A 57,671-nucleotide genomic window follows, 5' to 3' on the forward strand; every position below is an offset into this window, starting at 1 on the left:
GTTCCGCGTGTTGGCCGTGATCGCGTCGGCGTGCCTCGCGGTGCTGACGGTGCTGGTGTTCTACGCGGTCGTGATGCGCTACGTGTTCGAGAACGCGCCGGATTTCGTCGAGCCGATCGCGCTGCTGCTCGTGATCGTGATCGCGATGTTCGGTGCGGCGATGAAGGTGCGCGACGGTGGCCATATCGGCCTCGATTCGCTCGTGCGCCGGCTGCCGCCGAAATCGCGCACGGTGGTGATCGCGATCCAGCACCTGAGCCTGATCGCGTTCGCGATCATGATCATGGTCGGCTGCGGCAGCATGGCCGCCGAAACGATGGGCGACCGCATTCCGATCATCGGGCTGCCCGAAGGCGTGCGCTACCTGATCGCGATGCCGGCGGCGATCGCGATCATCCTCTTCTCGCTCGAGCACCTGCTCGCGCTTCGTCGTTCTTCGCCGGGACAATAACGCCATGGAACTCGCGATCCTGTCCGTCAGTTTTCTGATTTTCCTTGTGCTCGGCGTGCCCGTGTCGTTCGCGCTCGGGATAGCCTGCGTGCTGACCTATATGGTCGAAGGCTTGCCGATCGCGACCGCGATGCAGGCCATGATTTCGGGGATGAATGCGTTCTCGTTCCTCGCGGTGCCGTTCTTCATCTTCTCCGGCGAACTGATGCTGCACGGCGGCATCGCGGACCGGATCCTGCGCTTCGCGCAGGCGACCGTCGGCCACTTCCGCGGCGGCCTCGGGATGGCGAACGTCGTCGCCTGTACGTTGTTCGGCGGCGTGTCGGGCTCGCCGACCGCCGATACGTCGGCGATGGGCGGCGTGGTGATTCCGCTGATGAAGCGCGAAGGCTACAGCGCCGCGTATGCAGTGAACGTGACGACGCATGCGTCGCTCGCCGGCGCGCTGATGCCGACGTCGACCAACATGATCATCTATGCGTTCGCCGCGCAGGGCATCACCGGCATGCTGCACGGCCAGCCGGTGAGCGGCGTGTCGATCGGCGACCTGCTGTTCTCGGGGCTGCTGCCGGTGTTGTGGGTGATGGGCTTCGTGCTCGCCGCCGCGTACTGGCAGGCCGTGCGTCACGGCTATCCGCGCCGGGAAGACGGATCGTCGGCGCTGCCCGCGTTTCCCGGCTGGTATGCGGTGCTGCGCAGCTTCGTCGGTGCGGTGCCCGGGCTGATGGTGATCGCGATCATCCTCGTGTGCGTCGCGAAGGGGATTGCGACCGCGACCGAAGCCGCCGCGATCGCCGTCGTGTACTCGCTCGTGCTGACCGCGGTGGTCTACCGCACGCTGACGGCCGAGAAGCTGCGCCGCGCGCTGTCGCATGCGGCGCGCACGACGGGCGTCGTGCTGCTGCTGATCGCGGTGTCCAACATGCTGCGCTTCCAGATGTCGTACCTGGAGATTCCGGATGCGATCGAAGGGCTGCTGAAGCAGTCGACCGCCGCGCCGTGGCTGATGCTGCTGTACATCAACATCATCCAGGTATTCCTCGGCACGTTCGTCGACATGGCCGCGCACATCCTGATCACGACGCCGCTGTTCCTGCCGATCGCGATGGCGTGCGGCGTCGGGCCGGTGCAGTTCGGGATCATGCTGCTGCTGAACTGCTCGCTCGGCCTCGTGCACCCGCCGATCGGCTCGGTGCAGTTCGTCGGTTGCGCGATCGGCAACGTGTCGATCGGCGAGACCACGAAGATGGCGTGGCCGTACTATCTCGCGATCTTCAGTGCGATCAACATCGTCACGTACCTGCCGTTCTTCTCGACCTGGCTGCCGAGCCTGATCAGCGGGCACGCGGTGTTCTGATTCTCCGATCGCGTGTTTCGCCCGTCGCGGCGCCGGACGACCGAGGTGGTCCGGCGCCGCGGTCGTTTCCGCGTTGCCCTTTACCTCGTACCGACGCTCGACCGTGTTGCACGACGCGTACTGACGAGCAGCCGCACGTCGCGCTACGCGCGTTCGCCGAGTGCGGCGAGCTTGCGATCGCGGCCGCGTGCGTCGCCCGATTCCCCGCGGATCAGGCTCAGCGCCTCCGCGCGGCTGGCCACGCACGGCGCGGAGCCGGGCAGCGGCTGGCGTGCCGTCTCGCGCAGCGCGAGCACCGACACGATGCCGATGAACGATGCGCCCATCAGGTAGTACGCGGGCATCATCAGGTCGCCGGTGCGGTCGACCAGCCACGCGGTGACGAGCGGCGTCGTGCCACCGAACAGCGACACCGATACGTTGAAGCCGATCGCAAGCGCGCCGTAGCGGATCCGCGTGGGGAACAGCGCGGGCAGTGCCGACGGCATCACGCCGGTGAACGTCGACAGCAGTACGCCGTAGATCAGCATTCCGCCGAACACGGGCAGCATGCCGCCGGTGCGGATCAGCATCAGCGCCGGCACCGCCAGCACGAGCAGGCCCACGCAGCCGGCCATCATGACCGGCTTGCGGCCGACCTTGTCCGACAGGTGGCCGGTATAGAGCGTCATCGGCATCATCAACACCATCACGAGCAGCACCATGAACAGGCCGTGCGACTCGCGGAAATGCAGCGTCGCCGACAGGTAGCTCGGCAGGTATGACAGTGCCATGTAGTCGGTCACGTTGAAGATCAGCACGAGGCCGACGCATTGCAGCAGCGGCTTCCATTGCTCGACGAGCAGCGTCGCGAAGCGTTGCTTCGGCCGCGCGCGTTCGTCCGCTTCGCGTGCTTCGGCTTCCTTCTTGAAGGCCGGCGTTTCCTCGAGTTTCAGCCGGATATAGAGGCCCACCAGGCCGAGCGGGCCGGCGATGAAGAACGGCACGCGCCAGCCCCACGACAGCAGCGCTTCCTGCGACAGCGTCGCCGTGAGCAGGGCGACGGTGGCCGCGCCGAGCGTATAGCCGATCAGCGTGCCGAATTCGAGAAAGCTGCCCATGAAACCGCGGCGCTTGTCGGTCGAGAATTCGGCGATGAAGGTGGCCGCGCCGCCGTATTCGCCGCCGGTCGAGAAGCCCTGCACGAGGCGGGCGACGAGCAGCAGCACGGGCGCCATGATGCCGATCGACGCGTAGCTGGGAATCAGGCCGATCGCAAAGGTGCCGACGGCCATCATGATCATCGTGGCGGCGAGCACGCGCTGGCGGCCGATGCGGTCGCCGAGCGGGCCGAACACCATGCCGCCGAGCGGGCGCACGAGGAATGCGGCCGCGAACGTGCCGAAGGTCGCGAGCAGCTGCGCGGACGGGCTGCTGGACGGGAAGAACACCTTGCCGAGCGTGACGGCGATGTAGCTGTAGACGCCGAAGTCGAACCATTCCATCGCGTTGCCGAACGCCATCGCGCCGACCGCGCGCTTGAGGACGGCAGGGTCGACGATCGTGATGTCATCCAGCTTGACGGACTTGCGCGAAGACCGGGCTCTCGCGGGGTGCGCTTGCGACGGGCTCAATGAACTCTCCTGGAATTGCCTTGGCAGCCGGCCGGGCTGGTGTGCAGTGGAGTCGTGCGGGCCGATGGACAGCGAAGGCGGATGTCTCGGGGCGCCTCGATGTCGGTGAAGTGACGCGCGCTGCGGGCGACACCGGGCAGGTTTGTTGTGGGAACCAGTTTAGAGAAACGGGCGCGCCCGACTATCGGTCATGCGCCCGGAACCGGGTTGTAAACGACACGGGTTCGAGTGGGGCAGGTGGTGTTGAAGCGGGGCGGCGCATGGGGCGCGCAACGTCGTGTCGCGACGGATTCTGCTTGCGCGCGTCAGGCATGGCGGGGCGCGGGGCGCTTGCGGATGCCGCGAAGCAACGGTCCGTGGCCCGCTTTCATTGCGGCTTGCTGCGCTCCTGCTGATCCTGTTCCTGCGATTCGAACAGCGCCTTGAAATTGCCTTCGCCGAACCCGTCCTCGCCGCGCCGCTCGATGATCTCGAAGAACACGGGGCCGATCTGGCGCCGCGTGAAGCGCTGGAGCAGGATGTGCCCCGGTCCTTTCCCGTCGACGAGAATGCCGCGCGTGGCCAGCCGTTCCACGTCGAGACCGTGTCCGGGCAGCCGCGCATCGATGCCGGCGTAGTAGTGCGGCGAAGGCGCGGCCATGAACGCGATACCGGCCGCGGCGAGACTGTCGAGCGTCGCGTCGATATCGGCGCTCAGCAGCGCGATATGCTGGATGCCTTCTCCGCCGTAGTCGCGAATGAACTCGTCGTTCTGGTTCAGCACGCCGGGCTGGTCGTGCGCGGCGGCCGCGACCGGAATCGACACGCGTCCGCACGGGCTGACCATCGAGCGCGCACGCATGCCGGTCGCTCGACCCTTCACTTCCAGGTATTGCCGTTCGTCGAAACCGAAGGTGTCGCGGTAAAAATCCGCCCAGCGGTCGAGGTTCTCCGGTTGAACGATGTTCGACGTGTGATCGATGGCGACGATGCGCGCGTCGCCTGCCGGTGCGCGATGCGGATCGACCGGCAGGCTGAACACGTCGCGGATATCGGTGTCGACGAAATACACGAGGCTGTCGCCGATACCCAGAATGGTCGGCGTATCGACGACGAATGCCCCTTCGGACTCAGGCCGCGCGACGCGGGCGCCGCCTGCCAGCGCTTGCTCCTGTGCGCGGCGCGCGTCGTCGACGCGAATCGCGATCGCCCGCACGGACGCGCCATGTCGATCCCGGAACGCATTCGGGTTGCCGTTCACGACGAACGCGGCAGCGCCTTGCGTCATCAGGACCATGTCGTGTCGCGATCGTCCGGAGACACGAAAGCCGAAGCGTTCGAGCAGGTCGACCAGTTCGGTGGGCGCGGATGAAACGAACTCGACGAACGCGAATCCGTCAGTCTTGACCGGGTGATTCATATCGAACTCCTGATTGTCATGCACGCGCAAGGGGCGTCACGCGTTGCGGGTCGCTGCGACGATCTTGATCTCGACAATGAATTCAGGTCGTGCCAGCGCAGCGACGCCGAGGATCGTCCAGGCGGGGAAGTCGGCGCGCATGTATTGCGCCTTCACCGTGCGAAAGTCGGCAAGGTGCATGCCGATATCGACGTGATAGGACACCAGTTCGACGACATCCGAGAAATCCAGGCCGAGATGCGCGAGGATCGCTTCGACGCGCCGGAACGCCGCGTCGATCTGCTCGACGGGCGACGCCGGGATCGAACCGTCGGCGCACAGGCCGACCTGCCCGGCGATGAACACGAGGCCGTTGGCGGTGACTGCCGGCGAATACTGAAACAGGTCGAAGATGCGATTGCCGCCGAACGTCGGATCGTCTTCCGGGAGGCGCAGCCGTTCGATACCGTTCATGATTTCTCCTTCACGAGGTGGGGCGTCCTCCAGCGGACAGCCGATGCGCGGACTTTACCGGCGCCCCGAAGGGAAGTCTGTATAGGCGTTTACAAATTAGCCGAGCAGCCGGGACGCATCCGTCACCCAGATGCGCCGCTGCCGGATCTCGATCGCGCCGAGGTCGACGAGCCGTTTCAGCGCGCGTGTGACGGTCACGCGCGTGGCGCCCGTCATCGCGGCGATCTGCTCGTGCGTGAGCGGGATCGTGATCAGCGTGCGGCCGTCGTGCGGTTCGCCATAGAGATCCGACAGCCTGCCGAGCAGTTCGCCGATGCGCATGTCCGGTTTGGGGAGGGCCAGGTACTGGATGCGCGAGGCCAGGACGCGCTGCTTGAGCGCGATCACGCGCAGCAGCGCCATCGCGAGCTCGGGCGACGACGGTATCGCGTCCTCGATCGCGCGGATGTCGAATTCGAGCAGCTCGGCATCCTCGACCGTGATCGCCGTGGCGATCCGGGGATGGCCGTCGACCGCCGGGCTTTCGCCGAACATCGACCAGCGCCCCATGACTTCGAGAATGAATTCGGCACCGTCGCGCTGGAAGATCGAAACCTGTACGCGGCCCGACAGCAGGAAGTAGAACGTGGTGCCCGGCTCGCCCTGTCGGTAGATCGTGGCGCCCTTGTCATACTTTTTGCGGCGACCGAGGTGGGCCGCGCCGATCCAGGTGGCGGCCGTGGCGTCGTCCATGCGCCATGTTTCGGTCGTGAGCGGGTGATGTGATTTCATGCAGGTGTCCGGGTGGCGCAGGCGGTGGCGCCTGCGCCGCTCATCGTACGCCGGGGCGCGTTTCCGGAGAAGCAGGCACGGTGCGAATCGCGGCTCGACCTTTGCAAGTCCGGCGCCGTTGCCCGACGCGACGCGGCGCACCGCAGTGTCCGATGGCCGAAACCCCGTTTGCCGCGACAAGGCAACGTCATCGGTCGGCAGGGCGCTTCGACTGCCCGGGCATCGCTTCGCCCAGTTTCTCCAGAAGGAAATCGGCAAACACCGTGACAGCGGGCGGCAACGGCGGGCGGCTCGTATAGACGAGTTGCAGCCCGAGGTCGCTGCTCGAACGTCGATAGGCAGGCAGCACGCGCACGAGCTTGCCCTGCTCGATGGCAGGTTCGGCGAGCAACTGCGGCAGCAGCGCGACCCCGAGACCGGCGATGCAGGCCTGTACCACCACGCGCATGTCATTGACCGAGAAGCGGCTGTCGATCGAGATTTCCTGGGTGCCGCGCGGCCCCTGCAGGCGCCACATGCTGCGGCCCTGGCGGCCGGACACCGTCAGGCAGTCGTGGTCGGCCAGTTCGCGCGGCGTGCGCGGCGCAGCGCGCCGTTCGAGGTACGCGGGGCTGGCGGCGAGGATCATCGTGCCCGGTGCAATCCGTCGCACGCGGAAGCTGCCGCCGGTCTCGATCCCCATGCGCAAGGCCAGGTCGATGCGCTCGCCGATCAGGTCGGACGGCGTGTCGTCGAGCAGGAAGTCGATGCTGATCTGCGGGTAGCGCACATAGAACTCGGCCAGCCATTCCAGCCGGAAAATTTCGAACAGGCCGGCCATCGCCGTCACGCGCACGGTGCCGGACGGTTCCTGCCCGTCCGCATGCAGCCGCTCGATCTCGAAGATCCGGTCGAGCGCCGGCGCATAGCGCTCGAACAGCGCTTGCCCTTCGGTGCTCGGCGCGAGCTTGCGGGTCGAGCGATGCAGCAGGCGCGTGCCGAGCTGCCCTTCGAGCTGGTCGATGCGCCGGCTCAGCGTATTGGCCGGCATGCGCAGGCGGCGCGCGGCCTCCGAGAAACTGCCGGCGCGCACGACCTGGACGAACAGCGCGAGATCATTCAGATCGAGCATCGGATTCCTCCAAAAATGGATTAATCAAATCCTATTTATCCGTCTAGTGTAAAGCAGCGTCCATCTCCATACTGCTCTCACGCTACAGACGACGATTCATGTTCCAAGGAGAAAACGTTGACGAAGCATCTGATGATCGCTGCGGGCGCGCTGGCAGCGTTGCTGTCGTACTCGGCCTTTGCCGAAAGCGTGACGTACCAGTTCGACCCGAGCCACACGTACCCGAGCTTCGAGGCCGACCACATGGGCGGCCTGTCGGTCTGGCGCGGCAAGTTCGACAAGTCGAGCGGCACCGTGACGCTCGACCGCGCGGCGAAGACCGGCACGGTCGACGTGACGACCGACATCGCGTCGATCCACACCGGCAGCGCGAAGCTCGACGAGCATCTGCAGACGGCCGAGTTCTTCGACGTTGCCAGGTTCCCGCAGGCGAACTACAAGGGCACGATCAAATTCGACGGCGACAAGCCGGTGTCGGTGGTCGGCAACCTGACGCTGCATGGCGTCACGAAGCCGGTGACGCTGAAGATCGATTCGTTCAAGTGCATGCCGCACCCGATGCTCAAGCGTGAAGTGTGCGGCGTCGACGCCGTCGGCGAATTCAGCCGCGACGATTTCGGCCTCGACTATGGCAAGCAGTACGGCTTCAGGATGAAGACGAAGCTGCTGATCACGGCCGAAGCGCTCAAACAGTAATCCCGTTCGGAGAACACACGCATGAAACTGCTCCATATCGATTCCAGCATCCTCGGCCAAGGCTCCGTCAGCCGTGAACTGTCGGCCGAGGCCGTCGCGACCTTCCGCGCCCGCGATCCGGGCCTCACGGTGACGCGTCTCGATCTCGCCGCCACGCCGATCGGTCATCTGACGGCGGAACACCTGGCCGCCGCGCAAGGCGCTCCGATCGGCGACGCGTTGAAGGCGGACGTCGAGATCGGCCAGCGCGCGCTCGACGAATTTCTCGCCGCGGACATCGTGGTGATCGGCGCGCCGATGTACAACTTCGGCATCGCGTCGCAACTGAAGGCGTGGATCGACCGCATCTCGGTTGCCGGCACGACGTTTCGTTACGGCGAAAACGGGCCGGTCGGGTTGTGCGGCGGCAAGAAGCTGGTCGTCGCGTCGTCGCGCGGCGGCGTGTACAGCGAAGGGTCGCCTGCCGCGGCGTTCGATCATCAGGAAACCTATCTGAAAGCGGCGTTCGGTTTCCTGGGCATCACGGACATCACGTTCATCCGTGCGGAAGGCGTCGCGATGGGGCAGGACACGCGCAGCGGCGCGATTGCATCGGCGAAGGAAGCGGCGGCTGCACTCGCGGCCTGACGCCACGCAACCGAGCCGACCACCGGAGAACCACCATGTCACACGCCACGCAGTCAGCCGATGTCGCCGTCGCCGGCCGTCACGTCATCTTCCGCACGCGCGGCCGCGCGCACGGGCCCATCGTGCGGATGGTGAGCCCGTCCGATGTCGGCGAGATGATCAAGCCGTTCGTTTTTCTCGATCTGGTCGATACGCAAGCGTCGCTCGGGTCGGGCTTCGGCTGGCATCCGCACTCGGGAATCGCCACGCTCACGCTCGTGATCGACGGCCAGGGCACCTTTGCCGAATCCACCGGCCACGAAGGCGCGATCGTGGCCGGCGACATCGAATGGATGAGCGCCGGGCGCGGGGTCTGGCATACCGGCACGGTCGTGCCGCCGGTCAAGGTGTTCCAGCTGTGGGTCGCGTTGCCGCCGGAGCGCGAACTGGCGCCGGCTTTCAGCCAGCATCTGTCGATCGCCGACATTCCGTCGGACGGCCCGGCGCGCGTGCTGCTCGGCCGCAGCGGCGACGCGGTCAGCCCGATCGATGCGCCGCCGGGCATCCACTACGTCGTCGTGGAGCTCCAGGCCGGCGAGCGCTGGACCTGCCGGCCGCAGCCGGGCTGCAGCGTCGGCTGGACCGCCGTGATGGACGGCAGCCTGCGCGTACCGGATCCGGTTGCCCAGGGCGAGCTGGTGGTGTTCGACTCGTCCGACGCCGCAATCGAATTCGAGGCGGTGACCGATGTGCGCTTCGTGGTCGGCACGGCCGTCCCGCATCCGCACGATCTGCATCTCGGCAATTATTCGGTGCACACGAGTGCCGCCGCGCTGGTGGAGGGCGAGCGTGAGATCGTGCGGATCGGCCGCGAACTGCGCGCGAAGGGCGCGTTGCGTTGATTCGTCGGGTCGGCATCCGATCGATATCGAACGGATCGACCGACGGTGTCAGGCCGGCCCGGCGGCGTCCCTCTCGGCGTCGAACGACGTATCGGCGATGCGCGCGCGTTGCAGCGAGCCGGCCCGTTTCCCGATCGCGGTCAGATCCAGTGTATCGAGGCGCTCGCGCACGTCCTGCACGAAGGCTGCGTAGTCCGGTTCGTCCGCATACTGGCTGAGCCAATCCTCGATATCGGTGAGCTGCCCGTTGTCGGCCAGCCGGATCAGTTCGGCGAGCGCGTCGTCGGGCGGGCCCTGCATCGCGGGCGCGGCACGGTCCGGCTCGGCATCGCGGTCCGGATGAAACCGCCGGACGAGCTCCGACGCCGGTACGAGCGCGTGCCCGACAACCGGCGCGACGATCGCGAACGAGAACGCCGTGCCGGCGCCCGGCTGGCTGGCGACGGCCAGCTCGCCACCCATCGCACCGACGATGCGCTGCGCGATGAACAGGCCGAGCCCGGTGCCGCCGTTCACGGCCTGCACCTGCTGGTACGCGCGGAAGATGTCGCGGGTCCCGCTGATGTCGATCCCGATACCCGTATCGGCAACGTCGAACAACAGGCGCCATGCGTCGCCTTCGCGAGACGCATGAATCGACAGCGTGACCGTGCCGTCGCGCGTGAATTTCGACGCATTCGACAACAGATTGAGCAGCACCTGCTGCAGCCGCATGCCGTCGATCGACACCGTGCGCGGCAGCGGCGTGGCGGGCCGGTAGACGAACCGGTTGTCCTGCTGCGTGCACAGCGCGAGCGCATAGTGCCCGATGTCGTCGAGCAGGCCGGGCAGGTCGGTCGCGTCCGGCGACACGCCGAGCGGCTGCAGCTCGGCCTTCGTGAACGCGAGCAGTTCGTCGATCAGCGCGAGCTGGTAGCGGATGCTGCGATCGATCGACCGGATCAGCTGCGCCTGGCGGCGCGTCGCACCTTGGAGCAGCAGCTTCGCGTAGCCGTTGATCGTGGACAGTGGCGCGCGCAGGTCGTGGCTGACGTAACCGAGCGTCTCGATCTTCTGCTGCATGTGGGTCGTCACCTGTTGCAGCGCGTCGTTGAGCGCGACCGTGCGTCGTGCGACTTCGTCGCGCAGGCGATCCTGTTCGGTGATCTGCAAGTGCTCGAGCCGCGTCCTCGCTTCGGTGCGCTGGCGGCCCACGTGATGGATCCACGCGGCCAGCACCAGCAGGTGCGTGGCGAGACCGATGACCGCGATGACGGGGTTCGGGTAGATGTCGGATTTCAGCCAGGCGAGCGCCGGCGGCAGCGTGTTCATGCCGTCGAGCACGCGGATCAGCATGTTGAAGGTGGCGAATCCGATGGCGATCAGCATCACGCGGCCGGTCGGCGTCCGGCGGATCGCGAGCATCAGCGCGAGGCTGATGTTGACGATCCCGAGCACCGCGTTCAGCCGCAGGCAGAACCACGTGAACGTCAGCAGGTCGCCGCTGGCGGCGCCGGCCATGCCGATACATTCGAGCGCGAGGAAGGCCATGTAGATCGCGCGCATCGGCAGCCTTGCCTGCTCGCGCCGGGCGACCATCAGGATGAAGACGATGAAGCAGGTGACCGCCAGGTACGCGGAGATCACTTCGCCACGCGCTGACCATTCATGCAACGCAGGCGGCAACGCCATCGCCGGATAGCCCCGGTAAGCCGCTTCGAACAGCGTCGTGGCCAGCGCTATCGCAGCCAGCACATGGAACACGCCGCTGCGCGAAAAGAACCCGATCAGCAACGCGCACCACACGAGCGCGAGCAGCCCGCCGAAGAAGCCGAAGTCCCACATCGTCGCGCGACGTTCGAGCGCATCCCACGCCGCATGCGTGAACGCGGCCGGCGCGAGCCGCATTTCCTTGCGCGACGTGACGCGGATCAGCACCGGGATGCTTTCGCCCGCGCGCAGCGTGACGTCGAGTACCGGGTAGCGCGATGGCTGCGGCGCGGCATCGCCGCCGGTGCCGGCGGCCGGGAAACGGCTGTCGAGTGTCCACTGGCCGTGCTGGCCGATATAGAAGTCCGCCTGGTCGACACGCGCGTCGCGAATCGCCAGCACCAGCGGGCGCGCGGCGCTGTCGCGGTTGGTCAGCGTTGCGCGGATCCACCATGCCGATCGCGAGAACTCGATGTTGAAAGACGACGTGCTGGCCAACGGCGTGCCAAGGCCAGGATCGGTGAGCCGGGCGGCGACCTGGTCGGCGGACATCGTCGTGCTCGCGTCCTCGAATACCGACACGGCATCCAGTTGCGCGGGGTTTGGCGCCGACGCGGCGCGCACCGTCGCGCAGGTGACGGCCATCGTGAGCAGAAGCAGCAGCACCGCGCGACATCCGGCTGCCCATGCCGCGTGGCGCCTACGCATCGTGACGGTGCTCCGCGGGCGTGGCGGGCGCATTGGCCGCGTGGTGCTGGCGCCGCCAGTCGGACGGCGTGATGCCGAAGCGTTCGCGAAAGGCCGTCGCGAAATTGCCGGGTGTGGAAAAGCCGATTTCCTCGGCGATGTCGCCGATCCCCATCGACGTCTCCGCGAGGAAATGCATCGCGGCGCGCAGGCGGGTGTCGCGCAGATATTCGAACACGGTCTGGCCGAGATGGTCGCGGAACACGCGGGACAGGCGCTTTTCGTGCGTCCCGACCTGCCTGGAGAGCTCCTCGAGCGCCGGCGGATGGCGCAGGTCGCGCAGCAGGACCTCGGTCGCCGCGCGCACGAGCGCCGCATCCGGGTGGTCGGGCAACGCGGGCAGATGCGCAAACGGCTGGCTGCGCCGTGCCCGCTTCAGGTGATTGCGGATCCGGGCCAGCACTTCCGCTGGCTCGAACGGCTTGACGATGTAGTCGATTGCGCCCGTTTCGAGCCCCTCGATGCGATCCTCGAGATCGCCCGCGGCAGTCAGGATGATGATCGGGATCGATTGCGTCGAAGGCGTCGACGCCAGCAGCCGGCACGCGGCGAAGCCGTCCATGCGCGGCATGCGGACATCCATCAGGATCAGGTCGGGCGCGATTGCCTGGGCACGGTGATAGGCCTGCAGCCCGTCGAACGCAACGCTGATCCGGCACCGCGCGGTGCGCAGGATCTCGGTCAGGAGCCGCACGTCGTTCGGACGATCGTCGACGACAAGAATATGTGCGTCGGCGAGATCCGGCGTGGTACGAGGCAACGCCGAACTGGGCGAGCGGGATGACATGGTTGCGGACGCGTTGGAAGAGTGGCCGGTCAGGTTGGGAGCATCGCTGTCTGCGCGATTGCGGCGAAAAATTATATGTCGACGGTAGCGCCGACTGTGAGGATTCCGTGTGGCCCGAGCGGGGCTTGCGCGACGAGGTGTGGCTTTTATGTCGTCGTGGCGTCTGGCCGGAAGAAACGGAGGCGGAAACACTTGCCGAACTGAATGTTGATAATCGGTCCTTGTTTTCGGATTAATAGCTCGAAATTCGGATTGTCCCGATCGATCAATCGGGTCGTCGTGTGCCTGAAAATCGATATCTTCAAGGTAACTAAGGTGACGAGGTCACGGCTGGCCTGATTGTTATTCAGCCGGCGGCTCGTCGGAATCCGGTTCGCCAGGAAATCAAGTTTCGCGCCAAACTGTATGAATGTAAATGTCGTCCGCTCGCGAAAAGGTTTTTTCCGATCTGGAAAAGGTGCGTTTGTAACGATACCCGCATACTAGCTCCGGCGCGGCTGGAATCGATTCTTTCGATACGTCCGAGATCGCGTGGATCGCATGCCGACGTCTCACCGAGGTGCATGCGATACCAATGTGACATTGAATGATGCGATTCTGATCACATGAGATTGAGGCAGGGCACGAATAACTGGCACGAGGGTAATGCAAATTTCATGATTTTCCGCATACGTTGCGATATAAGAAAAATCGGCGAATCTTGAAATGTGGTTGTGTGTGAGGCGTCGGTCGAGAAGAAATCATCAACGAAATTCGATCGATTCATTCGGTGCAGGGGGCGTCCGGCACGTCGCCGATACTGTTCCGGAAATCCGGAAAATGCGTTTGACGGCCGGACGGAAAGGGCGAGTGGCTGCGTGTTGGCCGTCCGAAGGTTCGATCCATCGGGCGGCCGCGCGCGGTGCGCGCTCGAATCAGGCGGACCCGAAAAAGATGAGCACGGCAGGTACGGCAGGCATGACAGGCCAATGCATCGGTTCTCACGAACCGGTGGCGCTTGCTTCAGTCTCCGGGATCGCGCGACGTCATCCTCCTCCTGAATGAAACAGAGTGGGCCGCCCCCGGGGGCGGCCCGGCTTCCGCCTGTCTGGCGTTTGAACGACGCTTACGCATGAGGTTCGAGGTCGTCGCGGGTTCGGCCCGATGGCGTTCGAACGGCAGCGACCACGGTACAACGGTCAATCGTGGCTTTCTCGATGCACAAAGATCTTTCTCCCCTCAAAGCGCTCCTGCACACCTTGCTGGCAATTCGTCGGGCACTTTACTACGCCATCCGCGCTCTCGCCTGCCACGGTGACCGCTTTGTAGACAACGGATTCGATGAGTGTCCCGTCGGCAGCGACGACGATGTTCAGATCGGTCTCGACGCCGGCCGGCACGGATCCGCCGGTGGTATAGACGGTGCTCATGGTGCCGGTGCAATCGGAGTTCACCGTGTAGGTGCCGGTCTGGTGCGGATTGAACGTAGTTTGCCCACCTTTCGGCAGGCCGCCGATCACCCCGAAGTCGGTGCGTGAGTAATGGCTCGTACCGTCGAACGTCACCAGAGCGACATCATCGAGGATCGACGGGGCAGCGTATGGATGCACCTTGCCATCGGCACCTATCAATCCAAGAATTTGTCCGTGACCGATAAACTCGAATGCTCCCTTCAGCGTTGCGTTCGAGCAAAGGCCGTCGGCCTGCGCGGCACCACTGAGAGATAGAAGGGCAACAGCTGTTGCAGACAGAACGCTTAGACGCTTGCTTTTCATGTTCATCTCCAAGTCATGAATCGGGCGCTTAACTTGATCAAGCGGGGAGGTTTGCTTCCTTGACTGACCGAACTGCACGCATCCGCTAACAGGAGTCGAAAACTGGCACGGTTTCGCCTGGCTACTGTCGGGTTGCGAAATCCCTTGTGGCCAAACTTTACGATTGGGTTGGCGAGCTACGACCGGCTTCCCTCGGCGTGCGACGTAACGCCCATTGATTGCCAATGGACAAGCAAACGCGCAGGCGTGACGTCACCCGGCGCGCGGGATGGCCGTACAGGCGAGTGGATGCTTGAAGATGGAGACGTAGGGTGTCTAGGCCGTGCGCGTGAAGCAAGTGTCCATCGTCGTCGCCTTCCTTTCCTTCGTTAACTACCGACTACCCCCGGACACAAAGCAGGCCCACGACAACGTGGTGAGCAAAGCTATTCGTTATTGAACGAACATAGACGTACGATTGCGGGATTACAAGGCGGCGTTAAGCTATTTTTTTGGAAATAAAAAATCCAATGGAATGCGTGTAATTTCAGACGTGTCAATTGGGTTTCTATTTTTTGAATCAATCATCTTATTTTAAGAACAGAGGCGGACGCGTCTCCATCGGATTGCGCGAGAACGAAGATGATTCGCGTGCACGGAAATTCCGGACGAATCCGGCGGGAGGATTCCAGCGTCGACCCTGCTGCAAACAGTCGATCTTGCGACGCCTGTCACATTGGTCGAACGGCCGTTTGCCGGGAGGGAACGGTCGCCCTGATGCCCGACTCCAGCTGTGGGTGAACGACGCTTTGTGGCCGCCGCTGGCCTGTCGAGCCCGCACGTTTGATCCGACGCAAGCGCGCAGCAATCGTGGCTCGCGTGTTCGCGATGGCGAGTACACTGAACATGCCATGTAACAGGAGAATGCGATGATCGACGCTGGCCCCAAAAGCACCTTCCGAGGGCTGCCGCTGACCGTGGAGCAGGACGCGGAAGTGAGGCACTACATCAAGGATCGGACTCGGCGTGGGCTGCCATGGGACACGTCGGAGTTGAGCGCAATGCTCAAGGACATGCTGCATCCCCCGGGCGACGGCGATGGCGACGGCGACAGTGATGCCGCTTCCCCGGCAGACGAAACCATAGCGGCCGCCGAGCGCGCAACGGCGTCGGTCGACGAAGCGATGGACCCGATCGAGGCGAATGAAGAGTGGCATGCGGCCATGGAGTCGGAGGGCATGAAAGGCCCGAGACGATAAAAACGGAGCAACGACGCTCCGATTCCTGGCAGTGCCGCTACGCGAGTGCGCGCCGGATGTCACGCGTGTCAGGAAAGGCGCGTTCCGCGTTGCGCGTGTGCTGCGTCGCATTGCACACGGCGGGACTGTCGACGCGCAGCGTGCCCCCATCGTGAGAATCCCGACACACAATCGGTCTGCTTGCAGGTAATTTCGGCCGCAGCCGATCGCGCCACCCATGTCGCATGGCGCCAGCGGAACCGCGAGCCGCATTTCCTCGCCGAGCGCCCGGCAGCGGGCGCCGTGTCAGTGTCTGAGCACGCAGACGGCCACGATTTCGTATCCGGGGTCGGCATGCACGTGCGCTGCCTTTTCCGCTTCCTCGTACGAAAGAAACGACGTGGCATCTTCAACCGCCGGTGCCATGCCGATATCGCCATCCTCGGCGGTGCACAGGAATTGCTCGCCGGTCTTCACGACGTAGACGGACAACATGATTCCCTCCATCGTTTGCAGGGGGGAATTCCAGTCTAGCAGGCCAGAAACGGGGCGCAGGCGGTTTGCGGCGCCCTTTCCTGGATGTCGTCGAAGGAGGGATTGCCGCCTCGAATGTCTATGCGTCAATCGGGCCGACTCGTCGGTATCCGCCGGTGCTCGATCCGACGGGTAATCGGCTGCCGCCGGCCGGAGGTGATCGATTGCCGTCACCCCGGCGCTGCGTCACGATTCGGCCTCCCGCGAAGGGCCGGCATCCCGACCTTCAATCGCTCGGCACGCGACACGAGCGGAAAGCCGTGCACAATACCCGCATGCAAACCCCAGACCTTGAACACCTCGTCACCGTCACCATGCCCTTTGGAAAATACAAGGGCCGGCTCATTGCCGACCTGCCGGGGCCTTACCTCAATTGGCTGGCCCGCGAAGGGTTCCCGCGCGGAGAAATCGGCCGGCAGCTTGCGCTGATGCACGAGATCGATCACAACGGCCTGCGGGACTTGCTGGAGCCGTTGCGCAAACGCGGGTAGTGCCAATCGGGGGCGAATGCCCCCGCGTGCCACGCCGGCCCGCCTCGATCGATCGCGATCGACGACAACCACCCCTCTCCAGGCACATCCGCTACGCGTGCTGAATGCACGCATGCGACCCCATCGCTGGCCCGTGCGCACCTAGCGCGGCGCCGATGCTGACATAGAATATAAAACAGTCCCTTGAGGACGAGTTGATGGCAAGAGAAGGGGTGCCGACATGAGACGCCTTTATTTCCTCGTACCCGATACGCAGATGGCGAAAGCCATCGTCGACGATTTATTGCGCGCACGCATCATCTGGCGCCATATCCACGTTCTCGCCGACCACAGCGTCACACTCGATCAGTTACCCGAAGCATCGTTGCTGCAAAGCAGCGATGTCGTGCATGCGCTCGAGCGCGGCGTCGCGCTCGGCGGCGCGGCCGGTGCGCTGATCGGTCTCGTCGCGCTGGTATTTCCGCCGGCGGAGCTCGTGATCGCAGGCGGCGCCGTCGTCGGGTTGACGTTGGCCGGAGCGGGTTTCGGCGCGTGGACCGCCGCGATGATCGGCATCGCCGAGCCGAACGCGCGACTCCAGCGATTTCGCGAGGCCATCCAGGAAGGCCAGATCCTGATCATGGCCGACGTGCCGGCATTGCGAGAGCAGGAAATCGAAGAGATGGTCGCCCAGCATTTTCCGAAGGCGGACCTGGAAGGCGCCGAGCCTACGACACCGATCTTCCCCTGACGCGCGACAGCAAGCCGGCCTGCCCGACATCCGCGTTCATCGACGCGGTTCGTCGAGCGCACGGCCGCGACCGCGGGCCGCGCGCGGAGCGGGTCGTTCGCACGTTGCGCAGGCAACCCTGTCCGCCATTCCGAATCGCGCAAGAGACGCAGGCCCGACGCGCTTGACGCCTTCGGAATCGAAGCGCCGACATCGAACCGTCGGCAAGGAGGTGGTATGGAACTGCACATTCAATCGCACCATTGGGAGCGTCGTAAGCCCGACTGGGTCGCCGCTGCCGTGGCCGGTCTCGCGGGCGGTGCGCTGGTGATCGCGCTGGAATTCGTCTGGTCGACCCTCGTGCTCGGCTCAAGCCCGTGGCAACCGACACACAAGATCGCGGCGATGGTGATGGGCCTCAGCGCGCTCGGCCAGATGACGCAATTCAACCTTGAAATCGTGGCGATGGCGCTGCTGCTGCACTACGTGCTCGGCGCGATCATGGGGATGATGCTCGCCGCGATCATGGCGCCTTTCCGCTTCGATTCGAGCGTGGGCATGGAAGCTGCCATCGGGCTGGCGTTCGGGATCGTCGCGTATGGGTGGAACTTCTACGTCATGACGGCCGTGTTCCCGTGGTTCGTCTCCGAGCGGGGCTCCGGGCCGTTGCTGGCCAATCTGTTGTTCGGCGTGGTTGCGGCCATCACCTACGGCAGGCTGGAGCGATTGCGCAAGCGGAACGTGGACGACTGACACATCACGTTTCCCGCCGCGCCTGACCACGCAGCGCTCGCGGGAGACACGGAACCCGGTGTCGGCGGCTCCGGCGAGTGACACTCAGCGAGGCGGCCTATGGCCCTTGCGATTGCCCTGGTCCTGATCATCCTGTTGGCGGTGGGGTTTCACTTTGCCAGTCCGTGGTGGATCACGCCGATTGCGTCGAACTGGGTGCGCATGGACGACATGCTGACGATCACGCTCGTCATCACCGGCGCATTCTTCATCGCCATCAACCTGTTCATCGTGGTCGCACTGGTGCGCTATCGCCACCGCAGCGGGCATCGCGCGGCCTACGAGCCGCACAACCGGAAGCTGGAATGGTGGCTGATCGGCCTGACCGCCGTCGGCGTGGCGGCATTGCTGGCGCCGGGGCTGTTCGTCTACGCGGACTACGTCCGGCCGCCGCGCAACGTGCTGCAGATGGAAGTGCTCGGCCAGCAATGGCAATGGCGCTTCCGCTTCGCCGGCCCCGGCGGCAAGCTGGGTACGACGGACGTGCGCTACATCAGCAACGACAATCCGTTCGGCCTGAACCCCGCCGACCCCAACGGCCGTGACAACTACCTGATCGAGCGCCCCGAGGTGCACCTGCCGCTCAACCGGCCGATCCAGGTCCTGACGCGGTCGCTGGACGTGCTGCACGACTTCTACGTTCCGCCGTTCCGGGCACGGATGAACATGGTGCCGGGCATGGTGACCACCTTCTGGTTCACGCCGACCAAGGCAGGGCGTTACGACATCCTGTGCGCGCAGCTCTGCGGGGTCGGGCACTCCGGCATGCGCGGCGTGGTGGTGGTGGAAGACGAAGCCGCGTTTTCGCGCTGGCTGGCGCAGCAGACCACGTTCGCGCAGCAGCAGATGGCCCACGTGCAGGCCGCTCCCGCCTCTTCGGGCGGCAGCGCGCAGGCGCTGGCCAACCTGGGCAAGACGCTCGCGGCGGCCAAGGGCTGCGTCGCCTGTCATACCGTGGATGGCAGCCCGCTCGTCGGCCCGACCTGGAAGGGGCTGTACGGCAAGACCGAGACGATGGCCGACGGCAGCACCGCGAAGGTGGACGAAGCCTATCTGCGCGCGTTCATCCGCAATCCGACGGCCCGCGTCGTGAAGGGCTTCTCGCCGATCATGCCGCACTTCGACCTGAGCGAGCAGGAACTGACCGCGCTGGTGGCCTATATCGAGGCGCAGGGCGGGACGCCGCCCGCCAGTACCGCGGCCCAGCCGTAGCGGAGCAGATGCCATGACCTATGCGCACACCGATCACGTCCCGCACAGCTTCTGGACCCGCTATGTGTGGAGCCAGGACCACAAGGTCATCGCCGTCCAGTACGCGCTGACGGCCATTGCGATCGGCCTGGTCGGCCTCGTATTGTCGGACCTGATGCGGTTGCAGCTCGGCTTTCCGGGCAAGTTCGCGTTCATCGACGCGAATCACTACTACCAGTTCGTCACCATGCACGGGATGATCATGGTGATCTACCTGCTGACGGCGCTGTTCCTGGGCGGCTTCGGCAATTACCTGATCCCGCTGATGCTGGGCGCGCGCGACATGGTGTTCCCGTTTCTCAACATGCTGAGCTACTGGGTCTACCTGCTGGCCGTGCTGGTGCTGGTGGCGAGCTTCTTCGTGCCGGGCGGGCCGACCGGCGCGGGCTGGACGCTGTATCCGCCGCAGGCCATCCTGCCGGGCACGCCGGGCGTGGAATGGGGCATCGTGCTGATGCTCGTGTCGCTGGCGATCTTCATCGTCGCGGCCACGATGGGCGGCCTGAATTACGTGACCACCACGCTGCAGGCACGCACGCGCGGCATGACGCTGATGCGCATGCCGCTCACGGTGTGGGGCATCTTCATCGCGACGATCATGGCGCTGCTGGCGTTTCCGGCGCTGTTCGTGTCGGCGGTGATGATGCTATTCGACCGGACGCTCGGCACCAGTTTCTTCATCCCGGCCGTGGTGTCGATGGGGCAGACGCTCAAGCATGCGGGCGGCAGCCCACTGCTGTTCCAGCACCTGTTCTGGTTCTTCGGGCATCCGGAGGTCTACATCGTCGCGCTGCCGGCCTTCGGCATTGCGTCGGATCTCATCAGTACGCACGCGCGCAAGAGCATCTTCGGCTACCGGATGATGGTGTGGGCCATCGTCATCATCGGCGCGTTGAGCTTCGTGGTCTGGGCGCACCACATGTTCATCGCCGGCATGAATCCGTACTTCGGCTTCTTCTTCGCCACCACCACGCTGATCATCGCCGTCCCGACCGCCCTCAAGGTCTACAACTGGGTGCTGACGCTGTGGCGCGGCGATATCCACCTGACCGTGCCGATGCTGTTCGCCATCGGCTTCATCAGCACCTTCGTGCTGGGCGGGCTGACCGGGCTCTACCTCGGCAACGTGAGCGTGGACATCCCGCTGTCGAATACGTATTTCGTGGTCGCGCACTTCCATATGGTGATGGCCGTGTCGCCGATCCTGGTGGTGTTCGGCGGCCTCTACCACTGGTATCCGAAGGTGACGGGCCGCATGCTCGACGACACGCTCGGGCGTGCGCACTTCTGGATCACGTTCGTCGGCACCTATGCGATCTACTTCCCGATGCACTATCTCGGCATCCTCGGCATGCCGCGACGGTATTACGCGTATCAAGGTTACAGCTTCATTCCGCATTCGGCGCAGACGCTCAACACGTTCATCACCATCGTCGCGCTGATCGTCGCGGCCGCGCAGTTGCTGTTCCTGTTCAACCTGGCGTGGAGCCTCGTGCGCGGCCGGCGAGCCGACGGCAACCCGTGGCGGGCCACCACGCTCGAATGGCAGACGCCGCAAACGCCACCCGTGCACGGCAACTGGGGCCCGGCGCTTCCCGTCGTCTATCGCTGGGCATACGAATACAGTCCGCCGGGGCAAGAGGAAGACTTCGTGCCGCAGAACCAGCCGCCCGCGACGGCGCCTGAACCTGAAGCGACCCATCCGACGCTTCACCCCGGCGAGGCACACGAATGACCACGCTGCCGCGCCCCTTCGTTCCCGACGCGCCGCCCGGCTTGCCGAATGCGGGCCGCACGGGGCTGGCCGTCTTCATGGCGGTTGCGACGACATTGTTTTCGCTGCTGCTGCTCGCCTATGCGATGCGCATGCGTGAATCCGACTGGCAGCCGATTCCGCATCCGGCGCTGCTGTGGTGGAACACCGGCGCGCTGGTGCTGGCCAGCGTCGCGATGCAGCGTGCCCGGCGGATAGGCCTGTACCGCACGGTGTGGCTGGTAACCGGTGGTGTACTGGCGGCCGTGTTCGTGATCGGGCAACTGACCGCCTGGCACATGCTGTCGGCGGCCGGGGAGACCGTCACCGTCAATCCGTCCAACAGCTTCCTCTACCTGCTCACCGGCCTGCATGGCTTGCACGTGCTGGGCGGGCTGGCTGCGTGGGGCGTGACGATCGCGCAGCTCCGGCGCGCGGACCCGTTCCGAGCCCAACGGGCCATCGGGCTTTGCGCGCTCTACTGGCATTTCCTGCTCGCGGTCTGGCTCGTGCTGCTGGCCGCGATGTGGTGGCTTACGCCCGGGATCGTCGCCGCCATCTGCGGGCCGCTGTATGGAGCCGCGCCATGACCGCGCCCACGGTTCCCACCGAATCCGCTGCCGAATCCGCTGCCGAATCGCCCGCGGCCCCGGCCGCCGACGCGCGGCCCGACGGCTGGCGCGGCATCGTCACGGACTGGTCGTCCGACCGCGAAGCCTTCAGGGTGCCGTGGGGCAAGGCGATGATGTGGATCTTCCTGCTGTCGGACACGTTCGTCTTCAGCAGCTTCCTGATCGGCTACATGACGGTGCGCATGTCGACCACGGCGCCGTGGCCCGACACGTCGAAGGTGTTCGGACTCACGGTGGGTGGCCTGGACGTGCCGTTGCTGCTGATTGCCATCATGACGTTCATCCTGATCACCAGCAGCGGCACCATGGCGATGGCGGTCAACTTCGGCTACCGGCGCAACGCCCGGCGCGCCGGCGCGCTGCTGCTCGCGACCGCGCTGCTGGGCGCGAGCTTCGTCTCGATGCAGGCCCTTGAATGGACCAAGCTGATCGTCCACGAAGGTATCCGGCCCTGGGGCAACCCGCTGGGCGCGGCGCAGTTCGGTGCGTGCTTCTTCACGATCACCGGATTCCACGGCTTTCACGTGACCTGCGGCGTGATCTACCTGCTGCTGATCGCACGCAAGATCCGGCAGCCCGGGTTCACCGAACACGGCAACTTCCAGATCGTCGAGATCGCCGGCCTGTACTGGCACTTCGTCGACCTGGTGTGGGTGTTCATCTTCGCGCTGTTCTATTTGTGGTGAGGGATGCCATGGAGCACACCGATCCCGCCGATCGACCCGACGCCGCGCACGGCCAGCAGCATCCGATCGGCCTCTACCTGAAGATCTGGGGCCTGCTGTTCGTGCTGAGCACGTTCTCGTACCTGGTCGACTACTTCAACGTGCAGGGCCTGATGCGCTGGGTGCTGATCGTCGTGCTGATGATCGCCAAGGCAGGGCTGATCGTGTCGATCTTCATGCACATGATGTGGGAGCGGCTGGCGCTGGTGTACGCGATCCTGATACCGCCGCTTTGCCTGCTGGTGCTCATGGTGCTGATGGCGGCCGAAGCCCATCACACGTTCGGGATGCGGGAGCTGTTCTTTCGCTGATGCGTTCGCGGGCCGCGCTTCGGCCGACGAGCGCTGCGCATCGCGATGGGCACGGCGCCATCGACGGACGCCGTTTTGGAGCGGACGGCGTCCCGCCATCGGGGAACGACGCTTCCCGGACATCTGTTCACGCCAATCTGAAGGGAGGACCTCATGAAATTTTCGCGTCGACGTTTTATTGCAGCCACCACCGTTCTCGCCTCCGCGCTCGCCATTGGACGCCGCGCGGCGGCGGTGGATGCGGGCGCCGGTGTCGTGCAGGAAACCGATGCAAATGCCCAGGCGCTCGGCTACAAGGCGGATGCCAGCCGGGTCGACCATGCGAAGTACCCGAAATTCCAGACGGGCGAGGCCTGCGCGAATTGCCAGTTCTACCAGGGCAAGGCCGGCGCCACGACGGGGCCGTGCGCGATTTTCGGCGGCAAGCAGGTCAATGCGAAAGGGTGGTGCAACACTTATACGAAGAAGGCGTAGGTAAGGAGGGATGGCCTGGCGAGCCGCGGTCTTGCTCATTCAGCGCCTCGCCAGTGTCGGGATTCACGCTTTCCAGATCCTTCGGGCAGGTGGATCGCGCGAGTCCTTGTGCGCAACCCCGCCTTCGTACGCTGATGAACGGTGCAACCTCGAGTGCGAGCCTCTACTCGTTGATCGAGACATGCCGCGCGAATCGTATCGATCCCGACCGCTACCTCACTTGGCTGTTCCAGCGTCCGCCGCGGGCGAAAACCGTTGACGACTACGACGCGCCATTACCCCGGAAGACGCCTGCCGATATACATGGACGTTTCATGAAGCACTGAAACGAAGTGGTCCAGATCATGTCGACAATGAGGGGTGAAAACACTCCTTCGACAATCATGGAAACTCGCAGTGTCAGCCTCCCGGTTTTATATTTCGGCACACCCGTCGCCCTCGTTTCCAGCCTGAATCCAGACGGCACCACAAATCTCAGCCCGATCTCATCCTACTGGGCGCTGTCCAATACGTTAGTGATTGGTTTGAGCGAAACCGGTCAATGCCGTCGCAATCTCGAACGATGCGAGGAGTTGGTACTCAACTTGCCAGACGCACCGCTTTGGGCGAACGTCGAGGCCATCGCAGCAACTTCCGGGTCTGAAGCCATGCCTGACATAAAGAAGCAGATGGGGTATCGATTCGAACGCGATAAATTCAAGCGTGCAGGGCTCACGACGAAAGCCAGTGAATGCATCGCTCCAATGCGAGTCGCTGAATGCCCGATACAAATTGAAGCGAGCCTGGTCCGCATCCACCGGATAGGTAACGAGGCTGACGCCATGATTGCGGCCGAGCTTAGGGCACTACGGATACACGTGCATGCCGAACTGCTATCCACCGAAGATCGAATCCATATCGAGCGATGGCATCCGCTGTACTACGTGTTTCGTCAATACTTCTCACTTGGAGAGCACCTGGGAAAGAATTTTAGAGCGTAGCAAGCGTCGCCGCCGATATGCTCTTCGATTCTGCGGGACGTCGCAGATGGAGGGCATACCCATGATCCGCTCAGCGCGCGACGCGGCTTACCCGAAAGACGTTACCGACCTGATCGCGAGCCTGAGCGTGAAAATGACGCCTGCTGTTGCCAACAACGCCAGCAGCCCACCGAGACATTGATACGCTATCGGGTACCAATGGTCCTTGAGCATATCGATCTTCATCCCTTTCATGCCCTGTCTCCCGAGATTGCTTTCAAACAGGAACGCCGGCACTCGCCAACATCGATCGCCATCTGCACGCGCGAGTGACCTGGGTTCGCGCGTCGCTCCATCCGAGCCTCGTCACCGAAAAGGCTGGTACTTCCTCGCATTTCGGGTGTCGGTGCTGCGGCCGGCAGGCGACGCGCCGCGTGCCTTCGACGAAGCCCGAAGCGTCCATGCGAAAGCGAGGCCGAGCACGCCGGAGATGCAGTACCAGGGCAGTGCAGCGGCGGGCACGACGCCGGCGACGAAACCGAACATCGCGGGAACGGACGCAATCGCAATCTGGTTGATGGCCATCGCAGCACCGAGCACTTCACCGACCTGCCCATCCTCTGCGCTGTCCGACAGCCAGACCACCCACGGGCCGTACCAGCCGAAACAGCACACGCCGATCAGCACCGAGAACGTGACGACGACCCACGTCGCCGAGTGCGCGGGAAGCGATGCCGCGGCGATCAGCGCAACGGGCGTCACGCCGAGACACAGCGTGACGAGCCGGCGCTTGCCGTCGGCAACGCGATCGCTGATGGCCGACAGCGCGATCCGGCCTGCCGAGCCGCTCAACTGCACGATGAACAGCACCCACGCTGCATCGGTCGGCGAATAACCGAAGCGACGCTGCGCGAAGATCGCCCAGAAAATCGAGACCGCGGTTTGCGCGCCGACGAGCACAGCACCGACCACGGAGATTCGCCGGAATCCGGCGTCGCGGAGATGGTGCTTCAGGCCCTGCAGCGCCGACGCGGATGCACGCTGCGCATGCCGCGGCGAATTCCGGAAAACGGCGCCGTACACGATGGCGGATGCCGCGAGCACGGCGCTCGCGCCGAGCATCGCGCGCGTCCAGTCCGTGTGGATGAGCAGTGCGGGAAAGAACACCGCCGCCAGTGCGCCGCCAAGCGGTAGCGCTGCCTGCCGGACACCCATCGCAAGGCCGCGCTCGCCGGGCGGAAACCAGTGATAGATTGCCCGGCTGCCGCCCGGCTGAACCGGGCTGTAGCCGACGCCGATCATCAGCATGCCGGCAACGAGCCCCGCGTAGCCGGAGGACAGCGCCACGAGCGTCATCGCGACGCTCAATATCGCCAGGCCGAGGACGACGGGCCCGCGCTCGCCGTATTGATCCAGCACGCGCCCGACGAGTGCGAGCCCGAGAATGGGGACGACATTCGAGAACGTCGCGAGTCCGCCGATCTGGCCGAGCGAAAGTCCGAACGTCTTCTGCGCGAACGTGCCCCACACACCGATGCCCTGACTCGCGAGCGCCGCGGTCAGTTGCGTCAGTGTCGATACGCCGAGCACGTACCACCGATAGTCTGCTGACTTCAACCGGACAACTCCGTTCCAAGGCTCATGCGAATTTCGGCTGACGCGGGCTCGCGAGGCGGTCGAGCCGCGAGCGTCAGCATTCAGAGCGTAAGGGGGAGCGTCGATGCGTTATGTCGACGACAGGTCAGGACTGTCGATTTCCTGCCACTCGGCCGCGCCACGGCGCCGCAGATGTCGCGGCGAGAGGCCGAAGGCCTTGCGCACCGAGTAGGCGAAGTGAGGGGCCGAAGCGAAGCCCACGGTGTTCTGGATGTCGACTATCGGCAAGGTGGTCGAGAAGAGCAGGCGCTTCGCTTCTGCGAGGCGTGTATCGAGTACGTACTGGCCGATCGAGCGCCCCTGTTCGGCCTGGAACCATCTCGACAGCGTCCGTTCGGATGTGCCGAACTGACGCGCGAGCGTCGCGCAGGACAGATCGCCGTCGAGGTGCTCGCCGATATGAATCCTGACTTCGCGCACGATGTCCGCCGGGTCGTGCGAGCGCGACGGCGGGACGGACGTCATGATGCGACCGGCCTCCTGCAGAATGAGCAGGTCGAGTTCGTACGGCCCGAGAAGCGGGCCGGATTTTCGCGCGAGATGCGCACGCAAGCGCAGCAGGTCGGCGAGGAGCAGCGATGTTCCCCATTTCTCCGACTGTTGTATGGGCGAGCGCAGGTCCGCATTGACCCGCGGCATCAGGCTGTCGATGTTCAGGTAGTAGCAGAGATGGCGCTGTCCGGGCGTTGCGGATACGTGATGGATGTGCCGCTCGGGAACGAACCAGAGACTCCCGCTCGCCAGGACATCGCCGCGGGCCTGGCGCGGCGACGACACCGAAAAGATGCCGTCGAGCGGGACAAACAGCATGTCGCAAGCGTGGGCATGCGGGCCATTTGAATAATGGCCCTGGTTGTCGCAGTCGACGTCAAAATCGATGTTCATTGCAACGCTACGGTTAGAAGGAACACGTGAAGTGTAGGACGAATGCGGGAAAGGAGCGTTGCAGCTGGATTCCCGAGACATCGGATACGGGTTGTAACGGGAAGTCCGCAGGATGGAAATCGGAAGCCCGGGACAGGGGCAACCGGGAAACGGTATCCGGATGCGCTCGGGAGCGGCGAAGCACGGCATTCCGACTGGTTCGAGCGACCGTGCAAAGCGAGTGTCGCGAAGGCGATGCAACGACGCATGGTGGACGCTTGCGCGCCTTCACATTCACGACCTGGTTGACGAGGCCTTTCCGCACGGGGGAATCATCGTCAGCGTTCCGCTACGTCCGCCATTGCCGAACATTACAGCGATCGGATGAAATCCACGATCTTGCCCGTGACCTCCCGAGGCCGCTCGAGGCTCGGCAAATGGGCGGTACCTGAGATTGGGTGGAAGATGCCGCCAGATACGGTATTCGCGAGGTAACGACTACGCTCCTGAATGCCGGGAAGGTCAAGCTCCCCGCACATCACCAAGGTCGGCACTGAAATTTCTTCCAGGCGCCCATATGCGATCGGTGCGTCGGTGTTCATGCCTGCCGGGGGCAAACCGAGAGCGACAGCGTTCATCTCGTCAAACAGCTTGCGGGCCTCGCCTTTCACGCGCCCTTCGTGCTGAAGCGGGCCGTCAAGCCAGAGACTCGCGCGTATTGCAATGGCTTCTTCAATGTGGCTGTTGGCTTCAGCGTCTGCTAAACGGGTAATCAAATCGTCAATCTGCGGCGCATGGATTAGTTTTGGCGCGCCGGTCACACTCGGCGCCACAAGAACAAGAGCGCGAACATGTGACGGATATCGAAGCGCTGCGTCGAGCGCTATGCCGCCGCCTTGCGAGCAGGCCACCAGTATTGCAGGAGCGCCGTCTGTCACCGACTCGACAACGGCGATCAAATCCTCGACGGAAGAATGAGCTTCTGCTTCAGCAGCTGTTTCTCCAAAGCCTCGCCGATCATAGGCAATGGCTTGGCGGCGCGTGCCTATTTCACGCAATTGGTGGCCCCACATCCGGCTATCCGCAACGCGTGCGTGCAAAAACACGATCGGGTCTCCACTGCCGACGACTTCGGTCGCAAGAGCGGCGCGACCGGACGTCACCAGAACGCTGTTCTTCATGAGCTATCCGATATCTGAGAATGGACTTGACGCCCGATGTGCGGGGCGTGTCGTTTCCGGTGTCAAACGGGCCAAGCCTGGGTGAAGTTCGCCCTATCCGGCTTACGGTCATGCAAAATTTTCAGGTTTCCCGTCAGGAATGCCGGTCGAACTACGAGTGTGCCGTGTTCGCGGAGCAAGGTAGCATCAAAGACTATCGCGCGCAGTCGGTCGAGGTCGCGGCGGCGGCCTGGGCCGCAAGCAGCCTGCTGCAGCAGGGAAACAATCAGATGTCGAACGTTCCGAAATAACTGCACTTCGCCGTCCGGCCTTTCCCGATTCTTCCCGGCTCGACCGCCACCTTGAATCGGGTCTCAATCGCTCTGACAAGGCGGGGCATGCGCGATGTCCGAACCGGGTTCCAGCTTGAGCGAACAGCGTTCCGGGTAAAGTGAATCCCGACAGCCAGCCGCCTGCCCATGACGCCCCCAGGGTCGTCGTGGAAAACTGTATGAATATACAGTATAGTGTCCGTCGAAATCGAGCCGCACAGGTGCAACCCATGCAATCCTTGCGGCACGTGCGCCGCGCCTGCGGGCATCCGCCGCAGCGTTCCGGCACCGAGCACTCTGGTTAACTCATTCAGACGGGCAGGCAAATTGTCATCCAGCAATCTGATCCGCATTCGCGGAGCACGTCAGCACAACCTCAAGAATCTCGATCTCGACCTGCGCACCGGCGAGATGACGGTCGTCACCGGCCCGTCGGGCTCCGGCAAGTCGAGTCTCGTGTTCGACACGCTGTACGCGGAAGGCCAGCGGCGCTACGTCGAGACGTTCAGTGCGTACGCGCGGCAGTTCCTCGACCGGATGGATCGCCCGCAGGTCGAGCGCGTCGACGGCGTACCGCCCGCGATCGCGATCGACCAGACCAACCCGGTGCGCAGTTCGCGCTCGACCGTCGGCACGATGACCGAGCTGAACGATCACCTGAAGCTGCTGTACGCGCGCGCGGCCGAGCTGTTCGACCGCCAGACCGCGCGGCAGGTGCGGCACGACACGCCGGAGACGATCTACGCGGAGCTCGTCGCGCGCACGCAGGCGGACGATCCGCGTGTCGTCGTCACGTTCCCGGTCGAATTGCCTGAAACGGTGTCCGACGAAGAAATCGCGCAGTGGCTGTCCGCGAGCGGCTACACGCGCGTGCAGGCGCAGCGCGAGGTCGCGTCGCCCACCGGGCCGCGCAAGGTGCTCGACGTGGTCGCCGACCGCTTTCGCGTGCAGAACACCGACAAGGTGCGCGTCGTCGAGGCGATCGAGGCGTCGCTGAAGCGCGGCGGCGGGCGCGTGAACGTGTACGTGCTCGCGGCAGAGCCGGAGCAGGCGGATGGCGCGGCCGCCGAGCCGCAGGTGTGGCGCTTCTCCACCGGGCTTCACGATCCCGACAGCGACCTGCGCTACGCGGAGCCGCAGGCGGCGCTGTTCTCGTTCAATTCGGCGTACGGCGCGTGCGAAACCTGCCGCGGCTTCGGCCGCGTGATCGGCGTCGATCTCGGCCTCGTGATCCCCGACGCGCGCAAGACGCTGCGCGGCGGCGCGATCAAGCCGATGCAGACACCGGCCTGGAAGGAGTGTCAGGACGACCTGATGCGCTACGCGGCGAAAGCCGGCATCCCGCGCGACACGCCGTGGGCCGAGCTGTCGGACGCCGAGCGCGACTGGGTCGTCAACGGGTCGCCGGACTGGAACGGCAAGTGGCAGAGCCAGTGGTACGGCGTGAAGCGCTTCTTCGGCTATCTCGAGTCGAAGGCGTACAAGATGCATATCCGCATGCTGCTGTCGAAATATCGCAGCTACACGCCGTGCGACGTGTGCGGCGGCGCGCGCCTGAAGACGGAATCGCTGCAATGGCGGCTCGGCTCGAAAGAGAACGCCGACGGCGTGCTCGCGCCGGCCGGCCGCTTCATGCCGCGCGGCGTCGACTGGAGCCGTGCGCAGCTCGAAGCGCTGCCGGGCCTGACCGTGCACGACCTGATGCTGCTGCCGATCGAGCGCATTCGCCGCTTCTTCGATGACATAACCTTGCCGAGCGCGCTGCTCGACGATGCGTTGAAGCTGCTGCTCGCCGAGGTGCGCACGCGGCTGAAATACCTGTGCGACGTGGGGCTCGGTTACCTGACGCTCGACCGGCAGAGCCGCACGCTGTCGGGCGGCGAGGTGCAGCGGATCAACCTGACGACGGCGCTCGGCACGTCGCTCACGAAAACCCTGTTCGTGCTCGACGAACCGAGCATCGGGCTGCATCCGCGCGATCTCACGCGGATCGTCGAGGCGATGCAGCGGCTGCGCGATGCGGGCAATACGCTGGTCGTGGTCGAACACGATCCGTCGGTGATGCTCGCGGCCGACCGGCTGATCGACATGGGGCCCGGCCCGGGAGAGCGCGGCGGCACGATCGTCTACGACGGCACGCCGGGCGACATCCGGTCGGCGCATACGCTGACGGGCGAGTATCTCGGCGGCCGCAAGCATGTCGCGCATGCGTCGAACTGGGCACGCCGGGTGGTCGACGCGAACACGCCGCGCATCGTGCTCGAAGGGGCAAGCGAACACAACCTGCGCGACGTCACGGTCGAGATTCCGTTGCAACGGCTCGTCTGCGTGACGGGCGTGTCGGGGTCCGGCAAGTCCACGCTGCTGCAGGACGTGCTCTATCCGGCGATGGCGCGGCACCACGGCAAGGCGACCGAGTCGCCGGGCGCGTTCCTCAGCCTCTCGGGTGCCGACCAGGTGGGCGACGTCGTGTTCGTCGACCAGTCGCCGATCGGCAAGACCACGCGGTCGAACCCGGCGAGCTACGTCGGCGCGTTCGACGAGATCCGCAAGCTGTTCGCGAAGGCACCGCTCGCGCTGCAACGCGGCTACGGCGCCGGCACGTTCAGCTTCAACTCGGGCGACGGCCGGTGCCCGACCTGCGGCGGCTCGGGCTTCGAGCACATCGAGATGCAGTTCCTGAGCGACGTCTACCTGCGCTGCCCGGACTGCGACGGCAGCCGCTACCGCGCCGAGATTCTCGAAGTGCGCATCGAGCGCAACGGCCGTGCGCTGAGCATCGCCGACGTGCTGGATCTCACCGTCAGCGAAGCGGCCGCGTTCTTCGCGACCGACGCCGAGGTGCTGCGCGTGCTGCAGCCGATCGTCGACGTCGGCCTCGAATACGTGAAGCTCGGCCAGCCGGTGCCGACGCTGTCGGGCGGCGAAGCGCAGCGCCTGAAACTGGCCGGTTTCCTCGCCGAATCGGCGGCAGCCGTCAACGGGCGCCGGGTCGTCACGGAAGAGGCGCGCATCGCGCGGGCGAAGCTGTTCATGTTCGACGAGCCGACCACCGGGCTGCACTTCGACGACATCGCGAAGCTGATGCAGGCGTTCGGCAAGCTGCTCGCGGCCGGCCATTCGCTGATCGTGATCGAGCACAACCTCGACGTGATCCGCGCGGCCGACTGGCTGATCGATCTCGGCCCGGAGGGCGGCGACGGCGGCGGTCTCGTGCTGTGCGCGGGCACGCCTGACGACGTGAAGGCCTGCGCCGAATCGCACACGGGCGTGGCGCTGTTGCAGTACGACCGCGCGATGGATGCCGAACTGGCGCTCGCCGACGAAGGTAAGCCGCTGCAGGCCGTGCTGAACGCGGCGCGCGAGCGGCGTGCGATCGAAGGCGAGGATGTCGTGCGGATCGTCAACGCGCGCGAGCACAACCTGAAGGCGCTCGACGTCGACATCCCGCACGGCAAGTTCAACGTGATCACCGGCGTGTCGGGTTCCGGCAAGTCGACGCTCGCGTTCGATATCCTGTTCCACGAAGGCCAGCGCCGTTACCTCGAATCGCTGAACGCGTATGCGCGCTCGATCGTGCAGCCGGCCGGCCGCCCCGAAGTCGATGCGGTGTACGGCATTCCGCCGACCGTCGCGATCGAGCAGCGGCTGTCGCGCGGCGGGCGCAAGAGTACGGTCGCGACCACGTCCGAGGTCTGGCACTTCCTGCGGCTGCTGTACGTGAAGCTCGGCCTGCAGCATTGCATCCACGACGGCACGCCGGTTACGTCGCAATCGGTCGAATCGATCGCCGCTCAGTTGCTGCGCGATCATCGTGACGAGCACGTCGGGCTGCTCGCGCCGCTCGTCGTCAACCGCAAGGGCGTATATACGGATCTTGCGAAGTGGGCGAAGGCGCGCGGCAGCACGCATCTGCGCGTCGACGGCGAGTTCGTGCCGGTCGATCCGTGGCCGAAGCTCGACCGCTTCCGCGAGCATACGATCGAGCTGCCGGTGGCCGATATCGTCGTGTCGCCGGACAACGAGGCCGAATTGCGGCGCGTGCTCGACGAGACGCTCGAGCTCGGCAAGGGCGTGATGCATCTGCTCGCGCCGCTCGACGGGCTGCACCATGCGATGCAGAACGATCATTCGACCGCGCGTGTCGGCACGGTCAAGGTGCTGTCGGTCAAGCGCGCGTGCCCGGTGTGCGGCACGAGCTACCCGGAGCTGGACCCGCGGATGTTCTCGTACAACAGCAAGCACGGCTGGTGCACGACCTGCGTCGGCACCGGCGTCACGCTCACGCGCGAACAGCGCGCCGCGTACGACGACACGGTGCTCGCAGGCGACGATCGCGGCCGCGAGCAGACGCTGCCTTCCGACGAGCAGGAACCGGAAGGCGTGGGCAACGAGCCGTGCCCGGATTGCAACGGTACGCGGCTGAACCCGTCCGCGCGCGCGGTCACGTTCGACGCGCATCCGATCGTCGAGGTCGCGCAATGGACGGTGTCCGACACGCGCCGCTGGATTGACGAGCTGGAACTGACGGGGCGCGACGCGCAGATCGCGCGCGATATCGTCAGCGAGATCGGCAGCCGCCTCGCGTTTCTGGAGGAAGTCGGGCTCGGCTACCTGAGCCTCGATCGCGCGGCGCCGAGCCTGTCGGGTGGCGAAGCGCAGCGCATCCGGCTCGCCGCGCAGCTCGGCAGCAACCTGCAGGGTGTCTGCTACGTGCTCGACGAGCCGACGATCGGCCTGCATCCGCGCGACAACCAGATCCTGCTGGATGCGCTGCGCAAGCTCGGCGACAAGGGCAATACGCTCGTCGTCGTCGAGCATGACGAGGACACGATCCGCCGCGCCGATCACATCATCGACGTCGGCCCGGGCGCCGGCAAGCGCGGCGGCACGCTGGTCGCGCAGGGCGCGGTCGCGGATCTGGCCGCGCAGTCCGATTCGGTAACCGGGCGCCTGCTTGCACAACCGATGACGCACCCGCTGCAGCCGCGCCGCAGCGTGAGCCTGCCGGGCAAGAAGGGCGGTGCCGCGGTGCCGGATGCGTGGCTGACCGTGCATGGCGCGCGGCTGCACAACCTGCGCGACGTCACGGTCGGCATTCCGCTTGCGCGGCTCGTTGCGGTCACGGGCGTGAGCGGTTCGGGCAAGTCGACGCTCGCGCGCGACGTGCTGATGACGAACCTGCTCGACGCGGTCGGCCGCTCGGTGCTGTCGTCGCCGGCCACGCGGCGTGCGCGCAAGGCCGCGCAGCAGGACGCGCCGGCCACCAACCGCCGTTCGAGCGTGCTGGCGCGCAGCGCACCGCGGCCGTCGCTGAACGTCACACATGCGTGGCAGGGCTGCGAATCGCTGAGCGGCTGGGAACAGATCGATCGCGTGCTGGAAGTCGACCAGACGCCGATCGGCAAGACGCCGCGCTCGTGCCCGGCCACCTATATCGGCGTGTGGGACACGATCCGCAAGCTGTTCGCCGATACGCTGGAAGCACGTGCGCGCGGCTACACGGCGTCGCGTTTCTCGTTCAATACCGGCGACGGGCGCTGCCCCGCCTGCGAAGGGCAAGGCGTGCGCACGATCGGGATGAGCTTCCTGCCCGACGTGAAGGTGCCGTGCGACGTGTGTCACGGGCAGCGCTTCAACCCCGAAACGCTCGCCGTCACGTGGCGCGGCCGGAACATCGGCGACGTGTTGACGATGGAGATCGACGAGGCGGTGGAGTTCTTCGCGCCGATCTCGAACATCGCGCATCCGCTACAGCTGATGAAGGATGTCGGCCTCGGCTACCTGACGCTCGGCCAGCCGTCGCCGACGTTGTCGGGCGGCGAGGCGCAGCGCATCAAGCTCGTCACCGAGCTGACGAAGGTGCGCGACGACATCACGCGGCGCGGCCAGAAGGCGCCGCATACGCTGTACGTGCTCGACGAACCGACGGTCGGCCTGCACATGGCGGACGTCGCGAAGCTGATTCGCGTGCTGCACCGGCTCGTCGATGCGGGGCACAGCGTCGTCGTGATCGAGCACGACCTCGACGTGATCGCGGAAGCCGACTGGATCATCGATCTCGGGCCGGAAGGTGGTGTGGGCGGCGGCACGATCGTCGCGGCGGCGCCGCCGGAAGCACTCGTGCAGGTGAGCGCAAGCCATACCGGGCAGGCGCTCAGGCCCGTGCTTGCGCGAACGGGGTCGGACGAGGGGGAAGCCGCGTGTGAGGGAGAAGCGCGGGTAGGGTGAGCGTGATGCTTCGTATCGACGGCTCCGGAGCCGGGCGATGTTTTCCCCGCAGCTCACTTGCAAGTGGCTGCGGGGAACCGCTATCCGGCCCATGCACCCCTCTTCGAGGGGTGTTTTTTTTCGTGCGGCGGTCAACGCCCAGTGCCGCCGGCGTGATCGCGCGTCGCGCAAGCCGTCACAAGCTGGCAGGTCGACACAACGGTCGACCCGACCGGCGTCACACACCATCAGCTCACGCGCCCGACCGAACGGGCGCATCCATTGTTAATCCGGCTCGAATACTGAGTTGGATACAGGGGTATACGAGAAAGCACACCGCATGGTTAGGATGATTGCCGTTGGCCGACGGACGTCTCCGGATCGTCCAGTCATTCTCGAACCGCATCAGGAGTGCAATCTTGGCGACCTATATCGTCTTCACGCGTGAAAGCACGCAGGATCAACACGAACTCGACATCTACCAGAGCAAGGTCGGCGCGACGCTGGCCGGCCACCCGGTGAAGGTGCTGGCCGCGTATGGCCCGCAAGAAACGCTCGAGGGCGACGGCCCGGAAGGCGTGGTGATCGTCGAGTTTCCGTCCAGGGACGCCGCGCACGCGTGGTACGACAGCCCGGCATACCAGGCCGCCGTCCAGCATCGCTTCAAGGGTGCACGCTATCGGGCCGTGCTGGTCGAAGGGGCCTGACCTGGCCGGCGGGGGCTGCTCGCCGGCCGCCGCCACGACCATGCCATCGACCGGGCCGTATCCGTGCATTCAATTTCGTAGTCATCCTCATTAAAATTCCGTGGATGGAAACGGGATGCCGAAAGTCTCGTTGACTATCGATAGCGCCCGCGGTCTCGGGGGTGCCATGAGACGTCGGATAGCATCCGGGGCCGCAGCAATCAAGAAACGTTGTTGCATAAATACAGGCGGGTCCCCACGGCGGCCTCCGCCGCGACAGTCATGCGCGGCCGGCGCCGCATTCCAACCTCGATTACAGGCTTGCGTCATAACCTGACGGTCAGCTGCCATCCCCGAATGGAGCGGCTGCGGTGCCCATATCGACAAGGCGCCAAGTGTGCGACGCAAGTAAGATCAGCAGTTCGCCGAGCAAATCGGCCTCATCGAGCCTTTATGGAACCGTCTCTCATGTTTTCGAAAAAGTCCCGTATCTTCATTGTGGCCAGCGCCATTTTCACCGCCCATGCCGCAGCACAATCCCCCGCACCGGCACCGATTCCCGAGCAACTCCCGTACGACATCCCCTACGGTCCGCCGATTACGTTGGCACAGGCGCGCACGGCCATTACGGCAGCCGAAGCAGAGGCCCGGCGCCGAAACTGGAAATACGCGCTCGTCGTCGTCGACAGCGGCGGGAATCTGGTCTCGAGCGACAAAATGGATGGAACGCAACTCGCATCCATCGAAATCGCGGAAGCCAAGGCGCGCGCATCGGTGCGTTTCCGCAGGCAGACCAAGGACATGCAGAACGCGATCAACAACGGCGGCGCGACCGGCAACCTCAGCATTCCGGGCATTCTCGCCGGAGAGGGCGGCATTCCGATCGTGGTGGGCGGGCAACTGATCGGTGCGATCGGCGCCAGCGGTGGCGCGGGTGTGCAGGATAGCGTGATCGCGGCCGCGGGGGCGGCGGCAATCCGGTAAGTCGCCGGGCAACAGGCAAGCCGTCTATACGTCGATTATCCTTTCAAATAAATAATGTAAATCTGACGTTTTAATTTCATCTGGTTTTGCGCGTACCCGAGGCCGACTGCGGCCTGACGGATTCGCCCCGCGTCAGCCGGGATTGACTGCTCGACCCGGTCGCGAAAATACGCGATTCGATCGATATCGCTACACTTCCCCCTTTGCGATGAAAATTTGAACCGGTTGCTGGATGCAAAAATGGAACCGGTTCCATTCGCTGGCCGGATTATGCATAATCCGGCCAGATAAAAATTCGCATTGCATGGCATGTGCAATACTTGGTTCAGCCGGGCATGGTCGTTTGCCGGTGCTTTCGGACGGGTTACGCACTGCCGGTGGGGGAGGCATTCCGTCGTTTCGCGCGGAGCGGCTCCCGCCGCCGATTATTTCGAAGCAAGAAAGCCTGCGAGCAACTTCTCGCCAAAAAGACGAAAACGACATGGCCCCAAACGATCATGAAACGCGCGTCATCGCGCGCGCCGGCATTACCCGGCGAGCAGCCCTGAAAGTGATGGCGGCGGCACTGACGCAAGTCGGGCTGCTCACCGCCGCGCCAGGATCCGCATTCGCGCAGCAGCCGTCGCTCGACGCCAAGACCTTTCTCGCACTGTCGCAAGCGCTGACCGGCCACGCGAATCTCGACCCGATGACGGCCCGGCGCCTCATCGACGCGTTCCACCGCACGGACGCCGGTTTCGCCGCGCGTGCGGCCGCGCTGGCGCAACGCATGCGCGCCGGGCAGACCCCGGCACAACTGCTGGCCGATGCCGACGGCGCGGGCCTGCACGACACCGCGCTCGCGATCGTCGCCGCGTGGTACACGGGCACCGTCGGTCATGGCCAGAAGGCCGTGATGGTCACGTATGCGGATGCGCTGATGTACGACACCGTCCACGACGGGATGAGCGCGCCGACCTACTGTTCAAACGGCCCGCTGTGGTGGACCGCCGAACCGCCGCCGGCCGATGTCGCGCCGCCGCGCAAAGCCGTCGCGTCAGCCACTTCACAGCACCCGCAAACGCACGCCTGAATCTCATGAAAACTCCTGTATTTGAATCGAACGGCGACGTGTCGGCCGACGTCGTGATCGTGGGATCCGGCGTGGTGGGCGGCTTGATCGCCGACCAGCTGGTGAGCCAGGGCCATTCGGTGCTGATCCTCGAATCCGGCCTGCGCATCGAGCGTGGGCAGGCGGTCGAGAACTGGCGCAACATGCCGTTCGACAACCGTGTCGGCTCCGACTTCCAGGGGCTCTACCCGCAGGCGCCGAATGCGCCGGCCCCGCTGTATTTTCCGAAGAACAACTACGTCGGCCTGAGCGGTCCGGACGGCCAGAGTTTCCAGCAGGGCTACCTGCGCACGGTCGGCGGCACCACGTGGCACTGGGCCGCGTCGAGCTGGCGGCATCTGCCGGTCGATTTCCGGATGAAGTCGACGTATGGCGTCGGCCGCGACTGGCCGATCGCCTATGAGGATCTCGAGCCGTACTACTGCCGTGCGGAAGACGAGATGGGCGTGGCCGGGCCGAGCGACCCGGCGATGCAGTCGCCGTCGCAACGCAGCCGCCCGTATCCGATGGACATGGTGCCGTGGGGGCATGGCGACCGGCGCTTCGCCGAAATCGTCAACGCGCACGGCTACCGGTCGATCCCGATTCCGCAGGCGCGCAGCACGCGGCCGTGGCATGGCCGCCCGACCTGTTGCGGCAACAACAACTGCCAGCCGATCTGCCCGATCGGTGCGATGTACAACGGCATCCACCACATCGAGCGCGCGGAGCGCAAGGGTGCGAAGGTGCTCGCCGAATCGGTCGTCTACAAGATCGACACCGACGCGAACAATCGCGTGACGGCCGTGCACTGGTACGACGCGTCGCACAAGTCGCACAAGGCGAGCGGCAAGCGGTTCGTGCTCGCCTGCAACGGCATCGAGACCCCGCGTCTGCTGCTGCTGGCCGCGAACGAGCGCAATCCGCACGGCATCGCGAACGGCTCGGACCAGGTCGGCCGCAACATGATGGATCACTCGGGCTTCCACTGCACGTTCCTCGCGAACGAGCCGATGTGGCTCGGCCGCGGCCCCGCGCAGAGCAGCTGTATCGTCGGTCCGCGCGACGGCGATTTCCGCGGGCAGTATTCCGCGAACAAGATGATCCTGAACAACATCTCGCGCGTCGGGCCGGCGACGCAACAGTCGCTGAAGCTCGGCCTGGTCGGCAAGGCGCTCGACGAGGAAATCCGGCGGCGCGCGATCTACGGCGTCGACCTGTCGATCAGCCTCGAACCGCTGCCGGATCCGAACAACCGCCTGACGCTCAGCAAGACGCGCGTCGATCCGCTCGGCCTCGCATGCCCGGACATCCACTACGACGTCGGCGACTACGTGCGACGCGGCTACGACGCGGCATGCAAGCAGCTGTCGCACATCGGCAGCCTGTTCGACGCGGTCGAATTCAACATCACGACGACGCTGAACGCGAACAATCACATCATGGGCGGCACCATCATGGGCTCGGATCCGAAGAACTCGGTCGTCGACGGCGACTGCCGCGCGCACGACCATGCGAACCTGTGGCTGCCGGGTGGTGGCGCGATGCCGTCGGCGTCCGTCGTCAACACGACGCTGTCGATGGCGGCCCTTGGCCTGAAGGCCGCGGATTCGATTTCCGCCAGCCTCGCGAAGGGTTGATGCGATGACACACACGATTCAACGACACCGTCGCGCGCGGCGCGGCACCGGATATCGCGCGGCCATCGCAGCCGGCCTGTTCGCGCTCGTCGGCAGCGCATCCTCCCTCGCGCAGGATGCGCCGGCCGGCACGGCTTCGACATCGGCAGACGCCGCGCTGATCGAAAAGGGCCATCAGCTCGCGATCGCGGCGGACTGCATGGCATGTCACACGGCGCTCGATGGCGGCAAGCCGTTCGCGGGCGGGTACGGCATCGCGTCGCCGATGGGGCAGATCTATTCGAGCAACATCACGCCGTCGAAAACGGCCGGGATCGGCAACTACACCGAAGTGCAGTTCGCACGCGCGCTGCGCGAAGGCGTGCGCGCGGATGGCGCGCACCTGTATCCCGCGATGCCCTATACGTCGTACAGCGGCCTCAGCGACGACGACGTGCATGCGCTTTACAGCTACTTCATGCATGCGGTGAAACCGGTCGACGAACCCGCGCCCGCGACGAACCTGCCGTTCCCGTTCGGCATGCGCATGGCGATGGCGGGATGGAACATGCTGTTCCTGTCGAACAAGCGTTTCGAAGCCGATCCGGCCCACGACGCGCAGTGGAATCGCGGCGCGTACCTGACCAACGTGCTCGCGCACTGCAGCGCGTGCCACACGCCGCGCAACGTGCTGATGGCCGAAGACTTCGGCCGCAACCTGGGCGGTGCGCAGCTCGGCGCGTGGTATGCGCCGAACATCACGTCGGATCCGGTGAGCGGCATCGGCGCGTGGACCGACGCCGAGCTGGTGTCGTACCTGAAGACCGGCCGCGCCCCGGGCAAGAACCAGGCGGCCGGGCCGATGGCGGAAGCCGTGCAGAACAGCCTGCAGTATCTGTCGGACGCGGACCTGCAATCGATCGTCTCGTATCTGCGCAGCACGAAGCCGATCCGCGACGACCGCGAGTCGGTGCCGGCATTCGCGCACGGGCAGGCGGTCAGCAGCGAGGCGACGTTGCGCGGCGCATCCGCGCTGAATTCGAACGGCACGCTGACGACGGGTGCGGCGCTGTTCAGCGGATACTGCGCGAGTTGCCACCAGGCCAACGGCAAGGGCAGCCCGAGCCAGGCGTATCCGTCGCTGTCGAACAATACCGCCACGGGCTCGCGCAATCCGTCGAACCTGATTGCGGCGATCCTGTACGGCGTCGATCGCGAGGTCGGAGGCGAGCACGTGCTGATGCCGTCTTTCGGTGAGGATTCCTACGTCCAGCCGCTCAAAGACGATCAGATCGCTGCGATCTCGAACTACGTGCTTGCGCAATACGGCAATCCGGACGTGACCGTCACGGCCGATGACGTTGCGGTCGTGCGCAGCGGCGGCCCTGTTCCATTGCTCGTGCGCGTCCGGCCGCTGATGCTGCCTGGTGCGGTGGTTGTCGTGCTGATCGCGCTGTTGGGCGTCGCATTCTGGTGGCGCCGCCGCCAACGCACGCCGCTGGCCAATCCGCCGCACGGCAAGGCCGGCTGATTCGGCGAACCGCCGCGTCAGTGCGGCGCGGAAGCAGGCATCGATCCCGTTTCGCAAGCCGACGGGTATCGAGCCTGCTTTCGCATTTCAGGTCAACAGCGGGGCGCGCGCAGTCCCGGGTCGCTGCGTCACGCCGTATGCCATCACGCTTGCGGCGCGACGGATGCGCCGGTGATGCCATGCCGCCGCAGCGAATCCGCGACGAAGCCCGATGCCTTCATTTCCTCGACGAACGCATTCAGTGCCGCCGTGGCCCCTTCGCCGCGACTCTTCGGCACGCCCATGGCCTGCCGGATCACCATGAACCGCTCGTCGAGCAGGCGCAAACCGGGCGTCTTCGCCGCGTCGGCCTCGAGTTGCTGCTTCACGCCCGCCGCGACTTCCAGCTGCTGCTCGACGAAGGTCTGCACGACGGCCTGCGACGTCGGCGCGCGCACGATCTGCGCGGCCTTCAGTTCGCGCGTGAGGAACAGGTCGTAGGCGCTGCCCTTGCCGACGGTCACGCGGTTGTCGGGCTGGTCGACGTCCGCATTCGTGCGGATCGGCGAAGCTTCGCGCACGAGATAGAACCCCTCGATCAGCACGTACGGTGCCGTGAACGCGACCGTTTCGCCGCGCAGCGGATCGACCGCGAAGAAGCCGAAATCGGCCCGCTCGTCGGACAGTGCCTGCACCGACTTTCCGGCGGCGTCGAACACCACGAGCTCCAGCTCGGCTGACAGTCGTTCGGCGAACGCGCGCGCGAGGTCGATCGATACGCCGAACGGCTCGCCCGTCGCCGGGTCGCGATTCGCGAGGATCGGATTGCCGAGATTGATCGACGCGCGCAGCTTGCCGGTCGGCGTGAACGCGGAGAGGACGGTAGGGGCGAGGGACATGGGGAGCTCGTTGCAGTCGTAAAGGGCAGGGTTCGACGCGCGTCGATACGCGACAGTGCGCCGGCATCGAGCTTATCACCTGGCTTTCGTCACGGAACAGCGTCGAGCGGCTCAAGCCCGCCTGCGTCGCCGGTTCGGCGCTGCGATGCATCGACCTTCACCTGACCTTGTTGCCCGAACCATAAACGATGAGGTGATAGCCAGGTAAAGGGCCGAGGGGCGACGAGGGGCGACCGGGTGCCGGAAAATGGGCTGGATCGGGCTGCTTTGCGTCAGCGTCTGCTTCCGGTTGGCCGTATCTGCCCCCCCACCGGCGGCCTCCAGCCAGGCGCGGCGGGCCTTGAACCGCCCGGCAACCGCTAGAATTGCGGTTTTAGCCCGGAATACGTCCATGTCTTTTGCCTCGCTCGGCCTGATCGATCCCTTGCTGCGTAATCTGCAGGACCTCAATTACCAGGCCCCGACACCGGTGCAGGCCAAGGCGATTCCTGCCGTGCTCGATGGCAAGGACGTGATGGCGGCGGCCCAGACCGGCACCGGCAAGACGGCGGGTTTTGCGCTGCCGCTGTTGCAACGGCTGGTGCAACACGGCCCGGCGGTGTCCAGCAACCGCGCGCGCGTGCTGGTGCTGGTGCCCACGCGTGAGCTGGCCGAACAAGTGCTGCAGAGCTTCGTCGCTTACGGCCAAGGCCTCGACTTGCGATATCTGGCGGCCTACGGCGGCGTGAGCATCAATCCGCAGATGATGAAGTTGCGCAAGGGCGTCGATGTGCTCGTGGCCACGCCAGGCCGTTTGCTGGATCTCAACCGCCAGAACGCGGTGCAGTTCGATCAAGTCCAGGCGCTGGTGCTGGACGAAGCCGACCGCATGCTGGATCTCGGCTTTGCGCGCGAACTCAACGCCGTCTTTGCCGCGTTGCCGGCGCAGCGCCAGACCCTGCTGTTCTCGGCCACGTTTACCGACGATATCCGCGCGATGGCGGCGAGCATCCTGCGCGGCCCGGTCAATATCAGCGTCAGTCCGCCCAATGCGACGGCCAGCAAGATCAAGCAGTGGGTCGTAACGGTCGACAAGCGGAACAAGCCCGACCTGTTCATGCACCTCGTGGCCGAGAACAAGTGGGAGCATGCGCTGGTGTTCGTCAAGACCCGCAATGGCGTGGACTACCTGGCGGCCATGCTGGACGAAGCGGGCTATGCGGTCGACACCATCCACGGCGACAAACCGCAGCCTGCGCGCCTGCGTGCGCTGGAACGCTTCAAGGCGCGCGAAGTACAGATGCTGGTCGCCACCGACGTGGCAGCGCGCGGGCTGGATATCGACGACCTGCCGCTGGTGATCAACGTGGATCTGCCGATCGTGGCGCAAGACTATGTGCATCGTATCGGCCGTACTGGCCGCGCAGGTGCCAGCGGCGTGGCGGTGTCGCTGGTGTGTGCCGACGAAGCGCCGCAACTGGCCGCGATCGAGGCGCTGATCCGGCAGACGCTGCGTCGTGAAGAAGAGCCGGGTTTCGAGGCCGAGCACCGCGTGCCGGAAACCAGCGCGACGGGCCAGATCATCAAGAAACCGAAAAAGCCCAAGAAGCCCAAAGTGCCGCAAGCTGGGTCGGGTGCCATGCCGGCGCCCGCCAACAAGCCGCGCCCGCAAAGTGGCGAGAACAAGCGCAAGCCTGCGGCACAGCGGGCTGGGGCTGGGGCTGCGGGTAAGGGCGCGAGCTTGTCCAGTGGCAGCCCATTCAGCGCGCAGAAGCCGCGCAGCAAACCCGCCGGCAAGCCCGCCGCAGGTTCGCGCAAGCCGGCTGGCAAACCCGCCGGCGGCCGCGGCAAGCGCCAGCCCTGATTCGTGGGGGCGTCAGGCCGGCGATGGAACGTGGCTGGCCATTTTGCAAACGTGGATGGATGCGCGCGAAACGTGCAGGCCGTGGTACCCGTCGTTGACTCGGTCAATGGCGCCAGGGCCTGCGTTCGGGATCTTCATTCGGCTCGAATTCAGGATCAAAGTCGACGGAACACCAGGCTGGCATTGACACCCCCAAAACCAAAGCCATTGGAGATCGCATATTCCGTCGATATCTGGCGGGGCGATCCGCCGACGATGTCGATGCCTTCCGCCGCCGAATCCGGCTGCGTCAAATTGAGCGTAGGCGGCGCGAGCTGATCGCGCAGCGCGAGCACGGTGAAAATGGCTTCCACGCCGCCGGCTGCCCCGAGCAAATGCCCTGTCGACGACTTGGTGGCGGATACGGCGGGGCCTCGACCTGTTCCGAATATCGCCTTGATGGCCGCGAGCTCGCTGATGTCGCCTACCGGCGTGGACGTCGCGTGTGCGTTCAAATGCCCGATCATCCCGGGTTCAAGATTCGCTTGCCGGATTGCCAGCGCCATCGCACGTCGCCCGCCAGCGCCGTCATCGGGTGGAGACGTCATGTGGTATGCGTCGGCGCTTGTGCCATAACCGAGCACTTCCGCGATCGGCGTGGCGCCTCGCTGCAATGCGTGCTCCAGGTCTTCGATGACGAGCATGCCGGCGCCTTCTCCCATGACAAAACCGTCTCGTCCGGAATCGAATGGGCGGGATGCCTGCGCGGGATGATCATTGAAGCCGGTGGACATGGTTCTTGCCGCGGCGAACGACCCCAGGCTGACTCGATCGATGCAGGCCTCGGCGCCACCACACACGGCAATATCGGCTTCGCCGGCCCGGATCAGGCGCGCTGCGTCACCGATGGCCTGTGCGCTGGCAGCGCAGGCAGTCACCGGTGCGCCGAGCGGGCCACGAAGGCCGTGACGGATGGAGATATGGCCCGCGGCCATATTGGCAAGGAAACTGGGAACGGTAAAAGGAGAAAGCCGCCTCGGTCCGCGGTTATCCGTGATTCTGACGGCCTCCACGATCGCGCCGAACCCGCCCACGCCAGACGCCACGATGGTCGCCGTCCTTTCGCGTGCGTTTTCGGATTCAGGCTGCCATCCGGCTTGCGTCAGGGCCTCTTGCGCCGCGGCGAGCGCAAACAGGCTGAACCGGTCCATCTTCTTCTGGTCCTTGGGCTCTACCGCGAGGTCCGGATCGAATCCCCATGGGCAATCTGACGTCAACACGGGCACCACGCCGCCGACCTTCGATGCAATCCCTTCCGTGACGTCGCCGGGCAAACCGGCCAGGCCTGAATGCCCCTTCAGGAGACGGTTCCATACCGATTCAACGCCGCATCCCAACGGCGAAACGATACCCATCCCGGTCACGACGATACGTCTCGTATTCAAGCCATGCTCCCCTTTTGACTGACGTAGAAATGCCACCAGCGATTGGCGCAATGCGCCATCTGGCGATGCTCTCAAACTTCAAGAATCGCGGAAATTGCCTGCCAGTATAGGCATGGGGCGGGTGAAGAACTGGCGCATCGTGCCAATCGATATGCAAAATGCGCCATAATGAGCGAATCATGAACCTGTCCCGGCAAAGTTCTCTCACCGTTTCGGCTCACTTCCTGCACGGGATGCTGCGCACCGTTCGCACCCGTCACGGAGAAGACGTGGCTGCACAGCTACTCGCAAGCGCCGCCATCCCGCAGTCGCTGCTGAATCAGCCGGATGCGCGAATCACGCGCCAGCAATACGTCGTGCTGTACAAGACGGTCGCGGCGACGCTCGACGACGAGATGCTGGGACTCTGGTCCAGGCCGATCCGGGGCGGCACGTTGAAGTATCTGATGCTCAGCCTGCTGGATGCGCCTACCGTGCTGGTCGCGTTCAATCGGTTTGTTCGTTTCTGGAATTTGCTGCTGGATGACTACCGGTTGCAGATTTCGACGAAGAACGATCTGGTGCGACTGGCTCTGGTGGAAAGGGCGCCTGATACGCAGGTCACACCGCTTGGGCACGAGTTGATGATGAAGCTGGCGCACGGCATCGCATCGTGGCTGCTAGGCAGGGAGATCATCCTGCACCGGGCCGAGTTCAGTTTCGCCAGGCCGAGGCACGTCGAAGACTATGCATTCCTGTTCCCCGGAGCGGTGCACTTCGATGCCGGGATGACGAGCATTTATTTCTCGTACCAGGATTGTGCCGAGCTGTTCAAGCGCGAGAAACACGAGCTATGGGCGTTCCTGAAAGGCGCGCCGGGGGACTGGACATTCAGCGCATTTCATCATGGTTCCATTGTGGCCAAAACGCGCGAGTATCTTGAGCGGAACATAGCGCAGCCGCTGACGATTCAGGGCCTTGCGCAGGCGCTGCATACCTCCGTTCGCACGCTGAATCGCCGATTTGCGGAAGAAGGCACACATTTCCAACAAGTGAAAGACGGGCTGCGACGGGATATCGCGGTCGATCGGCTGACGAACTCGAATACGAGCGTGGCAGCGCTGGCGTTTGATCTTGGCTTTTCCGATGCCACCGGTTTTTGCCGCGCGTTCAAGCACTGGACGGGTAGTAGTCCTTCCGACTATCGCAAGGACACCCGTCAGGGTGAGTGACGAGAAGAAGTTAAGCCTGACGCTATTTTCAGCGACTTTGAACGCCGTGTCGAACGGCCGGTTGAATCCGCCGCCGAACCGAGTCAGACGATCTGACGTTGTCTGTTTGGTCCAGTTCAGCCTTGTACACGTCAAGACCGGCTTCGACAATGCACTCGTCGCCAAGTGAATTGCCGATGCCTGCGTTCGCTCCGGGCAGGCTGCGCTCCCCGATGGCGTTCTTGCTCTTGCCTCCGCACGACAGCGTTCCCATGATCGACGCGCCAGCGCCGACGTCCGAATTTATGCCGACCGTCACACCCGGTGTCACGCGTCCTTCGATCATCGATTCGCGCAGGGTGCCTGCCCGGGATCACGATTGACGTCATCGACATATCGACTATGCGTCGCCACGATGGTGGTGATCCCCACTTCCGGTAAAAAGGCGTACAGGTCGGCCAAGAACCAGTCCGTGTTACGCTGCCACCGAGCATGCTTCGGTACCATGCGAGCGGCAATATCGGGAGGAACGTGGGTTCCCCTATGCGGGATTGTCGCCAACACGGGAATCGTATTCCTGCGGCCATTGCGAACCTCGAAGGCAGGCACGTAGCTAGACGACATGCTGCGATCCTCCACTCGCATTCGTGAAGACATCGGCCCATTTCGGCCGCTCGACGTCGACATCAACATCAAGATCGTTCGCTCACGGCCGATTCTGAAACAGGGTGAGCGTAGGTCGTGAAGGCGCTTGGTGCGATCATGGTGCCGGTACTTTGGCCTCGCACAATAAAGCCGTGATTGCCTCGGCGAGCGGCAGCGTAACCTGATCGCCATTGCGGTTGCGGATACTGACCGTTCCATTCCGTTCGTCGCGTGCCCCTACAGCAATCAATAACGGAATCTGCAATCTCCGGGCGTCCATGATTTTTCGCTCCAGTCGCTCGGCACGGCAATCAGCGACGACGCGCAGTCCCGCGCCATCCAGCATCTGCACCACCCGCATGGCGTAGGGTGCGTGCGTATCGCTGATATTCGCCACGACAATCTGTTCGGGCGCGAGCCATACAGGCAACCAACCGTCGTAGTGTTCAAGCAGTATCGCGATGAAACGCTCCATGCTGCCAAGCACGGCGTGATGCACCATGACCGGCGTCTCTCGTACGTTTTCCGCGTTGATGAAATGCGCGGACAGCCGCTCGGGGAGCACGAAGTCCAGCTGAATCGTGCCGCATTGCCATTCCCGGCCACGACTGTCAGACAGCTTGAATTCGAGCTTGGGTCCATAAAAGGCACCTTCGCCCTCGGACAGTTCGAATTCCAGACCGGCCGCACGAGCCGCGGCCGCGAGCGATGCTTCGGCTTGATCCCAGACTGCCTCGTCGCCGGCCCGTTGAATTGGCCGCGTCGCCAGCGCCACCGTGACGGACGAAAATCCAAGGTCTGCGTAGACTGCTCTCAGTAACTCGCAAAAGCGCACGACTTCATTTTCGATTTGCGATTTCGTGCAGAACACATGCGCATCGTCTTGCACAAACGCACGTGTGCGCTTGAGCCCTTCCAGCGAGCCAGAGGGTTCGTCCCGGTGACACGCACCGAATTCGCTATAGCGAATCGGCAACTCACGGTATGAACGAAGCCCCTGATTGAACACCTGCACATGGCATGGACAACTCATCGGTTTCAGACAAAGCGCCAGCGCATCGTCGTGATCGACACCTGCCGATGGATCGATCATCGATCGCTCGGGTAGCGCATACATTTGCGAGCCGAACTTGTCCCAATGTCCACTGCGTTCCCACAACGCGCGCGCCAGTAGTTGCGGTGTCCGGATCTCGCGAAAGCCTGCGCGACGCATGCGCATTCGCACGTAATCTTCCAGCACGCGGTATAGCGCCCAGCCACGTGGGTGCCAGAAAACCATACCCGGACCTTCGTGCTGCTGATGGAACAGGTCGAGATTGCTGCCGAGAATGCGATGATCGCTGTCGTTCATGATGACTCCGTGCAGGTGTGTGCCGGTAACACACGGAGCGCCATAAACGCGAAGGGCCCCGTCCGTTGCCGGCGGGGCCCTTGAAGGTATGCAATTGCTGAAACTACCGCGTGCACCCTCCAGACGACCCGCCGTTGCCGGTGGTCGTCGTGGTGGTGATGCTCGCGAGGGAAATCAATTGGCGTTGCATGAATCCACGATAAATCAAGTGAGCAGGTCGCGTCAATTGTATGGAGATCATTGACTCGGTACTTCAGCCGACGGTGACTTCTTCAAATGCATGCGAGTGGTCACCGCAACTGGCTGTGCCGGCGATTGCGCTGCTTCTGGATGTGCGGGAATGACCGAGTCCGGATGTGTCGAATACTTCTTCGGGGTCACTTCCCCAAAGCGCGCGAGTAGATCCAGACGTAGCTTTTCCGGTGGGGCCTTATCAGATAAAGCTACTGTTGCATCATTGGATGCCGCGTTCGCGGGTGCTGCAGTCAGTTGCGTGCTCATGCGACCGGGAAAAGTTGCGTTGTCCGCCGAAGTCGACAATCGCTCTGACGTGAGCGCGCGAATTGCGCCTTCTGACCAGGTTGCCGTGGTCGAAACAATATGTCTTCGGCATGGTAAAGGCGTTCATCACGGCGATCTGGCAATATGCATCGACAGACTTCAGACAGGGCGCCCCATGCACATCGCGATTCTGACCTTCCAGGGCTTCAACGAACTCGATTCCCTCATCGCGCTTGGCGTGCTCAATCGGATCAAGAAGCCCGACTGGCGGGTAACGCTTGCATGTCCGGAGCATTTCGTCACGTCGATGAATGGTGTGACCGTGCAGGCGCAGTCGACCTTGGCGGATGCCTGCACGGCGGATGCCGTCATCGTCGGGAGCGGGATTCAAACCCGGGAGGTCGTCAACGACGCAACGCTGATGGAGCAGTTGAATCTCGATCCTGCCCGGCAACTGATTGGTGCCCAATGTTCGGGCACGCTGGTTCTCGCAAAGCTCGGCTTCCTCGGCAACATCCCGGCCTGCACGGATCTCACGACCAAACCCTGGGTCGTCGAGGCGGGCGTCGAAGTGCTCAATCAGCCATTCTTCGCGCAAGGTAACGTCGCAACGGCAGGTGGCTGCTTCGCTTCGCAGTATCTGGCCGCATGGATCATTGCGCGCACGGAAGGTGAGGAAGCCGCGCGGAGCGCACTCCACTACGTTGCGCCGGTCGGGGAGAAGGACGAGTACGTTTCCCGTGCGCTCGCAAATATCGCGCCTTACCTGCCGTAGCCGTCGTGCACTAGAAGAGGGCGCCACCGCCATTGCAGTGAGCCGGGTTCGGCAGTATCGCCGTGTTCCCGATAGCGGCTTCTCCGGCGCGCCCGGTCGCCACGGCGGTGGGCTGCCGTGTGGAAGAGGGGGCGAGAATGTTCGATGCCCCGTCCAGGCAGAGCCATTCGGTGCCTCCGGCTTGCACGGGGTCGCACTCCAGCAGCCAGTTCGTCTTGCAAAGACGGCAGCGATACTGCCGCACGACTATTGCCGGGCGTCCCAGCGGCCGCAACTTCGTTGGCTTGTGCAATTCCACCAGTTCGCCATGGGCGACAGGATCGGACATCGTGCGCATGGTCGTGCAGGCTTCACAAGGCATGTGCGTCAGCCTTTCAGGAATGCGTCGGCGCGAGGAAGCGCCTCTGCGCTCATGACTCGAATGGTCCGCGGATTGTAACGTGATCGGCGCATCCGGCCCAAGTGCAATTCAAGCATGCTCATGATCGCGACGGGCGTCGACTGTCGGCCATAACGAACATGCTGGAAGCTCATCGGAGGGACGATCTTCTCCGCCGCAGTGCGAAGGCGGGCAAGGGTGCGTCCCACCTGACGCACTCAGTTTGCAATCGCCTTACCGGAGGCATCCTTGATTTTCTCTTTCCATTGCTTGCGGATTTCAGCCACCACCGAATCGGGAAGCGTGATGTAGTCCAGCTCCGTGGCGGCCTGGTTGCCGTTGTGGAATGCCCAGTCGAAGAACTTGAGCGCTTCCGCCCCTTGTGCTGGCTTGTCCTGCTTCGCATACAGCAGCACGAACGTCGCGCCGACGACCGGCCATGCGTCCTTGCCCGGCTCGTCCGTCAGGATCTGGTAGAACGACTTCGACCAGTTCGCGCCTGCGGCAGCGGCCTTGAACGTTTCGGTCTTCGGCTCGACCACCGTGCCCGTCGAGTTCTTCAGCGCGGTGTAGACCATGTTGTTCTTTTTCGCGTACGCCCATTCGACGTAGCCGATCGCACCCGGCAGGCGTTGTACGAAGGCTGCGACGCCGTCGTTGCCCTTGCCGCCCGTGCCCGTCGGCCAGTTGACCGTCGTGCCTTCGCCGACCTTCGACTTCCATTCGCCGTTGACCTTCGACAGGTAGTTGGTCCAGATGAAGCTCGTGCCCGAGCCGTCCGCCCGGCGAACCACGGCGATGTCGGTGTCCGATAGCTTGACCTTCGGGTTCAGTGCGGCGATCGCCGGGTCGTTCCACTTCTTGATCTTGCCGAGGTAGATGTCGCCGAGCACCGGGCCCGACAGCGTCAGCTCGCCAGCCTTCACGCCCGGCACGTTGACCACCGGCACCACGCCGCCGACCACCGTCGGGAACTGGAACAGTCCTGTCTTCGCGAGTTCGTCATCCTTCAACGGAGCGTCCGAACCGGCAAAATCCACCGTCTTCGCGTTGATCTGCTTCAGGCCGCCGGATGACCCGATGCCTTGATAGTTGACCTTGCCACCGCCCGCCTTCTTGTACGCATCGGCCCACTTTGCGTAAATCGGCGCGGCAAACGTGCTGCCTGCGCCGGTGATATCTGCCGCTTGAGCACTGAGGGCAACAAGAAATACGGTGCAGGGAACCAAGATCCGGATGTTCATGTAACACCTCCTGTCTGCTGTCGGCATGCTGGCCTGCAAGCTGGCCTCGGTTGAGAAGTCTGACGTGTCGAGTGGGATTCGCCGGCCGTCTTTCGTCGACGTCGGTCGGTTGACCGTGGCCGTGATCTGCTCTCGATTGCTTTCAGCCACGGTGAGGAATTGCGTCGGTGTGACAGTCTGCGCGCCGCGCTTTTCTCGAATGACGTCTGACGGAAGCTTGATTGCAACGTACCCCAGCCGGGGCCGCAGGCAGAGAACGGCCGGTCTGGATCGTCACCGACGATCGGGTCAGTCAGACAAGTGGCGGAGTCCGTCATCGTGCGCGGTACGCGGTCTCGCATCGAAGGGTGCTACGAGTATTGCATCTGCCTGTGAAAACTCAAGGACAGTGCAATGGCTCGATTCGCGTTTCAATGCACGTCACTTGCAACGATGGAGGCCAACGCCCGATCGCCGTCGCGTTGGGCCGTATCTTCAGTGCAAAAGATGTGGTGACTGAATGCGATCAGTCTGAAGCCGGATCCCGCGGCGCGAGGAACCGTGATGCCCCAGTGCCAGCCGCCATCTTGCTGGAACACGTGGAGGGCGGGAGGCGCTGGGCTCAGTGCGGGTGAAGAAGTCGTCATGGCGTGCTCTCCCGTCATGGGGCGACTGCGGGGCAACTACATTGAATGCGAACCCAGTCTACGGGCACTTTTGCTGCGGCGCAATATGCGGATCCCGCGAAAACGCCGATGCGTCGAACGCCACAATTTTGAAATACAAATATGCAACGTCGGAGATGACTGGCATATTGATGTGACGATTATGATTTCTCGGAGGCTTCATGGATCGCAGTTCGCTCGTATGGGCGGGGGTGCCGCATAGCAGCGATGGCGTCGTGTTTCAGGTTCGGGTCGGCCGCGGGCTTCAGCGTTTTCATATTGCCCGGTTGATTCTCGAGAAGGCGTGCGACCTCGAGCGACTGGCATCTGACGCGCGACAACTCGAATGCTTTTACGAGCACTTGGCGCCGATCCTGACAGTCGCACGGAAGATGCGTTCCAATGCGAAGGCCGATACGGTTTCGCTGAATGTTTCCGATTTTGTTCGAACGGGCAACGCGCGGGCCGAGCAGGGTTCTTGGGCAGTGATGCGATGAGCACCGCAGGGAGGCTGAGCGCGCGGCGTGCCCGGTTTCGGAAAGGGCGGGTGCAGGACTTTGCGTAACTTCTCGTGTTGGGTGTTGTCAGGGACGGTGCAGGTCGCGCAGCATCGTCGGGGTGACGTTTGCGGGTGATGCGGTGGGGTGGGTGTTCATGCGAGCGCGAAAAGTTTATTTTGTTATCCGAATTGAATGGCGGCCAGAAAGGAATTTCTCGAAGTGCGCCAACCGGCCAGTTTCCGCCGATGGAGAACGGCGGTGATCGACTGCGGATTCAATTCGGCGATGCAACGAATGGGGGAAAGCGCTCAGTCGGTGTATCGAAGTCCCGTGTCTTTCGCGGACGTTCATTGCGCCGCCGGGCTAAAGCGTTGAGCTTGACCCGCCAATAGGTCGAAAGTCCACCCTCTTGGGGAATACCTGTCTCAGGCGTCCTTTTGTGTCTCGTTCGAGCCATCTGGCCACGTAGCCACGAGCCCTGCTGACCACAAAAATAAATCTCGATGCCGGTGGCTACGATGACGCGTGTGCGATCGGCCATCTCATTTCTGATTGCTTCGCGGATATCCCACGCGCGTTGCCGCTGGGCGGTAAACCCGCCGTGGTACCGGTCCGCTTGGTGGCGCCCATTATCGGCCATACATTTTTTCATGCGATCAAAAAAAGTTTGACTGTCATATTTTCTCTTGATACGTTTCGTCCACGTTTAATCAGACAAATAAGCTTGCTGATTGACGTCATGAGCGCTCGTGCATTCCCGAAACGACGGCAATGTCGAGTCGTGTCATGAAGAATCCGTTCCGAGTGAAACGGGTCTGGCATCGAGTGTTGGAATTGATCCGACATCCACGCTGGAGGCATCCTGTTCTTTTAGTTTGGATTCCAGAATAAAAGATATGATCAGCTACTTCGAAACCAAGGAAGTCCAGGCCGTGCCGGTGCAGATGGGCGTCTGGTAAGCCAGGATCGGGCGTTGAAAGAGGAGGGGGCATGCCCCTCCTTCCTCGCAAAAACGGGGGGGCGACATGAATTTTCTGGCAAGGGCATCGCTAGTCAAGTAGCAGCGGAGCGAAAGGAGGCAGGACCCATGATCGACATGCTCCGTCGTGAACGGCGATTCTCGGTTTTGCTGGCCGGCAATGCCATGTCCCAGATTGGCGATGGTGTTCACGAGTTCGTATTCGTCATCACGGTGCTACACGCCGCTCACAACAACGTGGCGCTCGCAGGCATCGTCTACTTCTTCCGTTTCATCCCGTATCTGGTGCTTGGGCCGCTCGGCGGCGCATTGTCCGATCGACTGCCTCGCCGCGCGTTGATGGTATTCGCGGATCTCTCCCGTGCCGTCACGACGGGACTTTTCTGCGTGCTGCTCGCGATCGATCGTGTCGACCTCGTTTCACTGGGGCTGATCGGCATGGCGATGACCTCGTTCCGCACGCTGTTCCAGCCGGCGTTTCAGGGGACGATTCCGGCGATCGTCAAAACCGAGCACCTGCCTGCAGCCAACGGGGCAACGCAAATGGCGGCCGAAATGGGCGGACTCGTCGGGCCCGCGCTCGGCGGCATCATGCTGGCGGCCGTTGGCAATCCGGGCTTCGTGTTGATCATCGACGCCGCGACCTATTTGCTGTCGACGCTCTGCGTCTGGTGTGCCATCGCGGCGCACATGCGCGACGACGCCACGCTTTCCCAGGAGAAACTGACGATCCGGAGTCTCTACGGCGATTTCGGACAGAACCTCCAGGGCGCGTTACAAAAGCGCGAATTGTTCGTCACGATCGGATACTCCGCGCTTTGCATTCTGTTCGTCGGTTCAGCCTTGCGCATCCTGATTCCGGCGTTGTTGAAAGGCAGCGGCTACGCGGACAGCATGGTCGGTTATGCAATGAGCTTCATCGCGTTCGGCGCGCTGGCCGGCGCCGTAGTGTGCAGCAAGGTGATGCAACGGTTCGATACGCGCAATCTGATGCTCTATTGGAGCATGTACGGCATTGCACTCGCGATCCTGCCGGCCTGTGTGGTTAGTACACCAACCATTTTTGCGGGGTGCTTCGTGCTTGGCGCGATAGGCGCATTCGCCGATGTCATTTTGCCGACCAACATTCAGAATCTCTCGACCGACGCGAACGTCGGCAAGAACTTCAGCCTGTTCTCCACATTGGCGAACACGAGTGAAGCATTGTCGGGTGGCTTGGCCGGCTTGTTGACGCTGATTTCGCCTGTCGGTGGCAGTCTTGTGATTACGGGGCTGCTGATTGCGTCGGTCGCCTATCTCGGCAAGATTCGGGTCGAGGTTTGAATGGACGGGCCATCGGATCTGGCTTGCGGTCGCCACGTCCTTGTCGACATGTCGGATACAAATCCCGAGGTGTTGAATGATCTGTCGTCGCTCGAACGGGCATTGACGGAGGCGGAGCGCAGGGCCTGCTGCAGGTTTGGGCGCTGAACGTGAACGGTGGCGATGGCCGACGTCTGTCGGCCGCGGTGTCGTTGGACCGCCTTCGCCTCTCCGATGCCTGCCGGCCACTCAGCCCTTACCGAGATCACCCGCCGCAGGCGCCAGCGCCCAATCGAGCGCGAAGTCGGCAACATCCTCCCAGCCTTTCTCGCCGCAGGTGTAATGGCTGCGGCCGGCGAACAGCTTGTAGGCGGATATGGCCCGTGAGCGCTTCGCGTTCTTCTCGAAGTTCTCGCGCTGCACGGCCGGCGGCAGGATGTTGTCGTTGCCGCCAGCGATAAAGAGGAGCGGTGCCCGATTGTCGTTCGCGAAGTTGTAGCGCGTCGGGGCATTCGGGCTAACGTTCGCGAACCCGCCTTGAAACAGGATGCGCCCCGACACGGGAACCGCGTAGCGGTCATAGACCGGCTTCGATTCCTCGAGGCTCAGGTTGTTCGTGAATGCGTAGTGAAATTCTTTCTCGGTAATGGGCACCGCACGATGCAGGTTGGCCGGATTGCGCAGGACCGGGAACGTCGCCTTGATCTCGCTGAACGGCAGCGCCCATACGCCCTTCACCGCGGCGCCGTCGATCGATACACCGGCCGAGCCATAGCCCGCATCGAGCAGAAGCTGGGCGAACGCGCCGCCGAACGAATGCCCCATGATGATCGGCTTCGTGTCGAGCGCCGCGATGGTTCGGGCCAGGTGATCGAAGATCTCGCGCACGCCCAGATTCACCAGCGGCGACGGATCGCGGCGGAGTGCCTCGACGCCGGCCGTACCCGGCTGCACGCCCGGATACCCCGGCGTAATGACGCGCATGCCGCGCTGCTCGTAGCGGTTGACCCAATGTTCCCATGACAACGGCGTCATCCACAGGCCGTGAATCAGTACAACCGTGTCGGTACGCGTTTCCGGATTCATATCCGTGCTCCTGTAGATCGCTGGAAGATGAAAATCACGCCCGTGGGACCCCGGAATTTCCGGGTCCGCCTACCCCCTGCCGTGCCAGCCTCGAAACGAGGGGGGACTACGCGGTTGCCGTGCGCCACGTACCTTGAGAATAGTCTTTGACACGGGCGTCGTTCGGCGTGAATGATGTGTCCATCATAAAGACCATCCGAGTACGCGACATGGCCCAAAAGCCGGAATTCTTTGCTCAAACGCCGACGGCGCTGGACGATGACGCAGATCCGTTCTCCTTCAAGCGGGATGCCTTTTCCGACGTGCTGGAGCTGATCCGCATCCGCGGCAACACGGTCTTCACGTGCGCGGCATCGGCACCTTTCGGATTGCGTTTTCCTGCCGGAAAGTATCGTTTGCATATCATCCGGAGCGGCAGTGTGGCGATCGAGGTGGAGGGGCTCGACGCGCGCTACCACGCTTCGCAAGGCGACCTGGTCATGCTGATGCACGGTCACGGCCACGTCATCTCCGACCGCCCGGGCCGCTCCGCCAGTCTCGTCACGGATCTCGCGCCAAAGTACTACGACCGCGAGCGCCTGACGATCGGGCGTGGCGACACCACCTGGCTCTGCGGCGACTTCGGATTCGACGGCGTGCTGTCGCAACGGTTGCTGTCCGTGCTGCCGCCGGTGCTGGTGCTGAAAGGATTGCGGGAGCGGCCGTTCGAGTGGCTGGAGCTGAGCTGCCATTTCATTCTCGACGAGGCATTGAGTCCGCGCGCGGGCGCCGCCGCGATGATCTCCCGGTTGCTCGATGTCATCTTCGTCCAGTTGCTGCGTACCTGGGCGACGGAGGGCTCGGCAGGGCACGGGTGGTTGTCCGGTGCGATCGACAGCCGGATCAACCCGGCGATGTCCGCGATTCATGCGGATCCCGGGCGTGCCTGGAGCGTCAGCGATCTGGCCGCGTTGTCGAATCTGTCGCGATCGGCGTTTGCGGACCGGTTCCAGCGCGTCGTGGGGCAGGCGCCGCTGAGTTATCTCACGACCTGGCGCCTGGATCGGGCGGCAGAGTTGTTGCGGTACAGCCGCGCGCCGATTTCGGATATCGCCGGGCGTGTCGGGTATACGTCGGAAGCGGCGTTCAGTCGGGCGTTTCGCGGACGCTATGAGATGTCGCCGATGCAATGGCGAAAGGTGAATGCGGAGTAGGGCGAGCCGGGTGCGGATCCCGGCCCGGTTGATGTTGGCGGCTAGGCGGTCTGCAACGTGTATTGCGTCAGTCCGGCATATTCCATGCGCGCTTTGACCGACAACCCATGGCGTTCGTAGAACGGGAGATTGCGCGGTTCTCCGGTTTCCAGGGCTATTTTCGCCGACGGATCGATGTCTCCAAGATGTGACAACGTCGCACGGAGAAGCACCGATCCGATGCCTTCGCCTTGCCGAACCGGGGATACGCCGATGAACTCAACCCGGCTGCACGCTGTGCCCGGAGCATTCGCGGCAGGCGTCTCGCGAAGCAAATCGATCCGGCTCAACGATGACGCACCGCAACCGATCGCGATGTCGCGCCCAAGCGCTGCGAGCATGCGGGGCGATTCGTTGCAGGAGGCGGGCGCAAAGTAGCTGACCGCAACGAGATCGTCATTGCGCCAGGCGCCCAAAGCCGGCAGGCATGCATCGTAGTGGTACTTCAGATAGCGCTCGAGATAGTTGGCGCGGCGCTCGTGGAATCCCGGCGTTTCGGAGAACAGGCACCAGCCAAGCGTCGGGTCTTGCTCGAATGCCGAATCGAGCAACGCCAGCGCTGCTTCGAGAAACTGCGATGGCAGCGAGGCCACCTTCAATTCTGTACCGTGCATGTTTGAGGCAACTCGGATGGAAAGTTGCGGGGGGGAACGCGTTGGCGTGATTTGCAGCGTAACGCATGACGCGATTCCTCTGCAGGAAAGGTGCAGGCGCAGCTGAAAAAATTGCGCTGCGTGCTTCGGTTTTCAGCGGCCATACGGACAATCGATCAGCGCGTAAACGACCTTTTTCCCTCATTTCAGGCCAAATGGCGCTATTTGAGGGTTCTCTATAAAATGCGACTTTCCGGGGTTTTCAGTTAGCGACTTCGTCATGCATCGAATCGGATTCTTTGTTTGCCGTGGCTACGATGTGCTTGATCTGGGTGGGCCACTGTCGGCCTTCAACCAGGTTGCCACAGCGGCGGGCCACACGCCCTATGATCTCCATGTCATCTCACAGTCCGGCGGCCCGGTTCCGGGCAATACGGGCCTGTCGATCGAAACCAGGCCTATGGGAAGGCGTACGTTCGACACAGTCGTTTTCGTGGGCGGCGATGTCGATCCGATGCAGACACCCGAGAATATCGCCGCCGCGAGGAAACTGGGCGCGAGAGCCTCGCGGGTGGCAAGCGTGTGTACGGGGGCGTTTCTGCTTGCGGAAACCGGCTTGCTGGACGGCTTGAGAGCGACGACGCACTGGCGATACGCCGCGCAATTGCAGTCGCGCTTCCCGCGCACGAAGGTCGAGGGCGACAGTATCTATATCGAGGAGGGCCGCATCTGGACGTCGGCTGGCATTGCGTCCGGAATCGACCTCGCGCTCGGCATGATTGAACGAGA

At 63.9% G+C, this 57,671-nt stretch carries 50 protein-coding genes and 1 pseudogene (1 of these 51 running past the window's edge); 31 read left to right on the forward strand and 20 right to left on the reverse strand.

What is annotated here, in order from left to right; translation table 11 throughout:
* Positions 1 to 451, forward strand: a 451-nt coding sequence (locus JYJ84_RS00435) for a TRAP transporter small permease (protein ID WP_240201807.1), incomplete at its 5' end; no start/stop codon positions are given.
* A gap of 4 nt (positions 452 to 455) precedes the next feature.
* Positions 456 to 1,808: a TRAP transporter large permease gene (locus JYJ84_RS00440; protein WP_059241306.1), complete on the forward strand. Its 1,353-nt coding sequence runs from the start codon at positions 456 to 458 to the stop codon at positions 1,806 to 1,808.
* A gap of 143 nt (positions 1,809 to 1,951) precedes the next feature.
* On the opposite strand, the gene proP is transcribed toward JYJ84_RS00440, so the two are convergent.
* The 5 genes from proP to JYJ84_RS00465 all read right to left on the reverse strand — a co-directional run bounded on the left by proP (position 1,952) and on the right by JYJ84_RS00465 (position 7,155).
* Positions 1,952 to 3,421 (reverse strand): glycine betaine/L-proline transporter ProP, encoded by a 1,470-nt coding sequence (proP, locus tag JYJ84_RS00445; protein WP_175221051.1) that lies wholly within the window; start codon positions 3,419 to 3,421, stop codon positions 1,952 to 1,954.
* Between the two features lie 367 nt (positions 3,422 to 3,788).
* Positions 3,789 to 4,820 carry a 4-hydroxyphenylpyruvate dioxygenase family protein gene (locus JYJ84_RS00450; RefSeq protein WP_175221053.1) on the reverse strand — a complete coding sequence of 344 codons (1,032 nt, stop codon included), beginning with the start codon at positions 4,818 to 4,820 and terminating at the stop codon, positions 3,789 to 3,791.
* A 36-nt stretch (positions 4,821 to 4,856) separates the two neighbouring features.
* Positions 4,857 to 5,273 (reverse strand): RidA family protein, encoded by a 417-nt coding sequence (locus JYJ84_RS00455; protein WP_122949972.1) that lies wholly within the window; start codon positions 5,271 to 5,273, stop codon positions 4,857 to 4,859.
* Positions 5,274 to 5,369: 96 nt separating this feature from the next.
* Positions 5,370 to 6,044 carry a Crp/Fnr family transcriptional regulator gene (locus JYJ84_RS00460; protein WP_175221055.1) on the reverse strand — a complete coding sequence of 225 codons (675 nt, stop codon included), beginning with the start codon at positions 6,042 to 6,044 and terminating at the stop codon, positions 5,370 to 5,372.
* Positions 6,045 to 6,231: 187 nt separating this feature from the next.
* On the reverse strand, positions 6,232 to 7,155 hold the full coding sequence (locus tag JYJ84_RS00465) for a LysR family transcriptional regulator (RefSeq protein ID WP_175221057.1): 924 nt from the start codon (positions 7,153 to 7,155) through the stop codon (positions 6,232 to 6,234).
* 117 nt (positions 7,156 to 7,272) lie between these two features.
* On the opposite strand from JYJ84_RS00465, the gene JYJ84_RS00470 reads away from it, so the two are divergent.
* The 3 genes from JYJ84_RS00470 to JYJ84_RS00480 are packed head-to-tail and all read left to right on the forward strand — an operon-like array spanning position 7,273 to position 9,359.
* The gene (locus tag JYJ84_RS00470) at positions 7,273 to 7,851 is read left to right on the forward strand and encodes a YceI family protein (protein WP_175221059.1); all 579 of its coding nucleotides are present in this window, start codon (positions 7,273 to 7,275) and stop codon (positions 7,849 to 7,851) included.
* A 21-nt stretch (positions 7,852 to 7,872) separates the two neighbouring features.
* On the forward strand, positions 7,873 to 8,478 hold the full coding sequence (locus tag JYJ84_RS00475; RefSeq protein ID WP_122949968.1) for an FMN-dependent NADH-azoreductase: 606 nt from the start codon (positions 7,873 to 7,875) through the stop codon (positions 8,476 to 8,478).
* Between the two features lie 35 nt (positions 8,479 to 8,513).
* Positions 8,514 to 9,359 carry a pirin family protein gene (locus JYJ84_RS00480; RefSeq protein WP_122949967.1) on the forward strand — a complete coding sequence of 282 codons (846 nt, stop codon included), beginning with the start codon at positions 8,514 to 8,516 and terminating at the stop codon, positions 9,357 to 9,359.
* Positions 9,360 to 9,407: 48 nt separating this feature from the next.
* On the opposite strand, the gene JYJ84_RS00485 is transcribed toward JYJ84_RS00480, so the two are convergent.
* From JYJ84_RS00485 to JYJ84_RS00495, 3 genes are all read right to left on the reverse strand, one after another.
* Positions 9,408 to 11,756 (reverse strand): sensor histidine kinase, encoded by a 2,349-nt coding sequence (locus JYJ84_RS00485; protein ID WP_175221061.1) that lies wholly within the window; start codon positions 11,754 to 11,756, stop codon positions 9,408 to 9,410.
* Entirely contained in the window at positions 11,749 to 12,582 is an 834-nt protein-coding gene (locus tag JYJ84_RS00490) for a response regulator (protein ID WP_175221063.1), read from the reverse strand. The genes JYJ84_RS00485 and JYJ84_RS00490 overlap by 8 nt, the downstream gene beginning before the upstream one ends.
* A 1,178-nt stretch (positions 12,583 to 13,760) precedes the next feature.
* The gene (locus tag JYJ84_RS00495; protein ID WP_122950622.1) at positions 13,761 to 14,336 is read right to left on the reverse strand and encodes a hypothetical protein; all 576 of its coding nucleotides are present in this window, start codon (positions 14,334 to 14,336) and stop codon (positions 13,761 to 13,763) included.
* Positions 14,337 to 15,244: 908 nt separating this feature from the next.
* On the opposite strand from JYJ84_RS00495, the gene JYJ84_RS00500 reads away from it, so the two are divergent.
* Entirely contained in the window at positions 15,245 to 15,574 is a 330-nt protein-coding gene (locus JYJ84_RS00500; RefSeq protein ID WP_174957731.1) for a hypothetical protein, read from the forward strand.
* Between the two features lie 285 nt (positions 15,575 to 15,859).
* On the opposite strand, the gene JYJ84_RS00505 is transcribed toward JYJ84_RS00500, so the two are convergent.
* Positions 15,860 to 16,048 (reverse strand): hypothetical protein, encoded by a 189-nt coding sequence (locus JYJ84_RS00505; RefSeq protein WP_174957732.1) that lies wholly within the window; start codon positions 16,046 to 16,048, stop codon positions 15,860 to 15,862.
* Positions 16,049 to 16,362: 314 nt separating this feature from the next.
* On the opposite strand from JYJ84_RS00505, the gene JYJ84_RS00510 reads away from it, so the two are divergent.
* The 11 genes and pseudogenes from JYJ84_RS00510 (at position 16,363) to JYJ84_RS00560 (ending at position 24,205) form a co-directional block, all read left to right on the forward strand.
* The gene (locus JYJ84_RS00510) at positions 16,363 to 16,578 is read left to right on the forward strand and encodes a DUF3820 family protein (RefSeq protein ID WP_027792801.1); all 216 of its coding nucleotides are present in this window, start codon (positions 16,363 to 16,365) and stop codon (positions 16,576 to 16,578) included.
* A gap of 220 nt (positions 16,579 to 16,798) precedes the next feature.
* Positions 16,799 to 17,308: a hypothetical protein gene (locus JYJ84_RS00515; RefSeq protein WP_043184322.1), complete on the forward strand. Its 510-nt coding sequence runs from the start codon at positions 16,799 to 16,801 to the stop codon at positions 17,306 to 17,308.
* Positions 17,309 to 17,524: 216 nt separating this feature from the next.
* The gene (locus JYJ84_RS00520; RefSeq protein WP_175221065.1) at positions 17,525 to 18,040 is read left to right on the forward strand and encodes a hypothetical protein; all 516 of its coding nucleotides are present in this window, start codon (positions 17,525 to 17,527) and stop codon (positions 18,038 to 18,040) included.
* A gap of 99 nt (positions 18,041 to 18,139) precedes the next feature.
* A complete protein-coding gene (locus JYJ84_RS00525; protein WP_175221067.1) occupies positions 18,140 to 19,291 on the forward strand; it encodes a c-type cytochrome in 1,152 nt (383 codons plus the stop codon).
* Positions 19,292 to 19,304: 13 nt separating this feature from the next.
* Entirely contained in the window at positions 19,305 to 21,065 is a 1,761-nt protein-coding gene (gene ctaD / locus JYJ84_RS00530) for a cytochrome c oxidase subunit I (RefSeq protein ID WP_175221069.1), read from the forward strand.
* The gene (locus JYJ84_RS00535; protein ID WP_175221071.1) at positions 21,062 to 21,673 is read left to right on the forward strand and encodes a cytochrome c oxidase subunit 3; all 612 of its coding nucleotides are present in this window, start codon (positions 21,062 to 21,064) and stop codon (positions 21,671 to 21,673) included. Before ctaD ends, JYJ84_RS00535 begins: the two co-directional genes overlap by 4 nt.
* The gene (locus JYJ84_RS00540; RefSeq protein ID WP_175221073.1) at positions 21,670 to 22,401 is read left to right on the forward strand and encodes a heme-copper oxidase subunit III family protein; all 732 of its coding nucleotides are present in this window, start codon (positions 21,670 to 21,672) and stop codon (positions 22,399 to 22,401) included. The genes JYJ84_RS00535 and JYJ84_RS00540 overlap by 4 nt, the downstream gene beginning before the upstream one ends.
* Before the next feature lie 8 nt (positions 22,402 to 22,409).
* Entirely contained in the window at positions 22,410 to 22,751 is a 342-nt protein-coding gene (locus tag JYJ84_RS00545; protein WP_043184330.1) for a cytochrome C oxidase subunit IV family protein, read from the forward strand.
* A 153-nt stretch (positions 22,752 to 22,904) separates the two neighbouring features.
* On the forward strand, positions 22,905 to 23,225 hold the full coding sequence (locus tag JYJ84_RS00550; protein WP_175221075.1) for a high-potential iron-sulfur protein: 321 nt from the start codon (positions 22,905 to 22,907) through the stop codon (positions 23,223 to 23,225).
* A gap of 134 nt (positions 23,226 to 23,359) precedes the next feature.
* A pseudogene (locus tag JYJ84_RS00555) lies at positions 23,360 to 23,551 on the forward strand (transposase domain-containing protein); the annotation flags it as partial.
* A 57-nt stretch (positions 23,552 to 23,608) separates the two neighbouring features.
* Complete coding sequence (locus tag JYJ84_RS00560; protein WP_175221077.1) at positions 23,609 to 24,205, forward strand: flavin reductase family protein; 597 nt, start codon at positions 23,609 to 23,611, stop codon at positions 24,203 to 24,205.
* A 345-nt stretch (positions 24,206 to 24,550) separates the two neighbouring features.
* On the opposite strand, the gene JYJ84_RS00565 is transcribed toward JYJ84_RS00560, so the two are convergent.
* The 3 genes from JYJ84_RS00565 to JYJ84_RS00575 form a co-directional block, all read right to left on the reverse strand.
* Positions 24,551 to 25,801, reverse strand: coding sequence for an MFS transporter (locus JYJ84_RS00565; RefSeq protein WP_175221079.1), 1,251 nt, complete (start codon positions 25,799 to 25,801; stop codon positions 24,551 to 24,553).
* Positions 25,802 to 25,909: 108 nt separating this feature from the next.
* A complete protein-coding gene (locus JYJ84_RS00570) occupies positions 25,910 to 26,806 on the reverse strand; it encodes a helix-turn-helix domain-containing protein (RefSeq protein WP_175221081.1) in 897 nt (298 codons plus the stop codon).
* A gap of 269 nt (positions 26,807 to 27,075) precedes the next feature.
* A complete protein-coding gene (locus JYJ84_RS00575) occupies positions 27,076 to 27,885 on the reverse strand; it encodes an alpha/beta fold hydrolase (RefSeq protein WP_175221083.1) in 810 nt (269 codons plus the stop codon).
* A 20-nt stretch (positions 27,886 to 27,905) separates the two neighbouring features.
* Here JYJ84_RS00575 and JYJ84_RS00580 point away from each other — a divergent pair, with 20 nt between their 5' ends.
* The 7 genes from JYJ84_RS00580 (at position 27,906) to JYJ84_RS00610 (ending at position 40,316) form a co-directional block, all read left to right on the forward strand.
* On the forward strand, positions 27,906 to 28,175 hold the full coding sequence (locus JYJ84_RS00580; protein WP_175221085.1) for a hypothetical protein: 270 nt from the start codon (positions 27,906 to 27,908) through the stop codon (positions 28,173 to 28,175).
* Between the two features lie 348 nt (positions 28,176 to 28,523).
* A complete protein-coding gene (gene uvrA, locus JYJ84_RS00585) occupies positions 28,524 to 34,427 on the forward strand; it encodes an excinuclease ABC subunit UvrA (protein ID WP_175221087.1) in 5,904 nt (1,967 codons plus the stop codon).
* A 398-nt stretch (positions 34,428 to 34,825) separates the two neighbouring features.
* Positions 34,826 to 35,113, forward strand: coding sequence for a DUF1330 domain-containing protein (locus JYJ84_RS00590; RefSeq protein ID WP_122949952.1), 288 nt, complete (start codon positions 34,826 to 34,828; stop codon positions 35,111 to 35,113).
* A 447-nt stretch (positions 35,114 to 35,560) separates the two neighbouring features.
* Positions 35,561 to 36,076 carry a heme-binding protein gene (locus tag JYJ84_RS00595; protein WP_226215421.1) on the forward strand — a complete coding sequence of 172 codons (516 nt, stop codon included), beginning with the start codon at positions 35,561 to 35,563 and terminating at the stop codon, positions 36,074 to 36,076.
* Between the two features lie 232 nt (positions 36,077 to 36,308).
* Positions 36,309 to 37,148 (forward strand): sorbitol dehydrogenase family protein, encoded by an 840-nt coding sequence (locus tag JYJ84_RS00600; RefSeq protein ID WP_226215418.1) that lies wholly within the window; start codon positions 36,309 to 36,311, stop codon positions 37,146 to 37,148.
* Positions 37,149 to 37,153: 5 nt separating this feature from the next.
* A complete protein-coding gene (locus JYJ84_RS00605; protein WP_175221089.1) occupies positions 37,154 to 38,806 on the forward strand; it encodes a GMC family oxidoreductase in 1,653 nt (550 codons plus the stop codon).
* Between the two features lie 4 nt (positions 38,807 to 38,810).
* Entirely contained in the window at positions 38,811 to 40,316 is a 1,506-nt protein-coding gene (locus JYJ84_RS00610; protein ID WP_175221091.1) for a cytochrome c, read from the forward strand.
* 143 nt (positions 40,317 to 40,459) lie between these two features.
* Here the strand turns inward: JYJ84_RS00610 and JYJ84_RS00615 are convergent, their stop codons facing one another.
* Complete coding sequence (locus JYJ84_RS00615; RefSeq protein WP_175221093.1) at positions 40,460 to 41,194, reverse strand: ABC transporter substrate-binding protein; 735 nt, start codon at positions 41,192 to 41,194, stop codon at positions 40,460 to 40,462.
* Positions 41,195 to 41,585: 391 nt separating this feature from the next.
* Between JYJ84_RS00615 and JYJ84_RS00620 the strand changes: the two genes are divergently transcribed.
* Entirely contained in the window at positions 41,586 to 43,037 is a 1,452-nt protein-coding gene (locus JYJ84_RS00620; protein ID WP_175221095.1) for a DEAD/DEAH box helicase, read from the forward strand.
* A 155-nt stretch (positions 43,038 to 43,192) separates the two neighbouring features.
* Here the strand turns inward: JYJ84_RS00620 and fabF are convergent, their stop codons facing one another.
* Positions 43,193 to 44,461, reverse strand: a complete 1,269-nt coding sequence (gene fabF, locus JYJ84_RS00625) for a beta-ketoacyl-ACP synthase II (protein WP_175221097.1) — start codon at positions 44,459 to 44,461, stop codon at positions 43,193 to 43,195.
* A gap of 179 nt (positions 44,462 to 44,640) precedes the next feature.
* On the opposite strand from fabF, the gene JYJ84_RS00630 reads away from it, so the two are divergent.
* Positions 44,641 to 45,672, forward strand: a complete 1,032-nt coding sequence (locus tag JYJ84_RS00630; protein ID WP_175221099.1) for an AraC family transcriptional regulator — start codon at positions 44,641 to 44,643, stop codon at positions 45,670 to 45,672.
* Between the two features lie 28 nt (positions 45,673 to 45,700).
* Here JYJ84_RS00630 and JYJ84_RS38330 read toward each other — a convergent pair whose 3' ends face one another.
* Genes JYJ84_RS38330 through thrS form a run of 3 tightly spaced genes read right to left on the reverse strand, consistent with a single transcriptional unit; the run spans position 45,701 to position 47,647 of the window.
* Positions 45,701 to 45,997: a DapH/DapD/GlmU-related protein gene (locus tag JYJ84_RS38330; protein WP_307872084.1), complete on the reverse strand. Its 297-nt coding sequence runs from the start codon at positions 45,995 to 45,997 to the stop codon at positions 45,701 to 45,703.
* Positions 45,994 to 46,515 carry an N-formylglutamate amidohydrolase gene (locus tag JYJ84_RS38445; protein WP_368041411.1) on the reverse strand — a complete coding sequence of 174 codons (522 nt, stop codon included), beginning with the start codon at positions 46,513 to 46,515 and terminating at the stop codon, positions 45,994 to 45,996. The genes JYJ84_RS38330 and JYJ84_RS38445 overlap by 4 nt, the downstream gene beginning before the upstream one ends.
* Positions 46,412 to 47,647 carry a threonine--tRNA ligase gene (gene thrS / locus JYJ84_RS00645; RefSeq protein WP_175221103.1) on the reverse strand — a complete coding sequence of 412 codons (1,236 nt, stop codon included), beginning with the start codon at positions 47,645 to 47,647 and terminating at the stop codon, positions 46,412 to 46,414. The genes JYJ84_RS38445 and thrS overlap by 104 nt, the downstream gene beginning before the upstream one ends.
* Positions 47,648 to 48,323: 676 nt before the next feature.
* Between thrS and JYJ84_RS00650 the strand changes: the two genes are divergently transcribed.
* A complete protein-coding gene (locus JYJ84_RS00650) occupies positions 48,324 to 48,923 on the forward strand; it encodes a DJ-1/PfpI family protein (protein ID WP_175221211.1) in 600 nt (199 codons plus the stop codon).
* Between the two features lie 597 nt (positions 48,924 to 49,520).
* Here JYJ84_RS00650 and pstS read toward each other — a convergent pair.
* Positions 49,521 to 50,546 carry a phosphate ABC transporter substrate-binding protein PstS gene (gene pstS / locus JYJ84_RS00655; RefSeq protein ID WP_175221105.1) on the reverse strand — a complete coding sequence of 342 codons (1,026 nt, stop codon included), beginning with the start codon at positions 50,544 to 50,546 and terminating at the stop codon, positions 49,521 to 49,523.
* An 826-nt stretch (positions 50,547 to 51,372) separates the two neighbouring features.
* Between pstS and JYJ84_RS00660 the strand changes: the two genes are divergently transcribed.
* Positions 51,373 to 51,687, forward strand: a complete 315-nt coding sequence (locus JYJ84_RS00660) for a hypothetical protein (RefSeq protein WP_175221107.1) — start codon at positions 51,373 to 51,375, stop codon at positions 51,685 to 51,687.
* A 1,090-nt stretch (positions 51,688 to 52,777) separates the two neighbouring features.
* Positions 52,778 to 53,992: an MFS transporter gene (locus tag JYJ84_RS00665; protein WP_175221109.1), complete on the forward strand. Its 1,215-nt coding sequence runs from the start codon at positions 52,778 to 52,780 to the stop codon at positions 53,990 to 53,992.
* A 228-nt stretch (positions 53,993 to 54,220) separates the two neighbouring features.
* Here JYJ84_RS00665 and JYJ84_RS00670 read toward each other — a convergent pair whose 3' ends face one another.
* A complete protein-coding gene (locus JYJ84_RS00670; RefSeq protein ID WP_175221111.1) occupies positions 54,221 to 55,057 on the reverse strand; it encodes an alpha/beta hydrolase in 837 nt (278 codons plus the stop codon).
* A gap of 209 nt (positions 55,058 to 55,266) precedes the next feature.
* Here JYJ84_RS00670 and JYJ84_RS00675 point away from each other — a divergent pair, with 209 nt between their 5' ends.
* Positions 55,267 to 56,250, forward strand: coding sequence for an AraC family transcriptional regulator (locus tag JYJ84_RS00675; RefSeq protein WP_122949933.1), 984 nt, complete (start codon positions 55,267 to 55,269; stop codon positions 56,248 to 56,250).
* A 41-nt stretch (positions 56,251 to 56,291) separates the two neighbouring features.
* Here the strand turns inward: JYJ84_RS00675 and JYJ84_RS00680 are convergent, their stop codons facing one another.
* Entirely contained in the window at positions 56,292 to 56,903 is a 612-nt protein-coding gene (locus JYJ84_RS00680) for a GNAT family N-acetyltransferase (protein WP_175221113.1), read from the reverse strand.
* Positions 56,904 to 57,162: 259 nt separating this feature from the next.
* Between JYJ84_RS00680 and JYJ84_RS00685 the strand changes: the two genes are divergently transcribed.
* A protein-coding gene (locus JYJ84_RS00685; protein WP_122949931.1) for a GlxA family transcriptional regulator crosses the window boundary here: on the forward strand, positions 57,163 to 57,671 show its 5' portion. Its footprint extends 439 nt past the window's final position; 509 of the gene's 948 nt are visible here — the first part of the coding sequence; its start codon is at positions 57,163 to 57,165; its stop codon lies off the right edge, out of view.

It is taken from the genome of Burkholderia sp. LMG 13014 (assembly GCF_905232215.1).
GTDB lineage: Bacteria > Pseudomonadota > Gammaproteobacteria > Burkholderiales > Burkholderiaceae > Burkholderia.

Coding starts and splice junctions, on each gene's coding strand:
- JYJ84_RS00485 (WP_175221061.1), bottom strand. CDS start 11,756: ATGCGTAGGCGCCACGCGGCATGGGCAGCCGGATGTCGCGCGGTGCTG.
- JYJ84_RS00605 (WP_175221089.1), top strand. CDS start 37,154: ATGAAAACTCCTGTATTTGAATCGAACGGCGACGTGTCGGCCGACGTC.
- JYJ84_RS00670 (WP_175221111.1), bottom strand. CDS start 55,057: ATGAATCCGGAAACGCGTACCGACACGGTTGTACTGATTCACGGCCTG.
- JYJ84_RS00665 (WP_175221109.1), top strand. CDS start 52,778: ATGATCGACATGCTCCGTCGTGAACGGCGATTCTCGGTTTTGCTGGCC.
- JYJ84_RS00630 (WP_175221099.1), top strand. CDS start 44,641: ATGAACCTGTCCCGGCAAAGTTCTCTCACCGTTTCGGCTCACTTCCTG.
- JYJ84_RS00540 (WP_175221073.1), top strand. CDS start 21,670: ATGACCGCGCCCACGGTTCCCACCGAATCCGCTGCCGAATCCGCTGCC.
- JYJ84_RS00515 (WP_043184322.1), top strand. CDS start 16,799: ATGAGACGCCTTTATTTCCTCGTACCCGATACGCAGATGGCGAAAGCC.
- JYJ84_RS00490 (WP_175221063.1), bottom strand. CDS start 12,582: ATGTCATCCCGCTCGCCCAGTTCGGCGTTGCCTCGTACCACGCCGGAT.
- JYJ84_RS00620 (WP_175221095.1), top strand. CDS start 41,586: ATGTCTTTTGCCTCGCTCGGCCTGATCGATCCCTTGCTGCGTAATCTG.
- JYJ84_RS00450 (WP_175221053.1), bottom strand. CDS start 4,820: ATGAATCACCCGGTCAAGACTGACGGATTCGCGTTCGTCGAGTTCGTT.
- JYJ84_RS38330 (WP_307872084.1), bottom strand. CDS start 45,997: ATGATCGAAGGACGCGTGACACCGGGTGTGACGGTCGGCATAAATTCG.
- thrS (WP_175221103.1), bottom strand. CDS start 47,647: ATGAACGACAGCGATCATCGCATTCTCGGCAGCAATCTCGACCTGTTC.
- JYJ84_RS00560 (WP_175221077.1), top strand. CDS start 23,609: ATGGAAACTCGCAGTGTCAGCCTCCCGGTTTTATATTTCGGCACACCC.
- JYJ84_RS38445 (WP_368041411.1), bottom strand. CDS start 46,515: ATGGAACGGTCAGTATCCGCAACCGCAATGGCGATCAGGTTACGCTGC.
- JYJ84_RS00595 (WP_226215421.1), top strand. CDS start 35,561: ATGTTTTCGAAAAAGTCCCGTATCTTCATTGTGGCCAGCGCCATTTTC.
- JYJ84_RS00520 (WP_175221065.1), top strand. CDS start 17,525: ATGGAACTGCACATTCAATCGCACCATTGGGAGCGTCGTAAGCCCGAC.
- JYJ84_RS00570 (WP_175221081.1), bottom strand. CDS start 26,806: ATGTCTCGGGAATCCAGCTGCAACGCTCCTTTCCCGCATTCGTCCTAC.
- JYJ84_RS00465 (WP_175221057.1), bottom strand. CDS start 7,155: ATGCTCGATCTGAATGATCTCGCGCTGTTCGTCCAGGTCGTGCGCGCC.
- JYJ84_RS00495 (WP_122950622.1), bottom strand. CDS start 14,336: ATGAAAAGCAAGCGTCTAAGCGTTCTGTCTGCAACAGCTGTTGCCCTT.
- JYJ84_RS00615 (WP_175221093.1), bottom strand. CDS start 41,194: ATGTCCCTCGCCCCTACCGTCCTCTCCGCGTTCACGCCGACCGGCAAG.
- JYJ84_RS00610 (WP_175221091.1), top strand. CDS start 38,811: ATGACACACACGATTCAACGACACCGTCGCGCGCGGCGCGGCACCGGA.
- JYJ84_RS00440 (WP_059241306.1), top strand. CDS start 456: ATGGAACTCGCGATCCTGTCCGTCAGTTTTCTGATTTTCCTTGTGCTC.
- JYJ84_RS00545 (WP_043184330.1), top strand. CDS start 22,410: ATGGAGCACACCGATCCCGCCGATCGACCCGACGCCGCGCACGGCCAG.
- JYJ84_RS00660 (WP_175221107.1), top strand. CDS start 51,373: ATGGATCGCAGTTCGCTCGTATGGGCGGGGGTGCCGCATAGCAGCGAT.
- ctaD (WP_175221069.1), top strand. CDS start 19,305: ATGACCTATGCGCACACCGATCACGTCCCGCACAGCTTCTGGACCCGC.
- JYJ84_RS00575 (WP_175221083.1), bottom strand. CDS start 27,885: ATGAAGAACAGCGTTCTGGTGACGTCCGGTCGCGCCGCTCTTGCGACC.
- pstS (WP_175221105.1), bottom strand. CDS start 50,546: ATGAACATCCGGATCTTGGTTCCCTGCACCGTATTTCTTGTTGCCCTC.
- JYJ84_RS00600 (WP_226215418.1), top strand. CDS start 36,309: ATGCAAAAATGGAACCGGTTCCATTCGCTGGCCGGATTATGCATAATC.
- JYJ84_RS00505 (WP_174957732.1), bottom strand. CDS start 16,048: ATGTTGTCCGTCTACGTCGTGAAGACCGGCGAGCAATTCCTGTGCACC.
- JYJ84_RS00675 (WP_122949933.1), top strand. CDS start 55,267: ATGGCCCAAAAGCCGGAATTCTTTGCTCAAACGCCGACGGCGCTGGAC.
- JYJ84_RS00550 (WP_175221075.1), top strand. CDS start 22,905: ATGAAATTTTCGCGTCGACGTTTTATTGCAGCCACCACCGTTCTCGCC.
- JYJ84_RS00535 (WP_175221071.1), top strand. CDS start 21,062: ATGACCACGCTGCCGCGCCCCTTCGTTCCCGACGCGCCGCCCGGCTTG.
- JYJ84_RS00525 (WP_175221067.1), top strand. CDS start 18,140: ATGGCCCTTGCGATTGCCCTGGTCCTGATCATCCTGTTGGCGGTGGGG.
- JYJ84_RS00650 (WP_175221211.1), top strand. CDS start 48,324: ATGCACATCGCGATTCTGACCTTCCAGGGCTTCAACGAACTCGATTCC.
- JYJ84_RS00455 (WP_122949972.1), bottom strand. CDS start 5,273: ATGAACGGTATCGAACGGCTGCGCCTCCCGGAAGACGATCCGACGTTC.
- JYJ84_RS00580 (WP_175221085.1), top strand. CDS start 27,906: ATGGACTTGACGCCCGATGTGCGGGGCGTGTCGTTTCCGGTGTCAAAC.
- JYJ84_RS00680 (WP_175221113.1), bottom strand. CDS start 56,903: ATGCACGGTACAGAATTGAAGGTGGCCTCGCTGCCATCGCAGTTTCTC.
- JYJ84_RS00510 (WP_027792801.1), top strand. CDS start 16,363: ATGCAAACCCCAGACCTTGAACACCTCGTCACCGTCACCATGCCCTTT.
- JYJ84_RS00460 (WP_175221055.1), bottom strand. CDS start 6,044: ATGAAATCACATCACCCGCTCACGACCGAAACATGGCGCATGGACGAC.
- JYJ84_RS00475 (WP_122949968.1), top strand. CDS start 7,873: ATGAAACTGCTCCATATCGATTCCAGCATCCTCGGCCAAGGCTCCGTC.
- JYJ84_RS00480 (WP_122949967.1), top strand. CDS start 8,514: ATGTCACACGCCACGCAGTCAGCCGATGTCGCCGTCGCCGGCCGTCAC.
- JYJ84_RS00500 (WP_174957731.1), top strand. CDS start 15,245: ATGATCGACGCTGGCCCCAAAAGCACCTTCCGAGGGCTGCCGCTGACC.